The following is a 56,041-nucleotide window of genomic DNA, read 5'->3' as shown; positions in this document are numbered from 1 at the left end:
CCTGAGGAACTCGAACATCTTCTGCCGTTCGGCCCTGCCCTGCCTGACCTCCTCCGCCACGGCCGAGGTCTCGTCGGCGCCCTTGCGGATCCACAGGCCCACGAGACTGAGCACGGCGCCCACGAAGAACGGGATGCGCCAGCCCCACGCGTCCATGTCGGCCTTGATCAACGTGCTGGCCAGCACCGCCGCGAGCCCTGAGGCCAGCAACTGGCCGATGGTGGTGCTGACGTACTGGAAGCTCGAGAACAGGCCGCGGCGGCGGGGCGGGGCCGACTCCACGAGGAACGTGGTCGCGGCGGCGAACTCCCCGCCCACCGACAGGCCCTGGATGAGCCTGGCCACGACCAGGATGATCGGCGCCAGCACGCCGACGGCCGTATAGGTGGGGGTCAGGCCGACGAGCAGCGAGCCCACGCCCATCAGCACGATCGTGCCCGTCATCGCGAGCTTGCGGCCATACCTGTCGGCGAACGCGCCGACCAGCAGGCCGCCCAGCGGGCGCATGAAGAACCCGACGGCGAACACCGCGAACGAGCTCAGCAGCGGGACGAGGCTATTGCTGGAGCCCTCGGGGAAGATCTGGCTGGAGAAGTAGACCGCGAGGAAGCTGTAGGCGTACCAGTCGTACCACTCGACGACGTTGCCGATGCTGGCCGCCGTGAGCTGGCGGAGGCGGCTCTTGGGGATGCCGAGTGGTGACTGCGTGGTGGGGGAGGTCGCCACGGATGGCTCCTTTGCTGACAAGTGCGGTGATGGCCTACTGTGCATGGGACGACCGAAACAGTCAATTATCTAGGGATTTATTTACATACCCGACAATGAGATGGTTGTAGGTGGATGTTCTCGACCGGCGTCTGGTCGCCGCGTTGCAAGTCAGCCCTCGCGCCTCGTGGGGCGAGCTCGGCAGGGCCGTGGGCGAGCACGAACGCACCGTCGCCCGGAGGCTCCAGCGGCTCATCGCCGAGGGGATCGTGCGGGTCACGGCCATCTACGACGACCTGCGCACCGGACACGGCCGCCCCGTCCACCTGCACGTCCAGGTGCGTCCCGGCACCGCGGGCAAGGTCGCGCAGGCACTGGCCGACCGGCCTGACACGCGCTCGGTCTACTCGCTGACCGGCGCCGCCGACCTCGGCAGCGAGCTGGTCTCCCCGTCCCGCGAGGACCTGCACCACATCGTCTCCTCGCAGATCAGCGACATCGACGGCGTCGTGCAGACGCAGACCCAGGTCGTCCTCCACACGTTCACGACCGTCGCGGAATGGCACGCGCCCTACCTCACCGAGCAGGAGGTGGCCGAGCTCCGGCCCCCGCCGCCGCCGGAGTGCCTGCCCGACGAGGACGGCTTGTCGCCGCTGGAGGAGGAGATCGCCCAGCTGCTCACCCACGACGGCAGGATCGCCTTCACCGCGGTCGCCGAGCGGCTCGACATCTCCGTGCCGACCGCCCGCCGGCGCGTCACCTCGCTGCTCGAACGGCGGCTGCTGCTGCCGCGGGCGGAGGTCGAGCCCGCGCTGCTCGGCCTGGAGATCGAGGCCATGCTCTGGCTGAAGGTCCGCCCGCACGGGCTCGACCTGGTGGGCCGGCGACTGGCCGCGCACCAGAACGTACGTTACTGCGCCGCCACCACAGGCACCCATTCCCTCATCGTGCAGGTGGTGGCGGCCCACGAGGCCGACCTCTACCGTTTCCTGACCGGCGTCGTCGGCCGGCACGACGAGATCACCGACATCGACCTCACCCTCATCACCCGCGCTCACAAGCGTGGCCACCTGCTCAAGTCCGGACTGCTCACGCTGGATCACCGTTGGGAGAAAACGCCATGACACCTGCCGAGAAGGAAGTCGCCGACCTCTGCGTGGAGCTGATCCGCGTCGACAGCAGCAACTACGGGGACGGCAGCGGGCCCGGCGAGCGCGCCGCGGCCGAGGTCGTCATGGCCAGGCTGGCCGAGGTCGGGATCGAGTCCACCTACGTCGAGAGCGAGCCGGGCCGCGGCAACGTCGTCACCCGCGTCGAGGGCACCGACCCGTCCCTGCCCGCCCTGCTCGTGCACGGACACCTGGACGTCGTGCCCGCCAACGCCGCCGACTGGTCGGTCGACCCGTTCGCGGGCGAGGTGCGCGACGGCTACATCTGGGGCCGCGGCGCGGTGGACATGAAGGACATGGACGCGATGATGCTGGCGGTGTTGCGCCAGATGAAGCGCGAAGGGCGCAGGCCGCGCCGCGACATCGTCTTCGCCTGGCTGGCCGACGAGGAGGCCGGCGGCGTGTACGGCGCCAAATACCTCACGGCCAACAACCCAGAGCTCTTCGAAGGGGTCACCGAGTCGATCAGCGAGGTCGGCGGCTATTCCCTGGAGGTCGATCCGTCGTTGCGGCTCTACCTCATCGAGACGGCCCAGAAGGGCCTGGCCTGGATGAGGCTGACCGCCGACGGCACCGCGGGCCACGGCTCCATGCTCAACGACGACAACGCCGTCACCGAGATCGCGAGGGCGGTCGCCAGGATCGGCGAGCATGACTGGCCGCTCACCTACACGCCCACGGTCCGCCGGTTCCTCACCGAGGTCGCCGACGCCTACGGCATCCCGTTCGACGAGAACGACCCGCAGGCGATCCTGGACAGCATCGGGCCGCTGGTGCGCTTCGTCGGGGCGACGCTGAGGCACACCACCAACCCCACCCAGCTCGACGCCGGCTACAAGTCGAACGTGATCCCCGGCCAGGCCACGGCCGTGGTCGACGGGCGGTTCCTGCCGGGGTTCGAGGAGGAGTTCTTCAAGACCGTCGACTCGCTGCTCGGGCCGAAGGTGCGGCGCGACTTCGTGCACCACGACATCGCTCTGGAGACCTCGTTCGACGGCGCGCTGGTCGAGTCGATGGTCGCGGCGCTGAAGGCCGAGGACCCGGCGGCGCGGGCGATCCCCTACTGCATGTCGGGCGGCACCGACAACAAGACCTTCTTCGCCGACCTGGGCGTGCGCGGCTTCGGGTTCGTGCCGCTGCGGCTGCCGGCGGACATGGACTTCGCGTCGATGTTCCACGGCGTGGACGAGCGGGTGCCGGTGGATGCGCTGCACTTCGGCGTGCGGGTCCTGGACCGGTTCCTCCTAAACTACTGAAACGTGAGCGAAGACCCGTACACCCTGGCAGGCGAGGCCGCCGCGGCGCTTCGCGCCACCACCGGCCTCGACACCTTCGACGTGGCGCTCGTCATGGGGTCGGGGTGGGTGCCCGCCGCCGACGCGATCGGCGAGACGCTGAACGAGATCCCGTTCACCGGCCTGCCGGGGTTCCGAGCCCCCGCCGTGGCGGGCCACGGAGGCAGGATCCGCGTCGTCCGCACCTCCGCGGGGCGGCACGCGCTGGTGTTCCTCGGGCGCACGCACCTCTACGAAGGGCTCGGGGTCGACGCGGTGGTCCACGGCGTACGCACCGCGGCCGCGGCCGGGGTCCGCACGCTCGTGCTGACCAACGCGGCCGGCGGCCTGCGCCCGGAGACGCAGAACGTCGGCGACCCCGTCCTGATCAGCGACCACATCAACCTGACAGGGGCCAACGCGATCACCGGCACCACGTTCCTCGACCTCACCGAGGTCTACTCCCGCCGTCTGCGCGCGCTGGTCCGCGAGATCGACCCGACGCTGGCCGAAGGCGTCTACATCGCCTTCCGCGGCCCCACGTACGAAACGCCCGCCGAGATTCGCATGTGCCGCACGCTGGGCGGCGACATGATCGGCATGTCCACCGTGCTGGAGGCCGTCGCCGCCCGCGAGGCCGGTCTGGAGGTGCTCGGCATCTCCCTGGTCACCAACCCGGGGGCGGGTCTGTCCGGCGAGCCGCTCGACCACGAGGAGGTCCTGGAGGTCGGCCGGTCCACGGCGGCCCGCATGGGCGTGCTGCTGGCCAAGGTGGTGGACCGCCTTTGAACATTCTGCGCAAGGCGCGCGAGTGGCTGTCGCAGGATCCCGACCCCGACACCCGGGCCGAGCTCTCCCGCCTGATCGAGCGGGAAGATCTGGCCGCGCTGGAGGCCCGCTTCGGCGCCAAGCTGGAGTTCGGCACGGCGGGCCTGCGCGGCGAGCTCGGAGCAGGCCCCAACCGGATGAATCGCGTCACCGTCATGCGTGCCGCCGCCGGCCTGGCCGCGGTGCTCGGGCCCGGCAAGCACGTGGTCATCGGTTACGACGCTCGGCACAAATCCGACGTGTTCGCCCGCGACACGGCCGCCGTGCTGACGGGCGCCGGGGTGCACGCCTCGCTCATGCCCTGCCCGCTGCCCACCCCCGTGCTGGCCTTCGCCGTACGCCACCTCGGCGCGGATGCCGGTGTGGCGGTCACCGCCAGTCACAATCCGCCGCGCGACAACGGCTACAAGGTCTTCTGGGACGACGGCTCCCAGATCGTGCCGCCGATCGACCGTGAGATCTCGGCCGCCATCGATGCCGTCGGCCGCGTCGACCGGCTGCTGATCGACGGCCCTGGCACGCTGACGGAGCTGGGCGAGGGCATCGTCGACGACTACATCGCCGCCGTGACGTCGCTCCCGCTGGGCGACGCCCGCGACCTGAGGGTGGCCTACACGCCGCTGCACGGGGTGGGCGCGGCCACGCTGACGGGCGCGTTCCTGGCCGCCGGGTTCCCGTCGCCGCTGGCGGTCGAGGAGCAGCGCGCCCCCGATCCCGGCTTCCCCACGGTGCCCTTCCCCAACCCGGAGGAGCCGGGCGCGATGGACCTGGCCGTGGCGTTGGCCGCCGAGGTCGGCGCGGACCTGGTCGTGGCCAACGACCCCGACGCCGACCGGTGCGCGGTGGGGGTGCCCCTGCCCGGCGGCGGTTGCCGCATCCTGACCGGCGACGAGGTCGGGGGCCTGCTGGCCGAGCACGTCATCACGCACACGACGGGTGACCGGATGGTGGCCACCACCATCGTCTCCTCGACGCTGCTCGGCAAGATCGCGCGGGCGCACGGCGTTCGGTACGGCGAGACACTGACCGGCTTCAAATGGATCATCAAGTCGGGGCCGGGGCTCGTCTACGGCTATGAGGAGGCCATCGGCTACAGCGTCGGCAGCGACGCCGGCCTCCCGGTCTGGGACAAAGACGGCATCGGGGCGGCGCTGGCGGTGGCGGCCGTCGCGGCGACCGCCAAGCGCGACGGGCGTACGCTGCTGGACCTGCTCGACGACCAGGCCCGGCGCTACGGGCTGCACGCCACGGGGCAACTCTCCTTCCGGGTGTCCGACCTGTCGCTGATCGCCGGCGCCATGTCGCGGCTGCGCACCGCCCCGCCCGCGGCCCTCGGAGCGCGCGCGGTGCTGCGGGCGGACGACCTGGCCAGGGGTGACGGCGGCCTGCCGCCGACCGACGGGCTGCGTTACACGCTGGCGGGGGACGCCCGCGTGGTGGTGCGCCCCTCGGGCACGGAGCCCAAGCTCAAGTGTTACCTGGAGGTGGTCGTGCCGGTGTCGGGCGAGGTCGCCGAGACACGGGCCGGGACGGCCCGCGAACTGGACCTCCTGAAGAGGGAACTCACCGCCCTGCTCGACTTCTAACGATCGTTACTCTGCGTTATTCGTGCGAGACGGCTGCGTGATATTCGGGAGGCCCGCCCGCAGCCGACACGCCCATGTCATAAGTTTTACTCAAGCCGCCTCCACCCTTCCGGCGCGTCGATTGCAAAATAGCGCGCCGAAATTGACCTGCCGCTCGTCCGCCACAGCCGACATAGTTGCAGTACGTCTTCGACCGCCATTTCTCGCGCCGCCCGAGGCTTCTCATCCTCATCGGTTCGGGCATGTCCATGGAAACGATAAACCAGTACGACCGCCCGTTCTCCATGCGGGCATCGGAAATGGTGGTCAATCCGCTCACCGTCGCCGACGTGGAGGAGTGCCCGGCTCGTCGGTCCAGCGCGGCCTGCAGATCCGTAGGAGAAGCGCATGGTCACGGCGGAGATCCGCTGCCCGTCCGCCCCTCGAAAGAACGCCGCTACCACATCGCGGACACGCACCTGCGCTTCTGGCTGGCCTTCATCGAACGAGCCTGCCCCAGACCGATCGCGGCCGCGGCGACCTCGTGCTGCGGCAGATCGAACGCTCATGGAATCATGACCCGAGCGAGCTCATCGTCCACCGGTCCACGATGCCCGGAGCCGACTCCTCCACGCCGCTCTACGCCGTCTCCCGCAGCGGCTGCGAGGTGGAGGGCGTCACGCACGTCACGCCGGAGCACCTGGTCGACGTCTGGCGATGAAGCGTTGGTCCCGAGGCCCGCGAGGGTCGGTGGTTGAGACCGACAGCGGGTGTTGGTCTCAACCATGGGACCTACTCCGGCACCGCGAGACGGAACTGCAGGTCGGTGTCCCAGTTGTGCATGTCGGGCTCGACTCCTGGGTCCGTCTGGAAGAGCTCCAGGCGGCAACCCCAGTGCTCCGTCCCGTCCTTCTCCGTCATGTCCCAGGCGAGCCCCTGCTCCGCGGCCCACTTCAGCAGCGCGTCGATGACACCGAAGAGCTGGTCGGGGTGGCCGTGGTGGGACTCGGTGGCGTAGCGGCCGGCGGGCAGGGTGGCGGCGAGGATGTCGCCCTCGCCCTCCACCGGCACGGCCACCGGCACGCCCGCCTGCACCACCAGCCGGTCCTCCGGCATGTTGACGGCGTCGTACCTGAGGAAGGGCGCTCCGGCAGGGGTGTGGCCGCGTTCGGCGAGCCAGCCGATGATCTCACCGATACGGTCGGCGACGAGGCCGAAGGTGGTCATGGTGATGGTCCCGCGCACGCCGACGTACGGCCGCTCGGGGAATTCGACGATCTGTGGCATGTTCTGTTCCTCCTTCATCAGCCTGTACGGAGCGGCGCCGCGAAACTCATCGGCAGGCCGAAGAACGGGAACAGACCGGGATCCAGGTAGGTGGTCTCGCCCGCGATGCGGCCACCGGCGACGTCGAGGACGACCAGGGCGAACGGCTCGCCGTTCAGGTACTGGCCGAAGGCCGGGGAGCCGTTGGCCCTGGCCGGCAGCAGGCGGGAGCCGGCGCACGGGGCATCGCCGCTCGCGGCGGCCGCGGTCAGGACCGTGCGGATGTGCTCGCGCCCGCGCAGCCACCACGCGAACGGCGGCATCGACGACGTCGCGTCCTCGTGCAGCAGCGCCACCAGCGCGGTCACGTCGTACCGCTCGAACGCCGACACGTAGCGGGCCAGCAGGCTCTCGTCCACCGTCTCGTCGGCCTCCCCTGCCGGAGGGAGCTTGGCGCGGGCGCGCTGGAGCGTGCTGTTGACCGAGGCGACGGTGGTGGACAGCAGGGTGGCCGTCTCGGCGGCCGACCACTTGAGGACGTCGCGGAGGATGAGCACGGCGCGCTGCCGGGGCGGCAGGTGCTGGAGCGCCGCCACGAACGCCAGCCGGATCGTCTCCCGCGTTACCGCGAGCTCGGCCGGGTCGAGCACCCGGGCGTCCGGGACGGGCTGGACCCAGCGGCTCTCCGGGAGGGGCTCGCCCAGGGCGTCGCCGGGGGTGGCGGCGGGGCCCAGGTCCATGGCGCGGGCGCGGCGCTGCGGGCCCCTGAGCATGTCGAAGCAGACGTTCGTGGCCAGGTGGAACAACCACGGGCGCAGCCCGCCCCGAGCGGGATCGTACGTCCGCCAGGCCCTGACGAACGTCTCCTGCACCGCGTCCTCGGCCTCGAAGCCCGAGCCGAGCATGCGGTAGCAGTAGCCGGTCAGCGCCACCCGGTGGTGTTCGAGCTCTTCCTCGACGTCCGTCATCCGGCCGGAGCCACCTCCATCTGGAGCTCCGTCACCCATGCGTCCAGGTTTTCCGGGCAGTGCAGGGAGACCTCCCTGGCCAGGGCGAGCGAACGGTAGCCGTGCTCCTCGATCCAGTGTGCCAGGGTCTGGAACGTCTGCCCCACCGCCTCCATCGACCCGTGGTGGATGATCGTGGCCGCCGTCTCGATGGCCGGCAGGTCGACCACCTGGAAGTCGTGGTCGCCGGGCGCCGCCGACACCGGCAGGCAGGCGTGGACCATGACCGAGCCGTCGTCCTCCTCCTCGTAGTAGGCGACCCCCGGGCCCACGACCTGGACCGCGCTCTCCTCCACGCGGCGGCAGATCTCGGCGAAGAGGGGCTGGATGACCGGGCCGATGTCCTCGCCCTCGTAGCCGGCCGCCCTGGCGCTGAGCTCGGCGACCCTGATCGGGGCGACGCGCTTCAACACGACCTCCGCGCTCTCCATGTAGCCCTCCGTCTCGATCGTCCGCAGGCGTGCCTCGACGCTGCGCAGCCTGGCCAGGTCGGCGCTGATCCGGGCTTCGAGCTGGGCGCGGCGCATGCGTACCATGCCGTGCAGCTCCTCCTGGCTGACCTTCTCGTCGAGGATGGCTCTGACCTGCTCCAGCGTGAAGCCGAGGCCCTTGATCGCGACGATGCGGTTGAGCCGGGACAGTTGCGCGGCCTGGTAGGAGCGGTAGCCGGTGGCCTGGTCCACGTGCGCGGGGCGCAGCAGCCCGATCGCGTCATAGTGCCGCAACATGCGTACGGACACCAGCCCCAGCCTGGCGAACTCTCCGATGCTGAACATGACGTCTCCGGTCTAGGGCCTCACACGGTGTCAGAGTCAACCTATGGCGATTTTTCGGGAGTTGGGATAGCTTCCAGAGGCGACCGAACGTTCGGTAGGAGCCATGATCGCAGACCTCACGGACCCTGACGCCGACGCGCACGAGCGGATCAGGACGGCGGCGGTGCTGCTGTTCGCCCGGCAGGGTTACGCCGCGACGAGCATCAGGGACCTCGGCCGGGCCGTCAACATGACCAACGCCGGGATCTACCACCACGTGGCGAGCAAGGAGGGCCTGCTCGCCGACCTCATGCGCGTCGCCCAGCAGGGCCTGAACGACGCCACGGAACTCATGCTGGCCCCGGCCGGCGACCCCGCCGACCGGCTGGCCCTGCTGATCGGCTCGCTCACCGCCGTCCACGCCCGCAATCCCCTGACCACCCGCGTCATGGACGGCGAGCTGCGGTCCCTGACGCCGGGCTCGGCCGCCCACGACGAGATCATCGCCCTGCGCGACGCGTACGAGGCTCACTGGAAGCGCACGCTGGCCGACGGTGTCGCCGGGGGCACGTTCCGCGTCGCCGACCAGAGGCTGACCCGCCTCGCCCTGATGTCGATGTGCACCGGCACCAGCGAATGGTACCGCCCCGACGGGGACTCCACGCTGGAGCAGGTGTGCGCCGAGTTCGTCACGATCGGCCTGGCCGCCGTACGCGCCCCCGCCCAGGTCACGACAAGTCCTGACTTCTCCCTGCTGCCCGACTTTCCGTGGGAGCCGCCGGATGCACACAACGATCCCCGACCTGATGAGGCACGCCGCTAGAACGTACGGCAGGCGCGAGTTCCTCCGCTTCCCCGACACCTCGCTGACCTTCGACGCCGCGGACACACGGTCGGACCGCCTGGCCGCCGCCCTGATCGACCAGGGCGTGCGCCCGGGCGACCGGGTGGCGATCATGATGGACAACGTGCCGGAGTGGCCGCTGAGCTGGCTCGCGACCCTGAAGGCCGGGGCGATCGCCGTCCCGGTGAACGCCCGCTACCAGGCGGCCGACCTGGCTCACGTGCTCGACGACTCGGGCGCGGTGCTGACACTGACCACGGACGACCACGCCGCGATCAATCCGGGCCCGTGCCACGACCCGCGGACCCTGATCCGGCAGGCGGGCGACCGGAGCCCCCTGGTCACCGTCAAAGCCGATGATGTCGCCAATTTTCAGTACACGTCGGGCACCACGGGTTTCCCCAAAGCCTGCATGCTCACCCACGACTACTGGCTCAGGACCGCCCAGATCGTCGCCGACCAGGCACGTCTCCGCGACGACGACGTCGTGATAATCGCCCAGGCGTACTCGTACATGGACCCCCAATGGGTCACCGTGCTCTGCCTCGCCGGCGGCATCCCCCTCGTCGTGCTCCCCCGCTTCTCCGCCTCCGGCTTCTGGAACTCGGCCAGGGAACACGGCGCGACGCTCACGTACGTGCTCGGCACCATGCCCCTGCTGCTGCACAAGCAACCGCCCCACCCGCGTGACCGCGACAACCGTATGCGGCTCGTGCTCTGCTCGGGCATCCCGCCCGAGCTGCACCGCACGTTCGAGGAGCGCTGGGGCGCGCCATGGCGCGAGCTCTACGGCTCCACGGAGAGCGGCCCCGACCTGGTGGCGCCCGCCGACGCGGACGACACCGTCGGCACCGGCGCCATGGGTGTCGCGCCCCCGGGCAAGGAGGTCGCGCTCGACGACCGCGGCGAGATCCTGGTCAGGGGCGTGCCCATGATGAAGGGCTACTGGAACCATCCCGAGGCGACCGCGCACGCCTTCAGAGGCGGCTGGTACCACACGGGCGACCTGGGCATCCGCGACGACCACGGCTACCTCCACCACGCCGGGCGGCTGAAGGACATGGTGCGCAGGGGCGGCGAGAACATCTCGTGCGCCGAGGTCGAGCGCGTGCTCACCCAGCACCCGGCGGTCCTGCAGGCGGCCCTGGTGCCCATCCCCGACGACCTGTGGGGCGAACTGCCCAAGGCGTTCCTCCAGCTCCGCCCCGGTCACGCCCCCGACGCCCGTACTGCCATGGAGGTCATCGAACACGCCAGAGGCCGGCTGGCCCGCTTCAAGATCCCGGCGTACGTGGAGTTCGTCGAGTCGTTCACGCTCACCCCGTCGGCCCGTATAGAGAAACGCCACCTGCTCCTCCCCGAACGTGACCAGCGAGCCGCTCCCGCCATCCCCATCGGCAAGGAGAGATCATGATCGAAGTGACCGAACGCGACGAGGTGGCGCTGATCACCCTCGCCCGCCCCGCCAAGCTCAACGCCCTCACCTCCAGCATGCGCAGGGACCTCGCGGCGGCCGTACGCGGCCACGGCGACGGCAAGGGCGTCAAGGGCATCGTGGTCACCGGCACGGGCCGGGCGTTCTCCGCCGGAGAGGACATCCACCAGGCCGCAGGCCGTTCGCTGGTCGACGAGGTGGCGTCGTTCCACGACATGACCAGGGCCGTGCTGGAGACGCGCGTGCCGGTCGTGGCCGCGGTCAACGGCCTGGCCGTCGGCGGGGCCGCCGAGTGGACGCTCTGCTTCGACACGCGCATCGGCACCCCGGCGGCCGAGTATTTCCTGCCCGAGAACCACATCGGCCTGTCGGTCTCGAACGCCGCGAGCTACCTGCTTCCCCGCCTGGTGGGCGCACGGGCGCTGCGGCTGGTGCTCGACTCGACCCGCATGAGCGCGCAGGACGCCCTGGCCGCGGGCCTGCTGGACGAGATCGTCGCCCCGGAGGCGCTGCTCGACGCGGCGATCGCCCGCGTGCACCACTGGACCGCGCCAGGCACGGCCACCGCCGTGCACCTCGGGCTGCTGCGGCCGCCGACGCGCGAGGTCGAGCGGGCCTTCGAGGCGGAGACGGAGGCGGCCAGGCTCGTGGAGGAGGCGGGCATCGCCCAGGAGGGCATGACGAAGTTCATCGACCGCACGCGCCGGCCGCGCCGGGGCGCCCCCGGCTAGGCGACGACGATCGCGGCCACCACCAGGGCGATCGCGGCCACCAGCACGGCGATGGAGTCGTAGGACCAGGTGACCCGGGCCGGCGCCGCCTGCTCGTCACGGCGCCTGGCCGCCTCGGCGCGCTCGCGGATCTGGTCGCCCACCCAGTCGGCGTGGGTCTTGCCCGCGAACGCCTCGACCGCCGCCTGTTCGGACCTGGAGAGCGTCGGCTCGGTCTTGAAACGCCCGCGTTCCTGCCGGGGGGCCCCGCGCCGCTGCGCCTTGGCCCGCTCTCTGGCGCTGCTCATCGGCGTCCACAATCGCAGCACCCGCTCGTCGCCGTGGTGGACGTTGATGGAGTGGGAGACCGTGACGTCGTCGATGGAGGCCCACGGCAGGAACGTGGTGCGGAACGGGTTGCGCCCCACCAGGCCCTCCTCCGTGAACACGGTGGCGGGCCTGAGCGCGATGGAGTAGACCAGCGCCGTCAGCGCCCCCAGCACGGCCAGCGCCACCAGCGACGACTTGCCGGTGTAGTGGGCGATGAGGTCCCACACGTTGAACGCGACGAAGGCCAGCCACACCCACGCCAGCGCGAACGCGGTCTTGGAACGGTAGGACTCTTTCACGATTGCCACTTGAGCTGCGCGAACCCGGGTTTGATCACGCCGTTGATCAGTGCCAGCCGCTCGTCGAACGGGATGAACGCCGACTTCATCGCGTTGACCGTGAACCACTGCAGGTCGTCCCAGCCGTAGCCGAACGCCTCGACCAGCTTGTGGAACTCCTGCGACACGTTGGTCGAGCTCATCAGCCGGTTGTCGGTGTTGACCGTGACCCGGAAGTGCAGCCGCCGCAGCAGCCCGATGGGGTGCTCGGCGATCGACGCGGCGGCGCCGGTCTGCAGGTTGGAGGTCGGGCACATCTCCAGCGGGATGCGCTTGTCGCGCACGTAGGCGGCCAGCCGCCCCAGCTTGGCGGACTGGTCGCCGGCCACGGAGATGTCGTCGATGATGCGCACGCCGTGGCCGAGCCGGTCGGCGCCGCACCACTGGATGGCCTGCCAGATAGACGGCAGCCCGAACCCCTCGCCCGCGTGGATGGTGAAGTGGGCGTTCTCCCGCTGCAGGTATTCGAACGCGTCGAGATGCCGCGTGGGCGGGTAGCCGGCCTCGGCGCCCGCGATGTCGAAGCCCACGACGCCCACGTCGCGGTAGCGCACGGAGAGCTCGGCGATCTCCATGGAGCGCGCCTGGTGCCGCATGGCCGTCAGCAGGGTGCCGACGTGGATGTCACGCCCCTCCGAGCCCTGCCTGAACCCTTCGAGCACGGCCTCGACCACCTGGTCGAGGCTCAGCCCTCTGGAGGTGTGCTGTTCGGGCGCGAAGCGCACTTCGGCGTAGACCACCCCGTCGGCGGCCAGGTCCTGGGCGCACTCGGAGGCGACACGCACCAGCGACTCGCGCGTCTGCATGACCCCTACCGTGTGGTCGAACGTTTCGAGGTAGCGCTCGAGCGAGCCCGAGTCGGATGCCTCCTCGAACCACTGGCGCAGATTGGCGGGGTCGTGGGTGGGCAGCCGGCCGTAGTCGGTCTCCCGGGCCAGCTCGACGATCGTCTCGGCGCGGAGCCCGCCGTCGAGGTGATCGTGCAGCAACACCTTGGGAGCCCGCCGGATCTGGTCAAGCGTTGGGCTCATCAGGCCATGATAAGAGCACCGCCCGGCTTTCCGGGTTACGGCTCAGCCGCGGCCTGCCGACTCCGGGCTGAACGCGGGCAGGCACACGGCGATGTATTCAGCCCCGTCGGGGCCGGCGCTGTATCTGACCTTCTCCCCCGGCGTGGTCACCATCGACTGCCCCGCCTCGACCACGGTCGTGCCCTCCGCGTGCTCCACGATCACCGTGCCGCGCAGGACCACGGTGTACTCGGTGAACTCCGGCGTCTGAGCGGGCTCCTCCCAGCCGGCCGGCGCGACCATGCGGGCAATGGAGATCGCCTCGTCGCCACTGCTGACGCGACCCACATGCTCGTCAATGATCTTACCGCCGGGCACCGGAATGCGAGCGGGCCCCTCGATCTTCCTCACCATCACCCCAGGCTAGCTGTTCTGTCCCGTGAGGTTGGGTACGCGGCTGGTGGGTGGTTCGGCAGTCCGGGCACGCGCCGTTCTGTCGGCGGTCGCCCCTAAGGTGATCGCCATGGGAGTTCCATGGGGAATCGAGGAATACAGCAGCAAGTACGACCGGGACATGGTGCTGGAGGATTGGACGCCGTTCGCCGAGGCGGCGCTCAACATGCGTCGCTCGTTTGGGATCATGCACGGTGACGTGCGCGTCGAGTTCCGCAAGAGAAAACTGGCCGACGGCCGGTCCGAGGTGTACACGACCGAGACGCCCGCGCCCGCGGCCCGGGCGCAGATCGACCGGTTGTCAATGGGCGACGGCACCTACGACATGTTCGACCAGATCATGGATGGTTACGACATCTTCCTGCCCTGGACAAGCAAGGAGCGGAGTTGGACCGTCAAGACCCCGGACCGCGTATGGTACGTGACGACGCTGGACGTCCTGATCGGCACGACGTATCGTACGGACGACCTCGACGACGACCCCAGTCTTCAGAAACTGGCCGGAGAACTGTGCCGGGCGGGGGTCGTCGCGCAGAAGTACAAACTCGCAGTGGGCATTTCCTACTGAACAAATCCGGCGGAGTCGCCGTTGCCAGCCCCGTTATGATGTCCCCACCCATGTGCCGGACACCACGCCGCCCGACGGGCTTGCTCTCGTCCCTGGTGGCCGCATCCACCAGCCTCCCAATCGAACAACCTCGTGCGGTAAACGGGGCCAGCCGGTGCCCGGGGTCGCCGGTCAGTGGGCCACGTCGATGATCAGGCGGCTGGGTGCGCCCTGCTCCTGGATCTGGAACGCGGCCCGCCTGTCCAGCACCAGGCCGATGCCGACGCGGCCCTCGAAGTCGCCCGTCCTGACGACGTCGGTGAGGTTGCGCAGTTTCGCGTGGTAGATCGGGCCGCCCTCCCACGTGGGCGTGCCGTCCTCGTCGTGGGCGTTGGCGGGGAAGAGCGTGACGAGGAGGTACGCGCCACCGCGGATCTCGATCGGCCTGCCGGAGCCGTCCTCCACGAACGTGTCCACCCATCGCACGTTGTAGCCGGGTATCTTGCCGTCGAGGTCGATGACCACGCGGTCGTACGTCCTGTGCCCGGCGTACCGTACGCCCGTCACGATGGCGGGCTCGATGCCGTCGCGCCGGACGTCCACCTCGGCGGTGCTCGTCGGGACGTTGCGGCCAGGAGTGTCGCGGGCCGTGGCGGACGACCTGGTCGGGCCCGGCGATCCGGGCAGGGCGGTCTGCTGGGCCGGGCCGCAGGCGGTGAGCGCGGCGAGACAGGCCAGCGAGGCCAGCCAGGCCAGGGCGCGCGAGCGCGACGACCGGCGGCCGGGCGGGGATGGCGAGCGCATGCCCGGTAGATGCCCAGCCCCGCCTCGCCGCAAGCCGCGTTTCCGCAGACCGCGCCGCTCTCTCGGGCCTGCGGCCGGGCGAAACACGCAAAGGGCCCGCATCGCGCGGGGCCCTTCACGGCCGGGCCGTCTTGCGCGCCATGGCGCCCGCCACCCCGGCCCGGACACGTCCCGGCACAGGCACGTCCCGAGACGGAGCCGGGCGGGCGACCACCCGGAAGAACGTATGCAAATGCATGCACCGAAGTGGTACCCTCCGCGACATGGACGAGGAGTTCGTGGTCGACACCTGGCACTACGTCCTGGCCAAGCACGCCAAGGCCATGTGCGCCCTGGAGCGCGAGCTGGGCGACCGGCACGGCCTGGGTCCCAGCGAGTTCGAGGTGCTCGACCGGATCGTCCACCACGACAAGAAACTGCGCATCCAGGAGCTCTGCGACGGAGTCCACCTGAGCCAGAGCGCCCTGTCACGGGTGGTGGCGCGGCTGGAGAAGGCCGAGCTGGTCTCGCGTGGCGTGTGCGACGCCGACCGCCGGGGCGTCTACGTGTGCATCACCGACGCGGGGCGCGCCCGGCACGCCGAGGCCCTCCCCACGCAGCGCGCCGTCCTGCTCCAGGTCTTCGCCGACGCCCCCGCCCCGTCGCCCCCCGGCGGGGTCGTGGTCACGTAGCGGTGACGCGTTCGATGACCAGTGGCGGCCGCTCCACGTCGGCAGGGCCCACCGCGTAGCCGCCGTCCAGCGCCTCCAGCGCCCGTTCGAAGCGGGCCGTCTCGTCCGCGTGCAGGGTCAGCAGCGGCTGCCCCTCGCGCACCGGGTCACCGGGCTTGGCGTGCAGCGTGACGCCCGCCCCCGCGGACACCGGGTCCTCCTTGCGTGCCCTCCCTGCGCCGAGCCGCCAGGCGGCCAGCCCGACGGCGTACGCGTCGAGCCGGGTCAGCACGCCCGACGCCGGCGCCTCCACCGTGGCCGTCTCGGCCGCCCTGGGCAGCGGGGCGTCGGGGTCGCCACCCTGGGCGGCGATCATGCGACGCCAGGCGTCCATCGCCGAGCCGTCGGCCAGCGCCTTCGCCGGGTCCTTGCCGGTCACCCCCGCGGCGGCCAGCATCTCCCGCGCCAGGCGGACCGTCAGCTCCACCACGTCGGCGGGCCCTCCGCCGGCCAGGACCTCGACGGCCTCCTCGACCTCCAGGGCGTTGCCCACGGCCAGCCCGAGCGGCCGATCCATGGCCGTCAGCAGCGCGACCGTGCGCACGCCCGCGTCCGTGCCGAGCGCGACCATGGTCTCGGCCAGTTCCCTCGCCGTCTCCGTGGTCTTCATGAAGGCCCCTGAGCCGACCTTCACGTCGAGGACGAGCGAGCCGGTGCCCTCGGCGATCTTCTTCGACATGATCGAGGAGGCGATCAGCGGGATGGACTCCACGGTGCCGGTGACGTCGCGCAGGGCATACAGCTTCTTGTCGGCGGGCGCGAGGCCCGAGCCCGCGGCGCAGACGACCGCCCCGGCCTCGCGCAGGACGTGCAACATCTCGTCGTTGGAGAGCGAGGCGCGCCAGCCGGGAATCGACTCGAGCTTGTCGAGCGTGCCGCCGGTGTGGCCGAGGCCGCGGCCGGACAACTGCGGCACGTACGCCCCGCACGCCGCCACGAGCGGCGCCAGCGGCAGCGTGATCTTGTCGCCGACCCCGCCGGTCGAGTGTTTGTCGGCGGTGGGGCGGTCGAGTGCGGTCCAGTCCATGCGCTCGCCCGAACGGATCATCGCCCGGGTCCAGGCGGCGATCTCGCGCCGGTCCATTCCGTTCAGCAGGATCGCCATGGCCAGCGCGGACATCTGCTCGTCGGCCACGCCGCCGCTCGTGTAGGCGTCGACCACCCAGTCGATCTGTGCGGTGGTCAGCTCGCCGCCGTCGCGCTTGGCGCGGATGACCTCGATCGTGTCCATCACGAGCTCCGGCTGAGGTCCTGCGGGCCGAACGCGTACGGCAGGATCTCACCCATCGGCTTCGGCCCGTCGACGGTCTCGACCAGCAGGTCGTCGCCGCCGAACTCGTAGAGGAGCTGGCGGCAGCGCCCGCACGGCATCAGCAGCTCGCCATGGCCGTCGACGCAGGTGAAGGCCACCAGCCGGCCGCCGCCCGAGTGGTGCAGCGCCGACACCAGGCCGCACTCGGCGCACAGGCCGACGCCGTAGGAGGCGTTCTCGACGTTGCAGCCGGTGACCACCCGGCCGTCGTCGACCAGCGCCGCCGCCCCCACAGGGAACTTGGAGTACGGTGCGTACGCGTTGCGCATGGCCTCGGCGGCCCTGGCGCGCAGGGTCTCCCAGTCGATGCTCAATGTTGATCCCCCCTGCGGTAGCTCACGCCGTCGGCCTTGGGCATGCGCAGCCGCTGCGAGGCGACCAGCAACACGATCAGCGTGAGCACGTGCGGTGTGATGAAGACGAACTCGTTCGGCAACTGGTCGACGGCCAGCCAGAGCCAGAACAGCACGACCATACCCGCGGCGGCGGCGGCCATCATCGTGTACTGCCTGGCGCCTCTGGTCACCATCTCGGCCGGGTCGCCCGACGCCAGCAGGCGGCGGGCCTGCTGGCCGAGGTAGATGAGCAGCAGCACGGCGCCGAAGAGGAAGAACGAGGTGACCGCCCCCGAACTGCGCAGTTGCAGGCCGTCGGCGTAGCCGAACAGCGCGGCACCGCCCGCGAGCCCGCCGGGGCGCCAGTTGCCGAAGATCATGGCGGCCAGGCCGATGAAGCCGCGACCCGCCGTCTGCCCCTCCACGTACTTGGTGGAGACGAAGACGAGGAACACGCCGCCGAGCCCGGCGAACGCGCCGGAGATGACGACGGCGACGTACTTGATCAGGTAGACGTTCACGCCGAGCGACTCGGCCGCCCACGGGTTCTCGCCCGCCGAGCGCAGCCGCAGGCCGAAGGCCGTGCGCCAGAGCACGAAGAACGTCAGCGGCAGCAGGAGGACGGCCAGGACCACCAGCACGTTGACATTGTGGGTGAGCCCGCGCAGGATGCCCGCGAGGTCGGACAGCAGGAACCAGTGGGTGCTCTCCAGCCGTCCGAGCAGGTCGGGCCCGTCCGACAGCAGCGGCAGGCTGACCCGCGCCGGCGGCGAGGTGATGGCCGGCGAGGTGGTGATGCCCGCGCCCGCCTCCGCCGCCTGGGTGCCCTCCTTGTAGAGCACCTCCGACAGGAAGCGGGTGACGCCGGGGCCGAGCAGGTTGATGGCGACGCCGCTGATGATGTGGTCGACGCCGAACGTCACGGTGGCGATGGCGTGCAGCAGGCCGCCGAGCGCGCCGCCGAGCAGGCCCGCGACCAGCGCGGCCACGGCGCCCCACTGGTATCCGGCCCAGCCGGCGAACCAGGTGCCGAGCACCATCATGCCCTCTAGGCCGATGTTGACCACGCCGGCCCGCTCGGCCCACAGCCCGCCCAGCCCGGCCAGGCCGATCGGCACCGCGAGCAGCAGCGCGGCGGCGAACGTGCCGGACGAGGTGATGTCGTTGTAGCCCGACACGACCCGGACCAGCGACAGCAGCAGGAGGAGCACGGCGACGCCGACGAGCGCCACGTGGTATTTCCCGACCCTGGTCATGCTCCCACCTCAACCGGAGAGTTCCCGCCGAGCTGCCGGGCGGCCCTGCGTTCTTCGAGTCTGAGCGCGAGGCGGTTGGTCACCTCGTTGGCCACGACGACCAGCAGCACGATCACGCCCTGGATGATCGTGATGACGGACGGCGGCACCTCCGCGATCTGCAGCGCGCCCTGCGCCCGGTCGAGGAACGCGAACAGCAGCGCGGCGATCGCGATGCCCACGGGCTTGTTCCTGCCGAGCAGCGCCACCGCGATGCCGAGGAAGCCGAGCCCGGCGGTGAAGTTGGAGTTGAAGGCGCCTCGGTCGCCGAGGATCTCGGGCAGGCCGATGAGCCCGGCGATCGCGCCCGACATGACCATCGCCGCGATCACCATCGTCTTGGGGTTGACGCCGGAGGCGAGCGCGGCCGGACCGTTGAGCCCGCTGGCCTTGACGTCGAAGCCGAACCTGGTGCGTTCGAGCACCACCCAGACCACCAGGCCGAGCACGACCGCCACGAGCAGGAATCCCCACACTCCGCCGCCCCGGGTGGGGGGGAGCATGCCGAACCAGTCGAAGAAGAAGTTGAGGTTGGGGAACATGGCCGACTCGGGGAGGTCCGGCGTCGTCGTGGTGAGCTCGCCCTCGGCACGCTGCCCCGCGAACGGGCCGCGCACGAGGTAGGAGGTCAGGTTGATCGCGATGTAGTTCAGCATGATCGTGGCGATGACCTCGTTCACGCCCCTGGTCACCTTCATGACCGCGGGGATGAGCGCGTAGAGGCCGCCGACGGTCGCGGCGACCAGGATGATCACCGCGATCTGGATCGGCTTGGGCGCCGTGAACGTCGAGCCCACATATGCCGCGCAGATGGCCGCCAGACGATACTGGCCTTCCACGCCGATGTTGAAGAGGTTCATGCGGAAGCCCACCGCCACCGCGAGACCGGCGATGAACAGCGGCACCGCGCGGTTGAGGAAGGCCGCGATGCCGTTCGACTGCGACCGGGCGCTCGCGCCGAAGTCGAAGAAGGCGGCGAACGCGGTGAGCGGGTCGGCTCCCGCGGCGATGATGGCGACACTGCAGATCGCGACCGCCAGGACGATGGCGACGGCGGCGCCGGCGACGGTGAACAGCGCCCGGTTGAGCCCCGCGGGCATCACGACTCCTCAGTGCCGGCGATCGCGCCGGTCATGTAGCCGCCCAGCCGCTCGGGCGTGATGTCGGACGGGTCGAGTGCGGCCACGAGGCGGCCACGGTAGATCACCTGGATGCAGTCGGACAGGCCGATCAGCTCGTCGAGGTCGGCGGAGATGAGCAGCACGGCCAGCCCGGCTGCCCGGGCGTCGCGCAGGTGGTCCCAGATCGCGGCCTGGGCTCCGACGTCCACGCCCCGGGTGGGATGGGCGGCGATGAGGAACGAGGGCTCGCCGCTCATCTCGCGGCCCACGATCAGCTTCTGCTGGTTGCCGCCGGACAGCGCCAGGGCCAGCGTGTCGACGCCGGGCGTGCGTACGTCGTAGTCCTCGACGATGCGCCAGGTGTCGGCCTTGGAGGCCCGCCGGTTGACCCAGATGCCGCTGCGCGCGGGTCTCCTGGTCTGGTGGCCGAGCACGCGGTTCTCCCACAGCGACGCCTCCAGCAGCAGGCCCTGGCGATGGCGGTCTTCCGGGATGTAGCCGATGCCGGCCTCCCGGCGTCTCAGCGTGGACCAGCCGCTGAGGTCCTGCCCGCCCAGCGCGATGCCGCCGTGCGCCGGGCGGATGCCCATGATCGCCTCGATCAGCTCGCTCTGGCCGTTGCCTTCGACGCCGGCCAGGCCGAGGATCTCGCCCTCGTGGATCTCGAACGACACGTCGTCGAGGAGCAGCCGCCTGCCCTCCTCGCGCAGCAGGTCGACGTAGCGCTCGACCGTCATGCCCTTGGGCACGGCGCGGTGGCCGTCGGCCTCCATGGTGAGGTGCGACACCTTCAGCATCACCGTGTCGGTCACCGTGGACTCGCGCGTCTCGGGTGTGGGCAGCTCGCTGCCCACCATCAGCTCGGCGAGTTGCCGGGCGGTCACCTCGTTCGGATCGACGCTCGCGACGGTGGTGCCGCGCCGGATCACGGTGATCTCGTCGGCGATGTCGAGCACCTCGTCGAGCTTGTGGGAGATGAAGATGACCGTCAGGCCCTCGGCCGTGAGCTCGCGCAGGTTCTGGAAGAGCTCGTCGACCTCCTGCGGGACGAGCACGGCGGTCGGCTCGTCGAGGATGAGGATGCGGGCGCCGCGGTAGAGGACCTTGAGGATCTCCACGCGCTGGCGGTCGCCGACGCCGAGGTCCTCCACCAGCTTGCCGGGATCGACGCGCAGGCCGTGGGCGGCGGCCAGCTCGGTGATGCGCTTCGTGGCCGCGCCGACGTCGAGCCTGCCGCCTTTCGTCGGCTCGGCGCCGAGGACGATGTTCTCCAGCACGGTGAAGTTGTCGGCCAGCATGAAGTGCTGGTGGACCATGCCGATGCCGGCGGCGATGGCGTCGCTCGGCGAGCGGAAGCCGACGTCCTTGCCGCCGACCTTGATCGTGCCCTCGTCCGGCTTCTGCATGCCGTAAAGGATCTTCATCAGCGTCGACTTGCCGGCGCCGTTCTCCCCGACGATGGCGTGCACCGTGCCCTGCCGGACCGAGATGCGGATGTCATGGTTGGCGACGACGCCGGGGAAGCGCTTGGTGATGCCCTCAAGCTCGACGGCGGGTCTCGCCGTGCCGAGGGTGTCCGCGCTCATGTGCTCACCGCTCCCAGATCGTTGGTCGGTGCTCGCTCACTTCGCCTCTCCTAGAAGCAGGGCGGCATAGGCGAAGGCCCGAAGTTGCGGACTCCGGGCCCTCGCGTCGGTCATGATTCTGATTACGGCTTGGACGGGACCGTGATCTTGCCCTCGACGATGTCCTTTTTGGCCGCGTCGAGCTCGTCCTTGATGTCGTCGATCTCGCCGCCGGTGGTGGCCAGACCGACGCCGTCGACCTTGAGGTCGTAGGTGATGTTGGTGCCGCCCTTGGCTCCGCCCTGGAATGCCTTGATGAACTCGAACACGCCGACGTCGACGCGCTTGAGCATCGAGGTCATGATGACCGACTGGAGGTTGCTCTCCTTGACCGTCTGGCGCTGGTCGGAGTCGACGCCGATGGCCTTCTTCTTGGCCGCGGCAGCCGCCTGGAACACGCCGAGACCGGAGTCGCCGGCGGCGTGGTAGACGATGTCGGCGCCGTCCTGGAACATCTTCTCGGCCGCGACCTTGCCCTTGTCGGGGGCCTTGAACCCGGAGAAGTCGCCGTCAGGGGTCAGGTATTTCACGTCGATCTTGGCGTCCGCCTTGACCGACTTCACGCCGGCATCGAAGCCCGCCTCGAACTTCTTGATCAGGTCGTTCTCGACGCCGCCGACGAAGCCGACGTGGCCGCTCTCCGCCTTGGTCGCGGCCGCGACACCCGCCAGGTAGGAGCCCTGCTCCTCGGCGAACAGCAGGCCGGTCACGTTGGGCGCGTTGGAGGCGGAGTCGACGACCGCGAACTGGATGTCGGGGTATTCCTCCGCGGTCTTCTTGATGTCCTCGCCGTAGGCGAAGCCGACGCCGATGATGGGGTTGTAGCCGGCGTCGGCCAGCTGGCGCAGCAGGTCGCCTCGGTTGGAGCCGTCGGAGGCCGGGCTCAGCTCCTTGATCTCGGCGTTGAGCTCCGTCTTGGCCTGCTCCAGGCCCGCGTACGCCGCGTCGTTGAACGACTTGTCGCCGCGCCCGCCGATGTCGAAGGCGAGCCCGACCTTGAGCGCGCCCTCGGACTCGCCGGCCGGAGCCTGGCTCGCCGTGGTGCCCCCACCAGTGTCGCCGCCGCAGGCGGCCGCTGCCATGAGCATGACGCCGGCCACCGTGCCGACCGCCATCCTGCTGAATCGCTTGCCGAGCAAGGCGACTCCTTCCATTTCCCGCCGACTTCCTCCGCTGCGAGTTCGTCGCGCGCGTCAAGGAGCGTACGGCACCTGCACGGAAGATAGTTGGTTGACCAGGGCACACCAAACCAGCACACAGGGTCGCAACCGCTCCGTTATCGACATCAAGCGCGTCCGTGACCTGAAGCGGGCGTCAGGTCCGGGAAAACTTTTGCTCAAGTTCGGGTCTCGATCACCCTTGCCCCCAAGCAGATCATGGCGGACATTCCCAGCGACGGCGGAAATTTCCTATCGGAGCACCGTATGCATCCTTGCAAGGTCTTGTTCGTACCCCTGGTCGCGTTACTCGTCGCGACCTTGACCGGCACCCCGCCCGCCACAGCCGCCACCCCCGCCATCAAGATCGACGACAACGCCACCCAGCCGATCTTCTCCAGGGCGGACGCCATCGCGCAGACCGTGTTCGTCGAGGTCGAGGGGATCGACAGCGACAACGACGGCAAGCCGGACCGCGTCGCCGTGGACATCCTTCGGCCCAAGGAGACCGACGAGGGCCTGAAAGTCCCCGTGATCATGGAGGCCAGCCCCTACTACGCCGGCGGCAACGACGTCTCCAACCACCCCGTGGACGTCGACGAGAACGGCGACCCGCTGCCCGGCCTGCGGGCCGACGCGGCCAAGACGGTGCCCCAGCCCTTCGACGGCTACTACGACAACTACTTCGTCCCCCGCGGCTACGCCATCGCGCTGGTGGAGAACCTCGGCAGCGGACGCGCCACCGGCTGCCCGACCTCCGGAGACCGCAACGAGACGGCCGGGCCCAAGGCCGCGATCGACTGGCTGAACGGCCGCGCCAAGGGCTTCGACGCCGACGGCAAGCCCGTCGAGGCCACCTGGTCCACGGGCAAGGTCGGCATGATCGGCGTCTCGTACAACGGCACGCTGCCGAACGCGGTCGCCGCGACCGGCGTCAAGGGGCTGGAGACGATCGTCCCGATCGCCGCGATCTCCAGCTGGTACGACTACTACCGCGCCAACGGCGGCGTCCTGGCACCCGGCGGATTCCAGGGCGAAGACCTGGACGTGCTCTCGAAATACGTACTGACCAGGGAGAACGGCCAGGAGGTCTGCGGCGCGCTGATGGACCGGCTCACCGCCGAGCAGGACCGGATCACCGGCGACTACAGCCCGCTCTGGGACGCTCGCAACTACATGAACGACGTCGGCAAGGTCAGGGCCAGCGTCTTCCTGGTGCACGGGCTCAACGACTGGAACGTCAAGACCAAGCAGTTCGCGCAGTGGTGGTACGCCCTGGCCAAGCGGGACGTGCCGCGCAAGATCTGGCTGCACCAGGGCACCCACATGAGTCCCTTCAATCTGCGTACCGCCGAGTGGCTGCGGCAGCTGCACGGCTGGTTCGACCACTGGCTGCACGGCATCGACTCCGGCATCATGCGCGAGCCGCAGGCGGACGTGGAGAGCGCGTCCGGCCAGTGGGCCCAGCACGCCTCGTGGCCGCTGCCGGGGACGGCCACGGTGCCGCTCTGGCTGGGCCCGGGAGCGAAGCTGGGCCTGCTGCCGCACCCGCTGTCGCGCAAGGAGTCGTTCACCGACCAGAAGTCCAGGACGGCCGAGCAACTCGTGGAGGCCACGGGGCCCGATGCGAACCGGCTGGCGTACACGACCGGCCCGCTCCCCGCCGACGTGCGGATCTCCGGCACGCCCACGGTCACGGTGCGGGCCTCGCTGAAGGACGGCGCGTCTCCGTACCTGACGGCGTTGCTGGTGGACTACGGCGCGGACGAGCGCCCGAACGGCACCCTCGTCTCGACCGGCCAGAGCTACTGCTACGGCGAGAGCGTCCCCGACGACTCGGGCTGCACGACGCTGAGGAGGCTCGGCACCGCCGTGACCCCGTACAAGATCGTCACCCGGGGCTGGCTGGACGTGCGCAACCGGCACCGCCCGGACCGGACCGAGCCGCTGCGGCCCGGCAAGGAGTATGGCTTCACCTGGGACTTCCAGCCGACCGACTACGTATTCAAGAAGGGGCACCGGCTGGGCCTGGTGATCATCTCGACCGACGTCGACTACACCCTGCGTTATCCGCCGGGCACCAGGATCACGGTCACGCCGGGACGCTCGTCCCTCCGGCTGCCCGTGGTGTGGGGCCGGCTGATGTGATGGGAAGGCCCGCCGCGCCTGCGGCGGGCCGTCACCCCAGGTTCACGCCAGGGCGGAGGTGATCGAGTCGAGCGGGCCGACCTCCCACAGCGCGGTCAGCGCGGTGGTGGCCATCACCCGCACGCCCATCGAGATCGCCTCCTCGTCGACGTCGAACGTGCCCTGGTGGATGTCGTAGGTGAAGCCGTCGGGCGAGCGCGTGCCGAGGCGGGCGAACGCGCCGGGGATCGACTCGAGATACCAGGCGAAGTCCTCGCCACCGAGCGACTGCTGCGTCGGGACGACCGCGCCCGCGCCCAGCGCGCGCTCGGCGGCCTCGGTCAGCATCTCGACGCTGACCTCGTCGTTGACCACCGGCGGCACGCCGCGCGTGTAGTCCATCGTGGCCTCGACGCCGTAGGCGCCGGCCACCGACTCCAGCAGCGACTTGATCAGGTCAGGGGCGGCGTGCCAGGCGTTCTCGTCGAGGCAGCGGACCGTGCCCTCGGCGACGCCGTCGTCGGGGATCGCGTTGGCGGCCGAGCCGGCCTCGACCTTGCCCCAGACGAGGCTGAGGGACGAGCGCGGATCGACGCGGCGCGACAGCGCGGCGGGCAGCTCGGTGAGGATCTTGGCCAGGGCGAACACGAGGTCGGCGGTCAGGTGGGGGCGGGCGGTGTGACCGCCGGGGCCAGAGACCTTGACGGCCAGCTTGTCGCAGGCGGAGGTGATCGGGCCGTTCCTGAGCCCGATCTGGCCGACGTCGACGCGCGGGTCACAGTGGAGGCCGAAGATGCGGTCGACGCCGCTGATGCCGCCGTGGGCCATGATCTCGAGCGCGCCGCCCGGCAGCTCCTCGGCGGGCTGGAAGATCAGGCGTACGCGGCCGGGCAGCAGGCCGGCGGCGGCCTGCTGGGCGAGGAAGAGCGAGGTGCCGAGCAGGATCGTGGTGTGCACGTCGTGGCCGCAGGCGTGGCAGACCCCGGCCACGGTCGAGTGGTAGGGGACGTCCTTCTCGTCCTGCAGCGGCAGCGCGTCGATGTCGGCGCGCAACGCGATGGTCGGGCCGTCGCCGCTGCCCACGTCGCAGATCAGGCCGGTGCCGCGGGGCAACACCGAAGGGGCCAGACCGGCGGCCGTGAGCCGTTCGGCGATGCGCTGTGTCGTGCGGTATTCGGCGAAGGCCAGCTCAGGGTGCATGTGGAGGTCGCGGCGGAACGCCACGAGATCCTGCTCGCTCTCCGCCAGGAACGCGTCGAGTTCCCCCCGAAGCTCACGTCCCCGCATATGTCACCGTCCCGTCCCAATGCCGCACTGCCCCGAACGTCTCGGGCAACGCAGCTGTTGCGCTGTGAAAACTCGTCCATCCCCGCAGGGCGCCCGGATCGGGCGGCCGCTCAGCGAAGCAAAAAACACACCCGCTGGTGTCAGGTGCGCGAGATCGTCAGCACGGGCTTGCGTTCGTCAGTCGCGAGTGCCGCCGCGGCCCGGGAGCACAGCGGTCGGCCGTGAGCCCGATGGCGATGCTTCGACTTTATCGCTCCCGCACGGCCTCTCGGCGACAGATACCCCAAAAGTTAGCCGATGGCATGCCCGTAACCTGGGGTGGGTCACGTTACGTTAGGGGTTGCGTGATCCCGAAATAGTCACAAGGGATCAGTAGATGGTGACCCGTTGTCGCCAGTTCCAAACGTGGTCAGCGATTCCGAATCCTGTCACCTTCCGTCATGGTCATCACACTTCGACGATGGCTGTCTATGAGAAGAATGCGTGCTTCACTCGCTATATGATCACTAATATCCCGTTCGGGGAGAAGTATGCTGGGTTGAGCATCTTCGAGCCGGTCGAGGGGACCCTGGTGGTCGTGCCCTCGCTCTCGCTTCCACAGGACGAGCTCCGCCGCATCACGGGAGTCAGGTCGTACGAGGAGCGCCTGCTCTTCCTGCTGCTCACACTGCGGGAGCCTGGGGTCAAGGTGATCTACCTCTCCTCCGCCCCCATCGATCCCGACATCATCGACTATTACTTCGACTTTCTCCCCGACCCTGACGACGCCGCCAAGCGCCTCACCCTGATCACCCTCGACGACCCCTGGTCTCAGCCGTTGACCAGGAGCCTGCTCTCCCGTCCCGACGTGATGGAGCAACTGCGATCGGCGATCGACGGTGACGCCTGGCTGGTGCCGTTCGTCCTGAGCGAGCTGGAGGAGGAGCTCGCCTCGTCACTCAACGTGCCCCTCTACGGTCCGGCCACGTCCCTTTCCTATTACGGCTCCAAGACCGGCGCCCGCGAGGTGGGACATGAGGCGGGCGTGCCGATGCCGCGCGGCTTCGGCGACCTGCGCACCGAGGTCGAGATCGAGGAGGCGATGGAGGGGGTGCCGGGCGAGCGGGTGATCGTCAAGCTGAACGACGGCTACTCCGGGCTCGGCAACGTGATCGTCGACAAGGCCGACAGGTCGCTGACCCGCTTCTCCGCGGCGGGAGAGACCTGGGCCAGCTACACCGCCAAGATCCAGGAGCGCGGCGCGGTGGTCGAGGAGTACATCGAGCACCGGCCGCTCTACTACCCGAGCGCCCTGGCCTGCATCACGCCGGGCGGGGACGCGCGCGTGCTGGCCACGCACGACCAGATCCTCGGCGGTGACAGCGGCCAGGTCTACCAGGGCTGCACGTTCCCGGCGGCGGAGGAGTACCGCTCCGAGGTGGGCGCGTCGGCCGGCCTGATCGCCCGCGCCCTGGCCGAGCGGGGCGTGGTGGGCGTGTTCGGGATGGACTTCTTCGCGCTCAAGGCCGACGCCGGGTACGCGGCGCTGCTGTGCGAGATCAACCTGCGGATCGGCGGCACCACGCATCCGTTCGGCGCCGCCATGCTGACGACCGGGGCCACGTACGATCAGGCCACCGGTCTCCTCATGTCAGGAAATCAGCCGAAGTTCTACACCGCGACCGACAATTGCGCTTCAGCATGCCTGCGCGGGCGCACCCCCGGCGAGATCGTCAGGACCGCCGAGCGGCTCGGGGTCGGGTTCGACCCCGAGCGGCGTACCGGGAACGTCTTCCACCTGCTCGGCGCCGTTCCCGAGCACGGCAAGCTGGGCTTCACCTCGATCGGGAACTCACGGGAGGAGGCCGACGAGCTGCACGCGCTCACCCGGCGTCTCTACTGCGGCCCGTGACCGAGGGCGAGCCGCCACCTGCGCCGCGCCCCCGGCCGGCGCGCAGGCCGCGCCAGCCGATGACCGCCAGGATGACGGCGAGCACGACGTTCACCACGACGAGGATGCCGTGCACCACGTAGAAGCTGGTCGGATGGCCGTCGGCCAAGTTAAACCCCAGGTTCACCCACTCGAAGATCATGAATGCGCCGACGACGATGAGGAATCCGGCGATCTTTCGTGACATGCCCATCTCTCTAGTATCGAAGGTGGATCTCCGGGGGATGTGTCGCCACATGGGCATTCACACGGAGCTACGCTGAGACCGCCATGTGGACGAAAATCGTGCCAATTACGGCATTCATCGCCTCAGTCTCGCTCACCAGCGGGACCGCGTACGCCGCACCGACGACACCGGTCGGCGGCGAGGCGCTGGGCAGCCATGGCCTGGTGTCGCCCGATGGCGTCAAGAAGCCTCCCAAGAGCAAGGCTACGTCGTACGTCATCGCGGACGTCGGCACGGGGCAGGTGCTCGCGGCGAAGAACGCCCACGGGCGTTACCTGCCGGCCAGCACGCTCAAGGCGCTCACCGCGCTCACGCTCATCCCCAAGCTCGACAGGAACCGCCAGATCCGGCCGAGCCGCAACGCCTGCAACCAGGAGGGCAGCGCGGTCGGCCTGTCGGTCAAGGCGAAGTACAAGGTCGAGGACCTGTTCAAGGGCCTGATGATGTCGTCGGGCAACGACGCCGCCATGGCCCTGGCCGAGACGAACGGCGGCCTGGACAAGACCATGCGTGACATGAACGCCGAGGCCAAGCGGCTGCAGGCGAACGACACGGTGGCCAAGACGCCCAGCGGCCTGGACAAGCCGGGGCAGAGCAGCTCGGCCTACGACCTGGCGTTGATCGCCCGCGCCGGACTGGCCAACCCCGACTTCAAGCGCTACATCAGCACGAAGACCGCGAACTTCCCAGCACCCAAGGGCAAGCACTACCAGATCAGCAACCACAACAAGCTACTCTGGCGTTACCAGGGCATGATCGGCGTCAAGAACGGCTGGACCTCGAAGGCCAAGGCCAGCTTCGTCGGCGCGGCCACCCGTGGCGGCCACACGATCGTGGTGAGCATCATGCGGCACGAGGGCTTCTTCTGGGACGAAGTGGCCAAGCTGCTCGACTGGGGCTTCTCGGTGCGCGGCAAGGCGACACCGGTCGGGAAGCTCGTCGATCCGCTCCCCGATCCGCAGGCCGCGGCCCAGCCGCAGGCCTCCACGTCCGTCACGCCCGCCGCCCAGCCGGCGCTGCTGGACAGGGCCGGCTCGAAGCAGACCGACTCCACCAGGACCATGGGGGCGCTCGTGATCGGCGGCGGGCTGCTGTTCGGCCTCATCTGGCTCGCGTACGGGATCCGCCGCAAGCGCGGCAGGTCACGGCTTTGACGACGTCCCCGGCGCAGGCACCGGCGACGGGGCCGGCGGCGGGCTGAACCCCGCCGTCGACGTCCACGCGGCGACGAACAACACGAGCCTGGCCGAGAAGTTGATCCAGACCAGAAGGCCGACGACGACGGTGAACGCGCCGTAGACGGGGTTGCTCAGCGTGTGCCCGAGCAGCAGGGTCGCCGCCTGCTTGAGCACCCCGAACCCGATGGCGCCGAGCAGCGCGCCCTTGGCGATCGCCCGGAACGGCAGCCGGGCCTTGGCCACCCACCCGAGCAGGATCACGAACAGCAACCAGTCGGCGCCCACGCTCGCCGCCACTCCCGCGATCCTGAGACCGAGCGTCACCAGCATGGACGCGCCGCCGAAGAGCACGTGCAGCACCTTGTCCGTGGCCGTGGTGGCGAACCCGGCCACCAGCACGGAAATGATCATCGTCGCCCCGACGATGACGAGCGAGGCGAGGTCGCGCAGCTTGCCGGCGACGAAGCCGAGCGGCGGCGCGGTCGTCATCGACATCTCGCGCAACGCCTCGCGCAACGCGTCGAGCGCCCCGAGCCCGGCGTAGAGGAGACCGAGCAGCCCGATGATCCCGGCGGTCTCCTTGGCCTGGGCGATGCCCTCGAGGTCGAGCTGGGAGGCGAGACCCGGCAGCCGCTCGGCGATCGCCCGCTGCAGCGCGTCGCGGGTGGCGTCGCTGGTCGCCACCACGAACCCGAGCACCGCGTACGACAGCGCGAGGAGCGGGAAGAAGGACAGGAACGCGAAGTAGGTGACCGCGCCGGCCAGCCGGTCGCCCGACTGGAGCTGGTAACGCCGCACCGCACTGATGAGGTGGTCGATCGACGGCCGGCGGACCCGCCAGTCGTCCACCTTGCGCCGGCCCCAGGCCTTCACCGGCGCGATCCGCTCCGCCAGACTCACCATCTCACCCTCATTCCAGACCCCAGGGGAGACGATCAGGCTCTCACGACCGTGCCCGCCGTTTCGATCAGGGACGTGAGGACCGTCGCCAGGTCGTGGTGGAGCAACTGCCCATCTCGCTTGACCGCACGCCCCGCGACCAGCACCGTGTCGACGGAGGCGGTGTCGGCGTTGAGCACGATCGCGCCGATCGGGTCCTGCGCCGCCGCCATGCCGGGTGTGTCGGTGCGCACCAGCACCAGGTCGGCCTGCTTGCCCGGCCGCAGCGACCCGACGACGTCGCCGAGCCCGGCCACCTGCGCACCCTCGATGGTGGCCATGCGCAGCGCGTCGCGGGTGGTGAAGCCGAGCCCGGCACCGTCGGGGCGGCCGCGTTCGAGGAGGTGGGCGGTGCGCATCTGGCCGAACATGTCGCCCGGCGAACACACCACGGTGTCGGCGCTGAGCCCGGCCGGGATCCCCGCCGCCCTGGCCCGCCCGGTGATCGGGTAGCCGAGCCCCAGGTTCATCTCGTCGACCGGCGAGACCGAGACGCTGCCGCCGGCGGCGGCGATGCGCTTGAACTGCTCGTCGGTGTAGTCCAGCGCGTGTATGAAGGTGGTGGGGGTGGTGAGCAGCCCGTTCGCCTCCAGGAACGCCAGCCCTCGCGCGGCGCTGTCCGCGCCGTGCCCGCCGAGGTGCGCGGTGACCGGCAGGCCGAGCTCCGCCGCCACCTGCCACTCCTCGAGCGCGCGCTCCTCGCCGGCGATCTCCGGCCCGAGCGCGGCGATGACCATCGTAATCAGGCCCGGGGTGGCGGACAGCTCCTCGTGCACCCGGCGGGTCTCGCCGCGCAGGTCGCCGGGCTCCCCGCCATGGGCGTAGCCGAACACCGCCCTGATGCCGGAGTCGCGCAGCGCCCGCACGGCCGCGTCGGTGTGGCTGGGGGTGAACTGGGCGTGGTTCCAGTCAAGCAGCGTGGTGATGCCGGCGTCCAGGCACTCCAGAGCGCCGGCCAGGGTGCCCGCGTACATGTCCTGTGGGCGGTAGCGGGGGGCGATCTCGTCCAGGATCCGCGTCACGTAGCCAGGGAACGTGGTGTCGGGCGCCACCGCCCTGACGGCCGCCTGCCAGGTGTGGCGGTGGGTGTCGACGAATCCCGGCAACACGATCGTGCCGGTCGCGTCGATCACCTCGGCTCCGCGGACGTCGGCCAGGCCGGGGCCGACCTCCGCGATCGTGCCGCGCTCGATCCGCACGTCCGCCCGGCCCAGCACGACGGGCTCCGGCTCGGTGTCGATGACGACGCCGTTCTTGATCAGAGTTGTGGTTGTCATGCCCGAAAGCTTAACTAAAAGCTTTTGAGAAAGCAATCGAGCCGCAGGTATCCTCGATGGCGTGGAACCCGACGAGGTCGACGCGATGGCCGCGCGCTGGAAAGAGACGGGCATGCCGGCGTCGCTCATCGCCGCGCTGGAGCTGGGCAAGCGAGTCTCGCGTCTCAACCTGCTGTTCGAGCAGGCGGTCAAGGCCGAGCTGGCCGACCTGGGGCTGACCTACGCCGAGTTCGACGTGCTGGCCGCGCTCAACCGGGCGGCCCCGCCGTCGCACAGGATGAAGCCGAGCGAGCTGTCCAGGGCGCTGTTCCTCACGTCGGGAGGCATCAGCAACGTGCTCCAGCGGCTGGCGGCGGCCGGATACGTGGAGCGTGAGGCCAACCCGGGTGACGCGCGAAGCCGCTGGGTGCAGCTGACGGACAAGGGCCGGCGGATGGCGGCCGCCGCGCTGGAGGCGTCGGCACGGGCCTACACCGAGGTTGCCGCCGGGGTCCCAGAAGAGGCCGTGCGGACGGCGGCCGACGACCTGCGCGAGGTCATGTCCCGCATGGGCCGCCGCCGCTTCCGCTGACCCGGAGCCCCCCAGCGGGTGAGCCGCCACCGCGCCCGATGCCCCCTGAGCAGGGCCGAATCCAGGACAGGCGATCTTCGTGAGCCCTAGCCTGTGCAGTTAGGACCGACCCAGGAGGCGCCACGCCCATGGCCGAAATCAGCACCGGGCAGATGGTCAGGCTCCAGCGCGAACGAAGGGGCATGAGCACCACCGCGCTGGCGACCCAGTCCGGCTGCACCACCAGGCACATCGAGCTGATCGAACACGGCAAACGCACCCCGTCTCTCCCCCTCCTGCGGGAGATCGCCAAAGTGCTCGGCGTACGCACCACGGTCCTTTTAGGAGAGACGCCGCGCGACTCCCACGAGCCCAGCCGCCCGCAGATCCGCGACATCGAACGTGCCCTGTTCACCTGCCGCACGCTGACCCCCGACCTCGAACCACCCGACGCCGCGCAGCTCGCGGAACGTGTGGCGGCGGCCCGCAACGCCTGGTTCACCTCGACCCACCGCTACTCGATCCTCATGGCGGCCCTGCCCTCGCTGGTCTCCGACGCCGAGAACCTCGCGCTCGAACGCACCCCGGCCTCCTACGGCGTCGCGGCCGACGCCTACCTGCTGGCCAGAGGCGTGCTCAAACATCTGGGCCGGGTGGACCTCGCCCACCTCGCCGCCGACCGGGCCCTGCGTTTCGCCGAGGAGTCGGCCGATCCGCTGATGACGGCGTGGGCGTACTGGAGCCTGGGGCAGTCGATGTTGTCCGACGACATGCACCAGATCGCGTACGACGTCGCCCGGCGGGCCCTCGAAGTGCTCGAACCCCACGTCGCCGACGGCGACGAGCGCCACAGGAAGGCGCTCGGCGCGCTGCACCTGCTCGCCGCCGTCGGCGCCGCCCGCTCGGGCGACGACGACGAGGCTAGGGAACGGCTGCGCGGTCCCGCCACGCAGCTCGCCGAGCGGGTCCACGAGAGCTCGGACGGCTACGACCTGGCCTTCTTCGGGCCCACCAACGTCGCCATCCACATGGCCAGCATCGAGAACGACGCCGGCCGCCCCGACGCCGTGCTGAGCATCGCCGATGACATCGACCTGCGCCGCACGCCGTCCATCGAGCGGCGGACCACCCACCTCGGCCACGTGGCCCGCGCCTGCGAGGACCTCGGCGACGACGCCGCCAGCCTGCTCCACCTGCTGCGTCTTGAGCGGGAGAGCCCCGAGGAGCTCGACCACAAGCCGCTGCTGAGAGAGATGGTCCGGGCTCTGGCACGGCGGGCGCGGCCCTCGTGGGCGCCGGAGGTCCGTTTCCTGGCCGAGCGGCACGGAATCCTGATCTGAGGAACGAACTCTGCGTTCGGTCCATGCGAACTGGGAGATCCTTCGCCCCAGTTCGTCACCGTGCGGCGTCCGGATGCCACTCTGCGTTCATGACCTCAGCGCCGACTGCCGATCTCGTCATGGAAAAGCTGCTCCAGGAGGCGATGCGCGAATTTCCCGGCTGGGATTTCGACCGCGACGCCTCCGGCTGGACGGCCGTCCGCGGCGAGACCCGGTTCACCCGGCCGAGCCTGGCCGCCCTGCGGGCGCTGCTGCGGGTGCACCGGGTCGTGCGGCGCGGCTGATCACGCGAGTCAGCCGCGGCGGGCCTGTCGCGTCGTGGAGCCGCCCCTACGGCGTGGGCAGGAAGCCGACCCGGTCGCGGACCTGAGCCATCGTCTCCCTGGCCACCGCCGACGCGCGCTCGGCGCCGATCGCGAGCATCCGGTCGAGCTCTTTCTCGTCGGACAACAACTTCTCCGTGCGCTCCCTGATCGGGGAGAACGCCTCCACGACCACCTCCGCCACGTCCTTCTTGAAGGTGCCGTAGCCCTGCCCTTCGTAGCGGGCCACCAGGTCGGGGATGGACGTGCCGGTCAGCGCCGACTGGATGCGGAGCAGGTTGCTGATGCCCGGTTTGTTCTCCTCGTCGAAGAGCACCTCCGAGCCGGTGTCGGTCACCGCGCGCATGACCTTCTTGCGCAGCGGGCCGGGCTGCTCCAGGACGTCGAGGATGCCGGCCGGGCTGGAGGACGACTTGGACATCTTCGCCGTCGGCTCCTGCAGGTCGGTGATCTTCTCGACCTCCTTCAGGATGTGCGGCTCCGGCAGCGTGAACGTCTCGCCGTAGCGGTGGTTGAAACGCCCGCCCAGGTCGCGGGTGAGCTCGAGATGCTGCTTCTGGTCGGCGCCCACCGGGACCCGGTTGGCCTGGTAGAGCAGGATGTCGGCCGCCTGCAGGATCGGGTAGGTGAACAGGCCGACGCTGGCGGCGCTCTCCCCGAACTTGGCGGACTTGTCCTTGAACTGGGTCATCCTGGCCGCCTCGCCCATCCCGGTGAGGCAGTTGAGGATCCAGGCGAGCTCGCTGTGCTCGCGCACGTGCGACTGCACGAAGATGGTCGACCGCTCGGGATCGAGGCCGGCGGCGAACAGTTGCGCGGCGGCCACGCGGCTGCGGCGGCGCAGCGCGTCGGGCTCGGTCGGCACGGTGATCGCGTGGAGATCGACCACGCAGTAGAACGCGTCGTGGGTCTCCTGCAAGGTGACCCACTGGCGGACCGCACCCAGGTAGTTGCCCAGGTGGAAGGAGTCCGCTGTGGGCTGGATGCCGGAGAGTACACGAGGTCTGGCCATAGCAGGCAATTGTGTCAGGAATCCTGGTCGGGCGGCGACTCGACGACCGGACGGCGTTTCACGCGCACCCTGGCGATACGGCGGCCGTCGAGCTCGGTGACGGTCATCTCGAAGCCTAGGACCTCGACCCTCTCCCCGACGACGGGCACGTGCCCCAGCATGGCCATGACGAACCCGGCGAGCGTCTCGTAGGGACCGTCCGGCAGCCGGATGCCGGTCTCGGTGGCGAAGTCGTTGAGGTTTGTCAGCCCGTCGATCTCGATCTCGCCCGCGGGCAGGACCACGACGTCCTCCTCCACGTCATATTCGTCCCTGATGTCCCCGATCAGCTCCTCGACCAGGTCCTCCAGGGTGACGATGCCCGCCGTGCCGCCGTACTCGTCCACCACGATGGCCAGGTGCTGACCCTCCGCGCGCATCTCGTTGAGCGTGGTGAGCAGCCGCTTGGACGCGGGCACGAACTTGGCCGCCCTGATCGGCACGACCGCGCTGATCGGCTCGCTCCGCCCGGCCAGCTCGGGGTCGAGCAGGTCACGCACGTGCACGAACCCGACCACCTCGTCGTACGACTCGCGGTAGACGGGGAAGCGCGAGTGCGGGAGCGTGGCGGCCAGGCGGGCGGCATCGTCCAGCGGCGTGTCCGCCTCCATGAACTCCACCTCCGTACGCGGCAACATCACCTCCCTGAGCTGCCGCTTGCCCGCGGCGAACACCTCCGCGATCAGCTTGCGCTCGTCTGCGGTCAGGTCGGTGTGGCCGACCACCATCTCGCGTAGTTCCTCGGTGGTGACCTCCTCCCTGTCGGCCTTCGGGTTGCCCCCGAGCAGCCGGACCACGCCGTCGGTGGACTTGGACAGCGCCCAGATGATCGGGCGCGACAGGGCGGCGAGCCGGTCGAGGAACGGCGCCACGTACAACGACAGCCCTTCGGCCCGCTGCAGCGCCAGCCGCTTGGGGGCCAGCTCCCCCAGCACGAGCGACACGTACGAGATGGCCAGGGTCACCAGCACGAGCGACATGACGGGGGCGACGGCCTCGGGCACCCGCCACGCTTCGAGCACGGGCACGAGCTGGGCGGCCAGCCGGTCGGCGCCGAACGCGGCCGACAGCATGGTGGCCACCGTCACGCCGATCTGCACGGCGGACAGGAAACGGTTGGGATCGCGGGCGAGCTTGGCCACACGCTCGCCCCTGCGGCCCCGCTGTGAGATCTGGCGTACCTGGCTGTCCCTCAGGGACACCATCGCCATCTCGGCGGCGGCGAAGAAGCCACCGATCAGAATGAAGAGCAGGACCAAGGCGATGTTGGCCGCGACGGTGTCAAACATGGTGGTTGGCAGCGTACTCGGCCACTTTCCCGCGTATGCTGAACGGCAAGCCGTACAAAATCAAACATATTTGAACAGGAGTGAACATGAGGCTGCTGGTCACGGGTGGTGCCGGATACGTCGGCAGCGTCGTCGCGGCGCAGCTCGTCGAGGCGGGCCATGAGGTGACCGTACTCGACGACCTGTCGACCGGGCACGAGGACGCGGTGCCGGACGGCGCCCGATTCGTCCGGGCGGGCATCGCCGACGCGCACGACGCGCTCGACGGCGCCGACGCGGTGCTGCACTTCGCGGCCAAGTCGCTGGTCGGCGAGTCGGTGGCCAAACCCGGGCTCTACTGGGCCAACAACCTCGGCGGCACTCTGGCCTTGCTCGACGCCATGCGGGACAAGGGCGTGGCCAGGATCGTGTTCTCCTCGACCGCGGCCACGTACGGCGAGCCCGAGCGCTCCCCCATCCAGGAGAGCGACCCGACGCGCCCGACCAACCCCTACGGCGCCTCCAAGCTGGCCGTCGACACGGCGCTGACCGCGTTCGCGCAGGTGCGCGGACTGGGCGCGGTGAGCCTGCGCTACTTCAACGTGGCCGGCGCCCACGGCCGCTACCGCGAGCGGCACACGGTCGAGACCCACCTCATCCCCAACGTCCTGAAGGTCGCGACCGGCGAGCGCGACTCCGTGAGCGTGTTCGGCTCCGACTACCCGACGCCCGACGGCACCTGCGTGCGCGACTACATCCACGTGTCCGACCTGGCCAGGGCGCACCTGCTGGCGCTCGGCGCGATCACGCCGGGCGAGCACAAGATCTACAACCTGGGCAGCGGCACCGGCTTCAGCGTGCAGGAGGTGATCTCGGTCTGCCGCGAGGTCACCGGCCACGAGGTCCCCGTCGTGGTCGGCGACCGCCGGCCCGGCGACCCGGCCGTGCTGGTCGCCTCGTCCGCGAAGATCCAGCGCGAGCTCGGCTGGAAGGCCGAGCGGGCGGCGTTGGGCGACATCGTCTCCGATGCCTGGAGAGCGCTTTCGCGAAACACCTGATACGGAGGCGCGATATGTGCTGGGATACCGAAACGTGAGGAGCTTTTCACCAAGGGTCACGAAGCTGCTCTACGGTGCCCTCGTCGTGGCGGGCAGCCTGATGGCCGCCGCCGGCGTGTTGTTCGCGACGTCGCAGCCGGCGCCCGCCCTGCAGCCCACGCCGGCGATCCTGCCCGTGCCGTCGATCCAGTCCGCACCCGCCGTCCCCACCGCGGCCTGCCCGTAACCGGGCGAGCCCAACCTCAACGCGAACGCGCGCCCCCGTCACGACGAGGACGCGCGTTTCTCACGTGATCAGACCCGCACGACCAGGTGCGTACGATCAGGCTCGTGCCCTCAGATGAGGCCCAGCGACTTCACCGCGTCGCGCTCCTCCTCCAGCTCGCGCACGCTGGCGTCGATGCGCTCGCGGGAGAACGGGTCGATCTCAAGGCCCTGGATGATCTCGAACGTGCCGCCGGCCGCGCGCACGGGGAACGACGAGATGAGCCCCTCGGGCACGCCGTAGGAACCGTCGGAGACCACGGCCGCCGACGTCCACCCGGTGCCGTTGACCCAGTCGTAGACGTGGTCGATCGCGGCGTTGGCCGCCGAGGCGGCCGAGGAGGCGCCGCGCGCCTCGATGATCGCGGCGCCGCGCTTGGCCACCGTCGGGATGAACGTGTCACGCAGCCAGTCGCCGTCGACCTGCTCGGCCGCGACCTTGCCACCCACCTCGGCGTGGAACAGGTCAGGGTATTGGGTGGCGGAGTGGTTGCCCCAGATCGTCATCTTCTTGATCTCGGTGACCGGCACCTGGAGCTTGGCGGCCAGCTGCGACAGCGCGCGGTTGTGGTCGAGCCTGGTCATCGCCGTGAAGCGGTCCGCGGGCACGTCGGGCGCGTTGCGCTGGGCGATGAGCGCGTTGGTGTTGGCCGGGTTGCCCACGACCAGGACCCTGATGTCGTCGGCGGCGTGGTCGTTGATCGCCTTGCCCTGAGGGCCGAAGATGCCGCCGTTGGCGCCGAGCAGGTCGCCGCGCTCCATGCCGGCCTTCCGCGGCATGGCGCCGACCAGCAGGGCGACGTTGGCGCCCGCGAAGGCGACGTTGGGATCGTCGGTGATCTCGATGCCGGACAGCAGCGGGAACGCGCAGTCGTCGAGCTCCATCGCGGTGCCCTCGGCCGCCTTCACCGCCGCCGGGATCTCCAGCAGGCTCAGCTTGACCGGGACGTCGGCGCCGAGCAGTTGCCCCGACGCGATGCGGAACAGCAGCGCGTAGCCGATCTGGCCGGCTGCTCCGGTGACGGTCACCTTGACGGGCGCAGTGGCTGACGACGCCATGGCCTTCCCCTAACTCGCAGGACGATTCGTTGACCTTCGGGATGTTACCCGCACGTCATCAACAGGTTTCCATCGCGGGTACCTTCAGCTCCATTTCGAAATCGACCCTACCGAACCGGCTGGTCATGAGCTGCTTGACGACACCCCTGGCGTAGAGGTCGGCGATGACGGCCTTGACCGCCTTGCAGGTCTTCACGTCGCCGTTCCTGATGCCGACGGCGTAACGCTCGTTGTTGAGCTTGGCGCCGAGGATCTTGTAGCGCATGCCCTCGCGCTGCGCGAAGCCGGCCAGGATCACGTCGTCTCCAGGCACCGCGGCGACCTTGCCGCTTCTGAGCAGGTCCATGCAGGCGGCGTAGTCGCTGGCCGACACCGGCTCGACCGTCACCTTTTCCTGCACCTCGCCGAGTGACGAACTGCTCGGGGCGCAGACCTTCTCGCCCTTGAGGTCGGCGATCGAGTCGAGGCCGCTGTCCGCGCGCACCAGCAGGTCGCGGTGCGCCAGGTAGTAGGGGCCGGCGAACTGCGTCCTGCCCTTGTCGATGGAGTACGCGGCGACGACGAGGTCGACCTGGCCCTTCTCCAGCGCGTCGGCCCTGTCGCCCCTGCTGACCTGGACGAACTTCGTCTCCCTCGCCCCGAGCGCCGCGGCGAGCTCTCTGGCGATGTCGACGTCGAAACCGTCGAAACCGTCGCCGTTCCGCAGGCCGACGCCGGGCAGGTCGCCCCGGACACCGATCACGATCCGCCCGGTGCGGGCGACCTTGTCCACCACGGTCAGGCGGGAGGAATCGACCGTAGGCTCCGGCGTGCCGACGAACGGCAGCTGCAGCCAGCCGTTCATCATCGCCGCCACCGCGGCGCCCGCGACGAGGGCGAGCATGGTGGCCGCCGCGGCCCAGGCCATCACCCGCCCGCGCCGCCTGGGAACGGCGGGCTCCTGACCCGGGTAGGGAGGGCCGCCGCTCTCAGGCGGCCCCGCTTCGCCCGGCGGCCCTGACTCGCCAGGGGGCACCGTCTGCTGCCCCGGCGCGGCCTGAGGGCCCGTCGCGGCGCTCGGTCCCGTCGTGGAGTGCCCGGCCCCTGTCCCTGGCGCTGCTCCCGTCCCCGTCTCCGGCCCCGTCACGGCGCGCCCCGCCGCGGACCAACCCGTCCCGGCCTGCCGGCCCGGCGCGGCGGAGGCCCACCGGCTGGGGTGGTCGGTGATCGACCCTGCCGACACCCGGATGAAGGGCGTCGTGTCGTCGCCTGCCAGCTGCACGCCCTTGGTGAGCACGGCCGTGGACGCCCCCGCCGTGGACGACTGCCCGAGCAGCCGCAGCAGGATCTGGTCGGCCGAGGGCCGCTCGGCCGGCGACTTGGCCAGCGCCGAGCGCACCACGCCGCGCAGCGGCTCCGGCATCATGTCGACGTCGACCTCGTGGTTGAGGATCCGGTTGAGCACCACCGCGATCGACTTGCCCTCGAAGACGGTCTCTCCCGTCGCCGCGAAGGCGATGGTCGCCCCCCACGAGAACACGTCGGTGTAGGGGCCGATGTCGTCGCCCGCGATCTGCTCGGGCGCCATGTAGGCGGGCGTGCCGATGGCCCGGCTGGTGATCGTGCCGGTGGAGTCGATGATGCGGGCGATGCCGAAGTCGACCACGCGCGGCCCGTCGGCGGCGATCAGCACGTTGTCGGGCTTGAAGTCGCGGTGGATGATCGAGGCGTGGTGGATGGCGGTGAGCGCGGTGGCGGTGCCGATGGCGAGGCGGTCGAGCGGCGTGCCGGTGAGCGGCCCGTCGGTCTCGACGATGTCCCGCAGCACCCTGCCGTCGATGTACTCGCTCGCGATGTACGGGGTGTCACCGTCGAGGTCGGCCTCGATCACCCTGGCCGTGCAGAACGACGCCACCCGCTGCGCGGCCTTCAGCTCCCTGGCGAACCGCGACCGGGCGATGGTGTCGCCGCTGAACTTCACGTGCAGCAGCTTGATGGCCGCACGCTCCCCCTCGTCGTTGACGCCGAGGTAGACGATGCCCTGACCGCCTTCTCCGATCCGTCCGGACAGCCGGAACGACCCCAGGTGGTCGGGATCGCCGGCCACCAACGGCGCGATTCGCGGCATTCGTCATCCCCACGTGTGCTTAACCCCAACGACGCAAACTTTACGACGCCCAGCCACTTCCCAGGGATTTGTTAAGCCTTCGAGACCTTGGGGTTTGCCAGCGTGGCCATGGGCACGGTCGAATGTGCAGCAGACGATCACCAGGAGCCGCTGATCATGGACCGTCCCTACGACATCGTACTTTTCGGTGCGAGCGGATTCACCGGCGCCCTCACCGCCGCCTACCTCGCCCGCGCCGCCGGCCCCGGCACGCGGTGGGCGCTGGCCGGGCGCGACCGGGCCAAGCTGGAGCGGCTCGGGCTCGACGTACCCATCCTGCTCGCCGACGCCACGGACGCCGGCTCGCTGGCCGAGCTGGCCCGCCAGACGCGCGTCCTGGCCACCACGGTCGGCCCCTACATCACGTACGGCGAGCCGCTCGTCGCCGCGTGCGCCGACGCCGGCACCCACTATCTCGACCTCACGGGCGAGCCGGAGTTCGTGGACCGGGTCTACGTCCGCCACCACGACCGGGCCGTCGGCAGCGGAGCCAAAATCGTGCACGCCTGCGGCTTCGACTCGATGGGGTTCGACCTCGGCACCCTCTACACCGTCTCCCAGCTGCCCAGGGACGTCCCGCTGACGGTCAGCGCCTTCCTGCGGGCCAACGCGCGCTTCTCCGGCGGCACGCTGACCAGCGCGATGTCCATAGCCGGACGGGCCAGGCAGGCGGCCGAGGCCGGCGCCCAGCGCCGCTCCGCCGAGGCCGGACCTCCCGGCCGCAGGGTGAGCGCCCGGGCGGGCGGCCTGCGTTACGTGGGCGGCTGGGCACTCCCGATGCCCACCGTCGACCCGCGCATCGTCGGGCGCTCGGCCCGCCTCCTCGACCGCTACGGCCCCGACTTCTCCTACCGCCAGCACATCGCCGTCAAAACCCTTCCCGCCGCGCTGGCGGTCGTGGCGGGCGCGGGGGCGTTCGCGATGCTCTCCCAGTTCCCCGCCGTACGCGGCCGGCTCCAGAACCTGGTGAGACCCGGCGAGGGCCCGTCGCCCGAGCAGCGTGCGAAGAGCTGGTTCACCATCACGTTCCTGGGCGAGGGCGGCGGGGAGCGGGTCGTCACGGAGGTCGCGGGTGGCGACCCCGGTTACGACGAGACCGCCAAGATGCTCGCCGAGTCGGCGCTCTGCCTGGCCTTCGACGACGTGCCCGACCTCGCGGGCCAGCTCACGACCGCCTCGGCCATGGGCCGGCCGCTCATCGACCGGCTGCAGGCGGCCGGCATCACCTTCACCACACGATCGGGGTGACGCGACCCGGACGAGCGTGCGCGGGCGGTTGTGGCCGGGCCCGGCCCTCAGCCCTTAGTACGGCAGGCTCCACGTGAGGAACGACTTCCGCAGGTACGGCGCCTTGTACTTCGGGTACGCGACCGTCCGCGGGTCACCGTCCGAGGTGTAGCGCATGTCCGGGTTGTTCTTGAGCCAGTCGAGCCACGCATGCGAGCAGAACTGCTTGCAGTCGCCCTTCTTCTCCATCACCTTGATCCGCGGGATGCCGGCCGGGTCGAACGACTTGCTGAACGGGGCGGTGGCCGGCGTGTAGCCGGCCAGGAACGCCCCCTGGTGCTTGAAGTGCTTGCCCCGCATGGCCCACTGCTTCTTGCGCGGCTGGTTGCCGTAGGGCAGGGAGATCGTGGTCGGCTTGACCGAGGACAGCGTGCCGACCTGCTTGGCGATCGAGCCGATCTGCTCCTCGACCTTCTCGTGCGAGAGCCCGCGCAGGTTGAGGTGGTCGCGGGTGTGGTTGCCGATCTCGAACCCGTTGTTCTTCAACCAGAGCAGCATCTGCGCCTGCTCCTCGGGGGTGCTCTTGCCGAACATGTCGCGCGTCACGTAGAAGGTGGCGACCGGGCGGAAGCCCGGGTTCCTGGCGGCCACGTCGAGCAGGATCTCGACGGCCGTGTCCTTCTGCGGCACGCCCATCTGGTTCAGGGTGAGCTGCGACGGTGAGGAGTCGTCGAAGGTCAGGACCACGGGATGTTTGCCGGCCGGGATGTCGATCTTGCCGGACACCATCTCGGCGGCCGTGATCGGCACGTACCCCTCCTTGGCGAGCCGCTCCAGGTCCGCGCGGAACTGCTGCGGCGTCCGGTCATCCGTCGTGGTCGGCTTGGGGATGACCCGGTGGAACATCAGCACCGGGATCTGCCCCAGTTCGTTCGCCTTCACGGCGGCCGCGGCCTTGGCCTTGGCCGCCTTGCTGACCTTGACCTTGGCGGCGGCGTCGGCCTTGCTGTCCGCCAGTTTGGCGGTGTCGGGCGGCGAGTCACAGCCGGACACCATCGCGACGGCGGCGATCAGTCCCAGCCCGCCCAGAATTCCCAGTCGCATCCGAACCCCCCGAGACACGAACGACCGTTACGGTAGGTAGCGGTATGCGCACCTACAGGGAGTCTCTTACCCAGGTGATCAACTACGCCACGCGCGCGCCACCGTCAAGAGACGGTCTGGAGATCTCGGAGAAACGTGAAAGCGACCGCGAAAACGGCCCCTACCGTGCGGTGGGATCACAGGTAGAGGCCGTCATGCGACAACTAGGCGGACATCTTCTTCTTGAGGTTCTCGTCCAGCGCCGCCAGGAAGTCCTGGGTGGTCAGCCACTGGGCGTCGCCGCCGACCAGGAGCGCGAGGTCCTTGGTCATCTGGCCGCCCTCGACGGTCTCGACGCAGACCTGCTCCAGCTTGTCGGCGAAGTCGATAACAGCGGGGGTGTCGTCGAGCTTGCCCCTGTGGGCCAGGCCGCGGGTCCACGCGAAGATCGACGCGATCGGGTTGGTGGAGGTGGGCTTGCCCTGCTGGTGCTGGCGGTAGTGGCGGGTCACGGTGCCGTGCGCGGCCTCCGCCTCGACGGTGCGGCCGTCAGGGGTCATCAGCACCGAGGTCATCAGGCCGAGCGAGCCGAAGCCCTGCGCCACGGTGTCGGACTGCACGTCGCCGTCGTAGTTCTTCGCCGCCCAGACGTAGCCGCCCTCCCACTTCAGCGCCGCCGCGACCATGTCGTCAATGAGGCGGTGCTCGTAGGTGAGGCCGGCCTTCTCGAAGTCGGACTTGAACTCCGACTCGTAGACCTCGGCGAAGATGTCCTTGAAGCGGCCGTCGTACGCCTTGAGGATCGTGTTCTTCGTCGAGAGGTAGACCGGGTAGTTGCGGGACAGTCCGTAACGCATCGACGCGCGGGCGAAGTCGCGGATCGACTCGTCCAGGTTGTACATCGCCATCGCGATGCCGCTGCCGGGGAAGTCGTACACGTCGAGCTCGATCGGCTCGGAGCCGTCCTTCGGCGTGAACGTCAGGGTGAGCGTGCCCTCGCCGGGGATTTTAAGATCGGTGGCGCGATACTGGTCGCCGAAGGCGTGACGGCCGACGACGATCGGCTTGGTCCAGCCGGGGACGAGCCGCGGCACGTTGGACATGATGATCGGCTCGCGGAAGATGACGCCGCCGAGGATGTTGCGGATGGTCCCGTTGGGGGACTTCCACATCTTCTTGAGGCCGAACTCCTCGACCCGCGCCTCGTCCGGGGTGATGGTGGCGCACTTCACGCCGACGCCGTGCTTCTTAATGGCGTTGGCGGCGTCGATGGTGACCTGGTCGTCCGTCGCGTCCCGATGCTCGATGCCGAGGTCGTAGTACTTCAGGTCGACATCGAGGTAGGGAAGGATCAGCTGGTCCTTGATGAACTGCCAGATGATCCGGGTCATCTCGTCGCCGTCAAGCTCGACGACGGGACCCTCCACCTTGATCTTGGGCATGCGAATGGTTCCCCTTCAATGAATTGATGCGTTGAGGCTATCGGACCGTCAAGTCACCGGGCTAAAAGGGACAGGATCAGCGCCTTGAGCTCGTTGTTGTACAGCAGCAGCGAGGTCAGGACCAGCACGAAGCCGAAGACCGACAGCGTGATGACGTCGGTCCGCTTGCTTCGCACGGACAGTTGCCCGCCGTATCCGGCGAAGCGGAGGGCGGCGGCGACCATGATGGCGGCGCCCATGGTGAACCCGCCCCAGCGCAGGTTCACGAAGTAGGTCACGAGCACGCCGACGACCGCACCCACCAGAATCAGCGGGTACGGCCCCCAGCTCTCGCGTTCAGTCCCCTGGCTCAACGCATCCGCTCACAGTCACATCAGTCATCGCACCTGTTGATGGTCACATTCTCTCCGGCCCGGCTCACCGCTCGGGCTGATGGTCGCATTCGCCGGGCTCACCGCTCGGGCTGATGGTCGCATTCGCCGGGCTCACCGCTCGTCGACCGGCTTCCACTTCTGGTCCGTCTCGCCGATGTACTCGCTGTCCGGGCGGATGAGGCGGTTGTCGGCGTGCTGCTCGATGACGTGGGCGGTCCAGCCGGACATGCGGCTGATGGAGAAGACCGGCGTGAACAGGTCGGTCGGGATGCCCAGGTAGTGGTAGACGGACGCGGCGTAGAAGTCGACGTTCGGATAGAGGCCCTTCGTCTCGAAGACGACCTCCTCCATCTCCTTGGACATCCGGAAGTAGGTGTCGTCCCCGGACGACTCGGCCAGTTCGGCGGACATCCTGCGCAGGTGGGTGGCGCGCGGGTCCTCGGTCTTGTAGACGCGGTGGCCGAAGCCCATGATCTTCTCGCCGGACGCGAGCTTGTCGCGTACGGCCTGGGCCACGCTGCCGGACGTCAACGACTCCAGGGTCTTCATGACCTGCTCGTTCGCCCCGCCGTGCAGCGGGCCCTTGAGGGTGCCGATGGCGGCGACGATGGCGGAGTGCATGTCCGACAGTGTCGCGGCGCACACGCGGGCGGCGAACGTGGAGGCGTTCATGGTGTGGTCGGCGTGCAGCACCAGGCACTCGTCGAAGATCTCGACCTCACGGGGGTCGGGAGTGCGACCGGTCACCTGGAGCAGGAAGTTCGCGGCGATGCTCAGCGAGGAGTCGGGGTCGGGAACGCTCCCGCCGCTGCGGGCGGCGTGGAAGCGGGCGACCAGGAGGGGTTGCTGCGCGGTCAGCCGGGCGGCCTTGCGCAGGTTGGCGTCCGGGGTGATGGAGTCCTTGTCCGGATCGTCGGCGCCCGAGAGCGAAACCAGCGAGCGCAGCGCCTCCATGGGTTTCTGTTTCTCGGCGATTTCGGCGATGTTCGCCGAGACCAGGGCACCGAGCTCCCTGCCGCGCGCCAGCTCGGCGCCGTACGCGTCGAGCTCGGCCCGGTTGGGCAGCTTGCCGCGCTGCAGCAGGTGTGCGGTCTCCTCGAACGTCGCACGGCCGGCCAGGTCGTGGATGTCGTATCCACGGTAGAAGAGCCGGCCGGCCTTTCCGTCGATGTCGCTCAGCGCTGTGGACGCGGCGACGACATCGGCCAGACCTTTCGTGGGCTTGTCCGCCATGGGTGTTTCCTCCGCTTATCTTCCCTCGGAGTCTACCCGTGAGCAGGCAAAACCGTCTTCAAAGGTCCAGACCAATTTCACGCCGGATTCTCCTTTCAGCAAAGGAGATTCCGCATCCCCTCGTTTGGGTAAGCCGGAGCTGTAGTAATAGTTACGGCGGGCTACCTGGGGAGGAACTGCCGTGCCCAGGAGTAGGCGTGCCGTTCATACGCTGCGTCAACCCAGGGGAGGAACCGCCAGTGGAGGGGCCGTTCATACGCATCGAGGACACCGGCGAGGTGGTCCCCTTGCGCCCCGAGATCACGACGGTGGGGAGGGGCCGGGGTGTGGACATCCGGCTCACCGACCCCAGCGTGTCTCGACTCCATGCCGAGTTCGTCAGACGAGGGCCTTACCTGTATGTCGTCGACCTGGGGCTGTCCAGGAACGGCACACGGGTGAACGGCAGGCCGATCGCCCGGAGGGTCCTTGACGACGGCGACGTCGTCTCCTTCGGCGCGGCCCGGGGTCGCATCGGTGGAGTCCCCCGTGAGGACTTCACCCCTGAGGTCGAGCTGCGCAGGGCGGCCGCGCCCGAGCTGACCAGGCGCGAGGTCGATGTGCTGACCTCGCTCTGCAGGCCGGCGCTGTCGGACGAGGCGTTCGTCGCCCCGGCGACCGCACGCGAGATCGCCGACGACCTGGTCGTGACCGAGGCCGCGGTCAAGCAGCATTTGCTGCGGCTCTACCAGAAGTTCAGGATTCCCGAGGGCACCAACCGGCGCACACGGCTGGCCAACGAGGTCGTCGCGCTCGGACTGGTACGCCCGACCCCCGTGGTGCCGCCACAGAGGTCGTCGGGAGCCGCCGAGCAGCCGTCGCCCGCTGGGCGAAGGGCTTCTTAGGTGCCTGAAGGCCACCTGCGTAGACCGGATCGCGACCGGGGCCACGGCGAGGGGTTCCGGCAGCATCGGAACCTTCACGAGCGGTGGCGGGGCATGCACTCGGGCGGGCATGCCGGGTGATCACCGGCCGGACGACCGGCCGGCGACACGTACGGGCGCAGCACGCCCGCGAACCGGCTCAGATCACCCGGAAGCCGTTGCTGGGCTTGCTGGTCCTGTTGGCGCGGTCGACCGCCACCACGTAGTAGTGGTCGCCGCGTCCGCCGTCGGGATCGGTCCAGCGCACCTGCCGGTCGCCGGGCACGACGGCCACCAGGTGGCGCGCGTCGGCGAAGTCGCTGGACCGCGCGTTCCTGTCGAAGCGGAAGACGGCGAACAGGAACGGCTCGTCCCTGCCGGTCGCCACCGCCCGCACCTCGATTCCGCCGTGGCGGCGCAGCGCGTACGCCAGCACCGGCCGGCGCGGCGGCTCCCCCTTGGCGAGCCTGGGCAGCACAGGCGCCAGCGCGGGTCGCCGGTAGTGGTCGGCGACCGCGGTCGAGATGGAGCCGATCCTGTCGACCTTGACGTCGTTGGCGTTGTACCAGATGTCGCCGCCGATCTCGGGGTGGTCCCTGTTGAGGGTGAGGTGCCTGGACAGTTCGTCCGGCGCCTGCCACTCCGCCGCCTGGGCGGGGTCGCCGGCCTTGTAGGCGGCCTGGCCGATCCACAGTTGTGTCCTGGTGCCGGCGGCGACGTCGGACCACCAGGGGACGAGCTTGGAGTAGTCGGCCGGCGGCTGCCCGATGTACCAGTAGAGCTGCGGCGCGATGTAGTCGAGCCAGCCCTTCTTGACCCAGCCGCGGGTGTCGGCGTGCAGGTTGTCGTACGACTGGCCGCCGTTGGTGTCGGAGCCGAGCGGGTCGCTGGCCTTGTTGCGCCAGATGCCGGACGGGCTGATGCCCCACGCGATCTCCGGCTTGGACTCCAGCACCCGCTGCTGCATCTCCTGGACCATGAGGTCGACGTTGTTGCGCCGCCAGGAGGCCAGGTCGGGGAAGCCGGCGCCGTGCTCGGCGAAGGCGGCGCTGTCGTCGAAGTCCGTGGTGTTGGTCGGGTAGAAGTAGTCGTCGAAGTGGAGGCCGTCGATGTCGTAGCGGGTGACCGCGTCCATCATGGCGTCCTGGCAGAACTTCCGCACTTCCGGCATGCCGGGGTTGTAGTAGAGCTTGCCGCCGAACGGCAGGATCCAGTCAGGGTGCTTGCGCCCGGGGTGGTCGGGGTGCAGCTTGGCCGGGTCGGCCTGCATCGAGACGCGGTAGGGGTTGAACCACGCGTGGAAGGCCAGGCCACGCTTGTGGGTCTCCTCCACGGCGAACCCGAGCGGGTCGTAGCCGGGGTCCTGGCCCTGCGTCCCGGTCAGATACTGTGACCAGGGTTCGAACGGCGACGGCCAGAACGCGTCAGCGGTCGGCCTGATCTGCACGAACACCGAGTTGAGCTTGCGCTGCACGGCCACGTCCAGCCAGGCGAGATATTCGGCCTTCTGCTCGTCCGCGGTCAGTCCCGGCTTCGAGGGCCAGTTGATGTTGACCACGGAGGCGATCCACATGCCGCGCATCTGGCGCAGCGGCGGGATGGGGCCGGTCGTCGACGCGTAGGCGGGCAGCGGGACGGCGGAGGCGGCGGCGGCGAGGGCTAAGCCCTTCAGGAGAGTCCTTCTGCTGGGCATTGGGGGGTGGCCTCTCGGAAGTGGTTGTGTCGAGGGCGACAATGACAGAAAATTACCTTCAGATCAACAATCGTGAAGGAAAATGCCGATGAGCGGTGACCTGTACAGACTGGCGATGACGGTGCTGCATCCGGGGTACGAGGGGACCTCAGCCCCCGACTGGCTGCGCCGGGCGCTGGGCGAGGGTCTCGGCGGCGTGGTGCTGTTCGCCCGCAATGCCATCGACGCGCAGCTCGTACGGCACTTCCGCGCCGAAAACCCGGACACGGTCGTGGCGATCGACGAGGAGGGCGGCGCGGTCACCCGGCTCGAGGTCACGGATGGCAGCTCCTTCCCCGGCAACCGGGCGCTGGGCGTGGTCGACGACGTGACGCTCACCCAGCGGGTGGGCCGGCAGATCGGCAGGATGCTCGCCGACCTCGACATCACGCTCGACTACGCGCCCTCGGCGGACGTGAACTCCAACCCGGCCAACCCGGTGATCGGCGTGCGCTCGTTCGGCGCGACGCCCGACCTGGTCACCCGCCACACCGTCGCCTACGTCAACGGCGTGCAGGGCGCGGGCGTGGCCGCCTGCGCCAAACACTTCCCCGGGCACGGCGACACGGTCACCGACTCCCACCTGGCGCTGCCCACCGTGCACGCCTCGCGCGAAGTCTTCTACGAACGTGACCTCCCGCCCTTCCGTGCCGCGATCGGCGCCGGGGTGCGCTCCATCATGTCGGGCCACCTGCTCATCCCCGCCCTCGACCCGTCGATGCCGGCGACGCTCAGCCGTACCATCCTGACCGAGCTCCTGAGGGGCGAGCTCGGTTTCGACGGGATGCTCGTCACCGACGCGATCGAGATGCAGGCGGTGGCCGACATGTTCGGCCCCGGCGAGATCGCGGTGCGCGCGCTCAACGCGGGCGTGGACGCGATCTGCGTGGGGCTGTCCACCGAGGACAGCCTGCACGAGATCCGCGACGCGATCGTGGCCGCGGTGCGCGAGGGAAACCTGCGGGAGGAGCGCCTGGCGGAGGCGGCCGCCAGGGTCCGCGCACTCGCCGGCTGGTACGCCGCCCGCACGGAGCTGCGCGACAAGGTCCGCGGCGACGTCGACGAGGGCGTCGGCCTGAAGGCCGCCAGGGCGGCGCTCACCACCTCCGGCACTCCCGCCCTCGACCGCGGGCCGCTGGTGGTCGAGGTCAACACCCGCTTCAGCAAGGCGGTCGACCCGGCCACGCCGACCGGCGTCACGGCGGCTCTGACCTCCCTGCTGCCGAACACGGCCAGGGTGCAGATGGAGCCGCAGGGCGAGCTACCGCCCTTCGACGAACGGCCGGTCGTGCTGGTGGTGCACGACGCCGCCCGGCACGCCTGGGTGCGGGAGACCGTGGCGAAGGCCCTCGCGCTCAGGCCCGACGCGATCGTGATCGACACCGGCATCCCCGCCCCGCCCGACGGCGCCACGCACGTGTTCACTCATGTGGCGACCCACGGCATCTCGCGCGTGTCCGCCCTCGCGGCGGCGGAATGGCTGCTTCGTTGAGCGCCGAGCCGGCGAACCCGGTCGCGGCTGTACGCGCCGTACTGCCGTCGCTCACTCCCGCCGCGCAGTCCATCGCCCGTATCATCCTCGACGATCCCGGGCTGGTCGTGCGGAGCACGATCACCGAGTTCAGCGCGGTCTCCGGCACGAGCGAGGCGACGATCGTGCGCACGGCGCGGGCGCTCGGGTTCGCCGGATACTCGCAGATGCGCTTCGCGCTGGCCGCGGCCGTCGCCAAGGAGCCCGAGCGGCTGGTGCCCGGCGACCTCGCGCCCGACGACCCGCTGACCGACGTGATCGCCAAGGTCGCGCGCGCCGAGTCGGAGGCGCTGGCCGACACGGCGGCGCAGCTCGACCCCGACCAGCTGGGTGAGATCGTGCAGGCCATCTCGACGGCCCGGCGCGTCGACGTGTACGGCGTGGCGGCCTCCGGCCTGGTGGCCGCCGACATGTCGCAGAAGCTGCTGCGGATCGGGCTGTCCAGCCATCCGTTCAGCGACGCGCACCTCGCCCTGACGAGCGCGGCGCTGCTCAGGAAAGGCGACGTGGCGGTGGCGATCAGCTGCAGCGGCGAGACGCCCGACGTGCTGGTCCCCGCCAGGACGGCGGCCGAGACGGGCGCACTGATCGTCGGGATCACCAACAACCCCCGCTCGTCGCTGGCCGAGATGGCGCACCACACGCTGGTGTCGGCGGGCCGCGAGACCGCTTTCCGGCCCGGCGCGCTGGCCAGCCGGATCAGCCAGCTGCTGATCGTCGACTGCATCTTCGTGGGGCTGGCGCAACGTACCTACGACAGGGCCGACGCTGCCATCCGCGCCACCAGGGAGGCCACCGACCGCTACCGCGCCCGCTGACCGGGCCCGCTGACCTCTGATCTGTGGAAGGTCAGGCGCGGGCGACCGACAGTGAGGCCAGGTCGGCCTCGATCCTGGCGGCCGTGGCCAGCAGCGGCGGCAGGAGGTCGCGCCGGGCCGCCTGCATGCTCGTACGGCTGGCGTGCGTGGAGACGTTCACCGCAGCCACCGTGCGGCCGGCGCGGTCGCGGATCGGCGCGGCGATCGAGCGCAGCCCTTCCTCCAGTTCCTGGTCCACCATCGCCCACCCGCGCCCGCGCACCTGGTCCAGCTCGGCCCGCAACGCGGCGGGCAACACGATCGTCCGGGACGTGCGCCGGCGCAGCCCGCCCTGCTTCAGGTAGGCGTCCAGCTGCTCGGGCGGGAGCGCCGCCAGCAGCACCCGCCCCATCGACGTGCAGTAGGCGGGGAACCGGGTGCCGATGCTGATGGTCACCCGCATGATCCTGGTCGTCGCCACCCTGGCCACGTAGACGACGTCCTCGCCGTCGAGCACCGCGACGGAGGCCGACTCGTGCACCTCGGCGGCCAGCCGTTCAAGATGCGGGTCGGCCACCTCGGGCAGCGACAGGCTGGACAGGTAGGCGAACCCGAGCTCCAGCACCCGCGGCGTGAGCGCGAACAGCCGCCCGTCGCTGCGCACGTAGCCGAGGTCGGTCAGCGTGATCAGGAAGCGCCTGGCCGCCGCCCTGCTGAGCCCCGTCGCGCGGGCCACCTGGCTCAGCGTCAGCTCGGGCTCCGCGGCGCTGAACGCCCGGATCACCGCGAGCCCGCGGGCCAGCGACTGCACATGATCGACCATCGTGATCCCTTGACACGAGCGGGCAGAGGCGTAGTTTCCCCGATACAGGGTTGTTCGGCTAGAGAATACATGTGCGCATCGCGAACAAATGGGAGTCATCGTGCGTCGCGCTCTCCTGATCCTCACCCCCTTGCTCGTGGCCGCCTGCGGTGGCCCGCAGCCCGCGGCCACCGACCCGGCCTCGGGGATGACCAAGGTCAACGCCGGCGTGATCGCCATCGTCGACACCGCTCCGATCCATCTCGGCAAGGCCAAGGGCTTCTTCAAGGAACAGCGCATCGATCTCACGATCACCCCGGTCCAGGGTGGCGCGGCCAGCGTCTCAGGAGCGGTGAGCGGGCAGTTCCAGTTCGCGTTCGCGAACACGACCTCGCTGCTGACCGCCAAGCAGCAGGGGCTCGACGTGAAGGTGGTCGCCAACGGCGTCTCCTCCACCGGCGAGCAGGGCAAGGACTTCAGCGCGGTGCTGGTCGAGCCCGACAGCCCGATCAAGACGGCCAAAGACCTGGCGGGCAAGAAGATCTCCGTCAACCAGCTCAAGAACATCGGCGACACGACCGTGCGCGCCTCGGTGCGCAAGGCCGGCGGCGATCCCAGCACCATCGAGTTCGTCGAGCTGCCCTTCCCCGACGCGCCCGCCGCCCTCCAGAGCGACCGGGTGGACGCCATCTGGGTGGTCGAGCCGTTCGTGAGCCAGGCGCTCAGCCAGGGAGCCCGCGCCGTGGCATGGAACTTCGCCGACGCCGCCCCCGACCTGACCGTCGCCATGTACTTCACCACCAGCAGGACCGATCCCGGCCTCGCCAAGCGGTTCACGGCGGCGATGCGCAAGTCGCTGGAGTACGCCGACGCGCACCCCGACGAGGTCCGCGACGTGCTGAAGACGTACACCAGGATCGCGCCCGAGGTGATCACCGAGATCTACCTGCCGAAGTGGCCGGTCGACGTGAACAAGGCGTCCGTGCAGACGATCGCCGACCTGGCGTTGACCGACGGGGTGCTCACGGAGAAGATCGACGTCTCTGCGCTGGTGCCGTGATCCGCGCCCGTTCCGCGGTTCTGGCCAGGCTGGGCTACGGCGCGGCCGGGCTGGGCGGGCTGCTCGCGCTCATGGAGGCCGTGCCGCGACTCGGCCTGGTCGACGCACGGTTCCTGCCGCCCGCCTCGCGCATCCTCACCACGCTGGCCGGACAGCTGGCCACACCCGAGTTGTGGATCGCGCTCGGCGAGACCATGCGCGGCTGGGCGCTCGGCCTGGCGCTGGCGTTCTGCGCGGCGGTCGTGGCCGGGGTCGTCATCGGGATCGTCCCGGGGCTGCGCGCCCTGACCAGCTCGACCGTCGAGTTCCTCCGGCCCATCCCGTCGGTCGCGCTCGTGCCGCTGGCCACGCTGCTGTTCGGGCCGTCGCTCGGCTCGACGTTGCTGCTCGTGGTCTACGCCGCGTTCTGGCAGGTGCTCATCCAGGTCCTGTACGGCGTCGCGGCCGTCGACTCCGTGGCCTACGACACCGCCAGGTCGTACGGGCTGTCGGCCTGGTCGCGGGTCAGGCACCTGGTGTGGCCGACCGCGCTGCCGTACGTCATGACCGGGCTCAGGCTGGCGGCGGCGGTGGCGTTCATCCTCGCGGTGACGGCGGAGCTGGTGATCGGCAGCCCCGGGCTGGGCGCCGAGATCCAGGTGGCGCAGAGCAGCGGGGCCGTGCCGGTCGTGTACGCGCTGATCGTGCTGGCCGGGCTGGTCGGCATCGGGGTGAACGCGGCCGTGCGGCTGCTGGAACGCAGGGTACTGGCCTGGCATCCGGCCGTACGATCGGAGGTGGGCGCGTGAGAGCGGTCCGGCTGCTGGCTCTGCCCGCCCTGCTGGTGCTGCTCTGGTGGGCGGTCAGCGGGAGCTCGTTCTACCTGCCGAGCCCCGGCCGGGTGGGGCGGGCGTTCGCGGAGATTTGGTTCTCCGAGCGGCTGGCCGAGGACGTGCTACCGAGCGCCGGGCGGCTGCTGATGGGCTACGCGGCGGCCGGGCTGCTCGGCGTGGGGCTGGGCGTGCCGATCGGGTTGTCGCCGCGGCTGCGGGCCACTCTGGAGCCGGTGCTGGAGTTCTTCAGGGCCATCCCGCCGCCCGTGCTGGTGCCGCTGATCATGCTGCTCGCCGGGATCGACACACCCATGAAGGTGCTGGTCATCGTCTCGGGCTGCCTCTGGCCCATCCTGCTCAACACCGTGGAGGGCGTACGCGCGCTGGACGAGGTGCTCGCCGACACCTGCCGCATGTACGGCGTGCGCGGGCTCGCCAGGCTGCGGCGGTTCGTGCTCCCCGGCGCCGCGCCGCAGATCATGACAGGGCTGCGGCAGGCGCTGTCCATCGGCATCATCCTCATGGTCATCAGCGAGATGTTCGCCAGCTCCAGCGGGCTGGGGTTCACCATCGTGCTGTTCCAGCGGCAGTTCCAGATTGCCGAGATGTGGAGCGGGATCCTGCTGCTCGGGCTGCTCGGGCTGGGCCTGTCCGTGCTTTTCCGCCGCGTGGAGCGGCGGGTGTTGTCCTGGTACTACGGCAGTGGAGCCGCGCGTGCTTGAGATCTCCGCGTTGAACAAGGCCTACGAGAGCCCCGGCCGCCGGGTCGAGGCGATCCGCTCGATCAGCCTCGGCGTCGGCGCCGGCGAGCTGGTGTGCGTGGTCGGCCCCTCCGGCTGCGGCAAGACCACGCTGCTGCGGTGCGTGGCCGGGCTGCTGCCGGCCAGCGGGGGCGAGGTGCGGCTGGACGGCGTGCCCGTGACCGGGCCGCCGCCGCGGATGGCCGTGGTGTTCCAGGAATACGGCCGCAGCCTGTTCCCCTGGATGACCGTGCGGCAGAACGTCGAGCTGCCGCTCAAGGAGAAGCGGGTGCCCGCCGCGCGGCGGCGCGAGCTGGTCGCCGGCTCGCTGGAGGCCGTGGGCCTGGACGACGCGGCCGGCGCGCATCCGTGGCAGCTGTCCGGCGGCATGCAGCAGCGGGTCGCGATCGCCAGGGCCGTGGCGTACGAGCCGCAGGTGCTGCTGATGGACGAGCCGTTCGCCGCCGTCGACGCGCAGACCCGTGCCGACCTGGAGGACCTGATCCTGCGGTTGTGGCGCGACCTCGGGGTGACCACGCTCTTCGTGACCCACGACATCGACGAGGCCGTCTACCTGGGGCAGCGAGTGGTCGTGCTGTCCTCGTCCCCCACCGAGGTCATGGAGGACCTGAAGATCGACCTGCCACCCGAACGCGACCAGCTGACCACGCGCTCGCTGCCCCGGTTCGGGGAGCTGCGCGGGCACGTCTACCGGCAGATCCAGCGGGCCAGAGGAGAGCGATGAGCACCGTCAGGGACGCCGCGTTCGACGTGCTGAGGCGCCACGGGCTGACCACGATCTTCTGCAACCCCGGCTCCACCGAGGTGTCGCTGCTCACCGACCTGCCGGACGATCTGCGCTTCGTGCTCGCCCTGCACGAAGGATCCGTGGTCGGGATGGCGACCGGCTGGGCGATCGGGCACGAGGCGCCCGCGCTGGCCGTGCTGCACACCACCGCCGGGCTGGGCACCGCGGTCGGCGCCATCGCCACCGCCCGGGTCAACCGGGTGCCGCTGGTGGTCCTCGTGGGGCAGCAGGACCGGCGGCACCTGGCGTTGGAACCGTTCCTCACCGGGCGGCTGGAGGGGCTGGCCGGGGACTATCCGGTGTGGGTGAACCAGCCGGCGCGCGCGCAGGACGTACCGGGGGCGCTGGCCCGAGCCTGGCACGAGGCGGCCACGGGCCGCGGGCCCGCGCTGGTGATCGTGCCGATGGACGACTGGCAGGCGCCCTTCGACGGAGAGGTGCTCGCGGCGCCGGCCCGGCTGCTGCGCCCGGCCGCCGTGCCGGACGCCGACCTGGCGCCGCTGGTGCGGCTGCTGGCGGGCGCGCGGTCCCCCGCGATCGTGGCGGGCGCGGGAGCTCCATGGGAGCCCCTGGTCGGGCTGGCCGAGCGGCTGGGGTGCCCGGTGTTCCAGGAGTCGTTCGGGGCGCGGGCCGGCTTCCCGCAGGACCACCCGCAGTACGCGGGCGTGCTGCCCGCCGACAGGGAACGGCTGCGGGGACGGCTGGCTCCGCATGACGTGGTGCTCGCGGTGGGCGCACCGGTGTTCCGGCAGTACCCGTACGTGCCGGGGCCCCTGGTCGTCCCGGGCACATCGGTCGCGCTGGTCACCGATGACCCGGCGGAGGCGCACCGCAGCCCGGCCGACCTGGCCTACCTCGCCTCCCCCGCCGCCGTCTGCGC

55 protein-coding genes (1 of these 55 cut by a window edge) are annotated in these 56,041 nt (G+C 70.0%); 27 read left to right on the top strand and 28 right to left on the bottom strand.

The features are described 5' to 3' along the window. Positions 1-726 carry the 5' portion of an MFS transporter gene (locus E1294_RS03840; RefSeq protein ID WP_246082792.1) on the bottom strand. Its footprint begins 579 nt before the window's first position, so 726 of the gene's 1,305 nt are visible here — the first part of the coding sequence; its start codon is at positions 724-726; the stop codon falls past the left edge of the window. A gap of 110 nt (positions 727-836) precedes the next feature. Here E1294_RS03840 and E1294_RS03835 point away from each other — a divergent pair, with 110 nt between their 5' ends. The 5 genes from E1294_RS03835 to E1294_RS52380 all read left to right on the top strand — a co-directional run bounded on the left by E1294_RS03835 (position 837) and on the right by E1294_RS52380 (position 6,262). After that, positions 837-1,829 carry an Lrp/AsnC family transcriptional regulator gene (locus E1294_RS03835; RefSeq protein WP_132504497.1) on the top strand — a complete coding sequence of 331 codons (993 nt, stop codon included), beginning with the start codon at positions 837-839 and terminating at the stop codon, positions 1,827-1,829. Beyond that, positions 1,826-3,130, top strand: a complete 1,305-nt coding sequence (locus E1294_RS03830) for a M20/M25/M40 family metallo-hydrolase (RefSeq protein ID WP_132504495.1) — start codon at positions 1,826-1,828, stop codon at positions 3,128-3,130. The genes E1294_RS03835 and E1294_RS03830 overlap by 4 nt, the downstream gene beginning before the upstream one ends. Before the next feature lie 3 nt (positions 3,131-3,133). Continuing rightward, on the top strand, positions 3,134-3,937 hold the full coding sequence (locus E1294_RS03825) for a purine-nucleoside phosphorylase (RefSeq protein WP_132504493.1): 804 nt from the start codon (positions 3,134-3,136) through the stop codon (positions 3,935-3,937). Beyond that, on the top strand, positions 3,934-5,562 hold the full coding sequence (locus tag E1294_RS03820; protein ID WP_132504491.1) for a phospho-sugar mutase: 1,629 nt from the start codon (positions 3,934-3,936) through the stop codon (positions 5,560-5,562). The genes E1294_RS03825 and E1294_RS03820 overlap by 4 nt, the downstream gene beginning before the upstream one ends. A gap of 523 nt (positions 5,563-6,085) precedes the next feature. Continuing rightward, positions 6,086-6,262 carry a hypothetical protein gene (locus E1294_RS52380; protein ID WP_165977066.1) on the top strand — a complete coding sequence of 59 codons (177 nt, stop codon included), beginning with the start codon at positions 6,086-6,088 and terminating at the stop codon, positions 6,260-6,262. 71 nt (positions 6,263-6,333) lie between these two features. On the opposite strand, the gene E1294_RS03815 is transcribed toward E1294_RS52380, so the two are convergent. From E1294_RS03815 to E1294_RS03805, 3 genes are read right to left on the bottom strand one after another with little or no spacing between them, the layout of a single operon-like run. Beyond that, the gene (locus E1294_RS03815) at positions 6,334-6,828 is read right to left on the bottom strand and encodes a GyrI-like domain-containing protein (protein ID WP_132504489.1); all 495 of its coding nucleotides are present in this window, start codon (positions 6,826-6,828) and stop codon (positions 6,334-6,336) included. A 17-nt stretch (positions 6,829-6,845) separates the two neighbouring features. Beyond that, positions 6,846-7,775 carry a sigma-70 family RNA polymerase sigma factor gene (locus E1294_RS03810; protein ID WP_132504487.1) on the bottom strand — a complete coding sequence of 310 codons (930 nt, stop codon included), beginning with the start codon at positions 7,773-7,775 and terminating at the stop codon, positions 6,846-6,848. Further along, on the bottom strand, positions 7,772-8,590 hold the full coding sequence (locus tag E1294_RS03805) for a MerR family transcriptional regulator (RefSeq protein ID WP_132504485.1): 819 nt from the start codon (positions 8,588-8,590) through the stop codon (positions 7,772-7,774). The genes E1294_RS03810 and E1294_RS03805 overlap by 4 nt, the downstream gene beginning before the upstream one ends. A gap of 103 nt (positions 8,591-8,693) precedes the next feature. On the opposite strand from E1294_RS03805, the gene E1294_RS03800 reads away from it, so the two are divergent. The 3 genes from E1294_RS03800 to E1294_RS03790 are packed head-to-tail and all read left to right on the top strand — an operon-like array spanning position 8,694 to position 11,579. Then, positions 8,694-9,392: a TetR/AcrR family transcriptional regulator gene (locus E1294_RS03800; protein WP_132504483.1), complete on the top strand. Its 699-nt coding sequence runs from the start codon at positions 8,694-8,696 to the stop codon at positions 9,390-9,392. Beyond that, entirely contained in the window at positions 9,352-10,827 is a 1,476-nt protein-coding gene (locus tag E1294_RS03795) for a class I adenylate-forming enzyme family protein (protein ID WP_246082791.1), read from the top strand. The genes E1294_RS03800 and E1294_RS03795 overlap by 41 nt, the downstream gene beginning before the upstream one ends. Then, positions 10,824-11,579, top strand: coding sequence for an enoyl-CoA hydratase/isomerase family protein (locus E1294_RS03790; protein ID WP_132504481.1), 756 nt, complete (start codon positions 10,824-10,826; stop codon positions 11,577-11,579). Before E1294_RS03795 ends, E1294_RS03790 begins: the two co-directional genes overlap by 4 nt. On the opposite strand, the gene E1294_RS03785 is transcribed toward E1294_RS03790, so the two are convergent. The 3 genes from E1294_RS03785 to E1294_RS03775 are packed head-to-tail and all read right to left on the bottom strand — an operon-like array spanning position 11,576 to position 13,650. After that, positions 11,576-12,187 (bottom strand): PH domain-containing protein, encoded by a 612-nt coding sequence (locus E1294_RS03785; protein ID WP_132504479.1) that lies wholly within the window; start codon positions 12,185-12,187, stop codon positions 11,576-11,578. The two genes, E1294_RS03790 and E1294_RS03785, sit on opposite strands and share 4 nt — an antisense overlap. Continuing rightward, positions 12,184-13,257, bottom strand: coding sequence for an adenosine deaminase (locus E1294_RS03780; protein ID WP_132504477.1), 1,074 nt, complete (start codon positions 13,255-13,257; stop codon positions 12,184-12,186). Before E1294_RS03780 ends, E1294_RS03785 begins: the two co-directional genes overlap by 4 nt. A 42-nt stretch (positions 13,258-13,299) precedes the next feature. Further along, positions 13,300-13,650: a cupin domain-containing protein gene (locus E1294_RS03775; protein WP_132504475.1), complete on the bottom strand. Its 351-nt coding sequence runs from the start codon at positions 13,648-13,650 to the stop codon at positions 13,300-13,302. Positions 13,651-13,675: 25 nt separating this feature from the next. Between E1294_RS03775 and E1294_RS03770 the strand changes: the two genes are divergently transcribed. Beyond that, on the top strand, positions 13,676-14,257 hold the full coding sequence (locus tag E1294_RS03770; RefSeq protein ID WP_132504473.1) for a hypothetical protein: 582 nt from the start codon (positions 13,676-13,678) through the stop codon (positions 14,255-14,257). Positions 14,258-14,428: 171 nt separating this feature from the next. Here the strand turns inward: E1294_RS03770 and E1294_RS03765 are convergent, their stop codons facing one another. Continuing rightward, positions 14,429-15,040 carry an AMIN-like domain-containing (lipo)protein gene (locus tag E1294_RS03765; RefSeq protein ID WP_132504471.1) on the bottom strand — a complete coding sequence of 204 codons (612 nt, stop codon included), beginning with the start codon at positions 15,038-15,040 and terminating at the stop codon, positions 14,429-14,431. A gap of 263 nt (positions 15,041-15,303) precedes the next feature. Here E1294_RS03765 and E1294_RS03760 point away from each other — a divergent pair, with 263 nt between their 5' ends. Further along, complete coding sequence (locus E1294_RS03760) at positions 15,304-15,711, top strand: MarR family winged helix-turn-helix transcriptional regulator (protein WP_132504469.1); 408 nt, start codon at positions 15,304-15,306, stop codon at positions 15,709-15,711. Here E1294_RS03760 and E1294_RS03755 read toward each other — a convergent pair. The 6 genes from E1294_RS03755 to E1294_RS03730 form a co-directional block, all read right to left on the bottom strand. Further along, positions 15,704-16,981: a thymidine phosphorylase gene (locus E1294_RS03755; RefSeq protein ID WP_132504467.1), complete on the bottom strand. Its 1,278-nt coding sequence runs from the start codon at positions 16,979-16,981 to the stop codon at positions 15,704-15,706. The two genes, E1294_RS03760 and E1294_RS03755, sit on opposite strands and share 8 nt — an antisense overlap. Further along, positions 16,981-17,376 carry a cytidine deaminase gene (locus E1294_RS03750; protein ID WP_132504465.1) on the bottom strand — a complete coding sequence of 132 codons (396 nt, stop codon included), beginning with the start codon at positions 17,374-17,376 and terminating at the stop codon, positions 16,981-16,983. Before E1294_RS03750 ends, E1294_RS03755 begins: the two co-directional genes overlap by 1 nt. After that, positions 17,373-18,653, bottom strand: a complete 1,281-nt coding sequence (locus E1294_RS03745; protein ID WP_132504463.1) for an ABC transporter permease — start codon at positions 18,651-18,653, stop codon at positions 17,373-17,375. The genes E1294_RS03750 and E1294_RS03745 overlap by 4 nt, the downstream gene beginning before the upstream one ends. Continuing rightward, complete coding sequence (locus tag E1294_RS03740; protein WP_132504461.1) at positions 18,650-19,792, bottom strand: ABC transporter permease; 1,143 nt, start codon at positions 19,790-19,792, stop codon at positions 18,650-18,652. Before E1294_RS03740 ends, E1294_RS03745 begins: the two co-directional genes overlap by 4 nt. After that, positions 19,792-21,399: an ABC transporter ATP-binding protein gene (locus tag E1294_RS03735; RefSeq protein ID WP_132504459.1), complete on the bottom strand. Its 1,608-nt coding sequence runs from the start codon at positions 21,397-21,399 to the stop codon at positions 19,792-19,794. Before E1294_RS03735 ends, E1294_RS03740 begins: the two co-directional genes overlap by 1 nt. 122 nt (positions 21,400-21,521) lie before the next feature. Then, entirely contained in the window at positions 21,522-22,577 is a 1,056-nt protein-coding gene (locus tag E1294_RS03730) for a BMP family lipoprotein (RefSeq protein WP_132504457.1), read from the bottom strand. Between the two features lie 303 nt (positions 22,578-22,880). Between E1294_RS03730 and E1294_RS03725 the strand changes: the two genes are divergently transcribed. Next, positions 22,881-24,743, top strand: a complete 1,863-nt coding sequence (locus tag E1294_RS03725) for a Xaa-Pro dipeptidyl-peptidase (protein ID WP_246082790.1) — start codon at positions 22,881-22,883, stop codon at positions 24,741-24,743. Positions 24,744-24,785: 42 nt separating this feature from the next. Here the strand turns inward: E1294_RS03725 and E1294_RS03720 are convergent, their stop codons facing one another. Further along, complete coding sequence (locus tag E1294_RS03720; protein WP_132504453.1) at positions 24,786-26,009, bottom strand: M20 family metallopeptidase; 1,224 nt, start codon at positions 26,007-26,009, stop codon at positions 24,786-24,788. Between the two features lie 538 nt (positions 26,010-26,547). On the opposite strand from E1294_RS03720, the gene E1294_RS03715 reads away from it, so the two are divergent. Next, positions 26,548-27,900, top strand: a complete 1,353-nt coding sequence (locus E1294_RS03715) for a peptide ligase PGM1-related protein (protein WP_132504451.1) — start codon at positions 26,548-26,550, stop codon at positions 27,898-27,900. Here E1294_RS03715 and E1294_RS03710 read toward each other — a convergent pair. Next, positions 27,872-28,126 (bottom strand): SCO4848 family membrane protein, encoded by a 255-nt coding sequence (locus E1294_RS03710; RefSeq protein WP_246082789.1) that lies wholly within the window; start codon positions 28,124-28,126, stop codon positions 27,872-27,874. The genes E1294_RS03715 and E1294_RS03710 overlap by 29 nt on opposite strands. 98 nt (positions 28,127-28,224) lie before the next feature. On the opposite strand from E1294_RS03710, the gene E1294_RS03705 reads away from it, so the two are divergent. Further along, entirely contained in the window at positions 28,225-29,319 is a 1,095-nt protein-coding gene (locus E1294_RS03705; protein WP_246082788.1) for a D-alanyl-D-alanine carboxypeptidase family protein, read from the top strand. Here the strand turns inward: E1294_RS03705 and E1294_RS03700 are convergent. Together E1294_RS03700 and E1294_RS03695 are read right to left on the bottom strand one after the other, a co-directional pair. After that, a complete protein-coding gene (locus tag E1294_RS03700) occupies positions 29,308-30,246 on the bottom strand; it encodes a YihY/virulence factor BrkB family protein (RefSeq protein ID WP_132504445.1) in 939 nt (312 codons plus the stop codon). The two genes, E1294_RS03705 and E1294_RS03700, sit on opposite strands and share 12 nt — an antisense overlap. A 32-nt stretch (positions 30,247-30,278) precedes the next feature. Next, on the bottom strand, positions 30,279-31,559 hold the full coding sequence (locus tag E1294_RS03695) for an amidohydrolase family protein (RefSeq protein ID WP_132504444.1): 1,281 nt from the start codon (positions 31,557-31,559) through the stop codon (positions 30,279-30,281). Positions 31,560-31,620: 61 nt separating this feature from the next. Here E1294_RS03695 and E1294_RS03690 point away from each other — a divergent pair, with 61 nt between their 5' ends. The 3 genes from E1294_RS03690 to E1294_RS03680 all read left to right on the top strand — a co-directional run bounded on the left by E1294_RS03690 (position 31,621) and on the right by E1294_RS03680 (position 33,733). Then, a complete protein-coding gene (locus tag E1294_RS03690; RefSeq protein ID WP_132504442.1) occupies positions 31,621-32,130 on the top strand; it encodes a MarR family winged helix-turn-helix transcriptional regulator in 510 nt (169 codons plus the stop codon). A 128-nt stretch (positions 32,131-32,258) separates the two neighbouring features. Further along, complete coding sequence (locus E1294_RS03685; protein ID WP_132504440.1) at positions 32,259-33,449, top strand: helix-turn-helix domain-containing protein; 1,191 nt, start codon at positions 32,259-32,261, stop codon at positions 33,447-33,449. A gap of 89 nt (positions 33,450-33,538) precedes the next feature. Further along, the gene (locus E1294_RS03680) at positions 33,539-33,733 is read left to right on the top strand and encodes a hypothetical protein (RefSeq protein ID WP_132504438.1); all 195 of its coding nucleotides are present in this window, start codon (positions 33,539-33,541) and stop codon (positions 33,731-33,733) included. Positions 33,734-33,779: 46 nt separating this feature from the next. On the opposite strand, the gene trpS is transcribed toward E1294_RS03680, so the two are convergent. Both trpS and E1294_RS03670 read right to left on the bottom strand, forming a co-directional pair. Beyond that, positions 33,780-34,784 carry a tryptophan--tRNA ligase gene (trpS, locus tag E1294_RS03675; RefSeq protein ID WP_181958451.1) on the bottom strand — a complete coding sequence of 335 codons (1,005 nt, stop codon included), beginning with the start codon at positions 34,782-34,784 and terminating at the stop codon, positions 33,780-33,782. 14 nt (positions 34,785-34,798) lie between these two features. Continuing rightward, positions 34,799-36,112 carry a hemolysin family protein gene (locus tag E1294_RS03670; RefSeq protein ID WP_132504434.1) on the bottom strand — a complete coding sequence of 438 codons (1,314 nt, stop codon included), beginning with the start codon at positions 36,110-36,112 and terminating at the stop codon, positions 34,799-34,801. A gap of 86 nt (positions 36,113-36,198) precedes the next feature. On the opposite strand from E1294_RS03670, the gene galE reads away from it, so the two are divergent. After that, entirely contained in the window at positions 36,199-37,149 is a 951-nt protein-coding gene (gene galE / locus E1294_RS03665; protein ID WP_132504432.1) for a UDP-glucose 4-epimerase GalE, read from the top strand. A gap of 34 nt (positions 37,150-37,183) precedes the next feature. After that, on the top strand, positions 37,184-37,375 hold the full coding sequence (locus E1294_RS03660) for a hypothetical protein (protein WP_132504430.1): 192 nt from the start codon (positions 37,184-37,186) through the stop codon (positions 37,373-37,375). A 110-nt stretch (positions 37,376-37,485) separates the two neighbouring features. On the opposite strand, the gene E1294_RS03655 is transcribed toward E1294_RS03660, so the two are convergent. Beyond that, positions 37,486-38,472 (bottom strand): malate dehydrogenase, encoded by a 987-nt coding sequence (locus E1294_RS03655; RefSeq protein WP_132504428.1) that lies wholly within the window; start codon positions 38,470-38,472, stop codon positions 37,486-37,488. 58 nt (positions 38,473-38,530) lie between these two features. Next, a complete protein-coding gene (locus tag E1294_RS03650; protein WP_132504426.1) occupies positions 38,531-40,579 on the bottom strand; it encodes a serine/threonine-protein kinase in 2,049 nt (682 codons plus the stop codon). 156 nt (positions 40,580-40,735) lie between these two features. On the opposite strand from E1294_RS03650, the gene E1294_RS03645 reads away from it, so the two are divergent. After that, the gene (locus E1294_RS03645; RefSeq protein ID WP_132504424.1) at positions 40,736-41,866 is read left to right on the top strand and encodes a saccharopine dehydrogenase family protein; all 1,131 of its coding nucleotides are present in this window, start codon (positions 40,736-40,738) and stop codon (positions 41,864-41,866) included. A 54-nt stretch (positions 41,867-41,920) separates the two neighbouring features. Here E1294_RS03645 and E1294_RS03640 read toward each other — a convergent pair whose 3' ends face one another. The 4 genes from E1294_RS03640 to E1294_RS03625 form a co-directional block, all read right to left on the bottom strand. Continuing rightward, a complete protein-coding gene (locus E1294_RS03640) occupies positions 41,921-42,949 on the bottom strand; it encodes a polysaccharide deacetylase family protein (RefSeq protein WP_132504422.1) in 1,029 nt (342 codons plus the stop codon). 203 nt (positions 42,950-43,152) lie between these two features. Further along, positions 43,153-44,370: an NADP-dependent isocitrate dehydrogenase gene (locus tag E1294_RS03635; RefSeq protein WP_132504420.1), complete on the bottom strand. Its 1,218-nt coding sequence runs from the start codon at positions 44,368-44,370 to the stop codon at positions 43,153-43,155. Positions 44,371-44,423: 53 nt separating this feature from the next. Beyond that, the gene (locus tag E1294_RS03630) at positions 44,424-44,723 is read right to left on the bottom strand and encodes a DUF3017 domain-containing protein (RefSeq protein ID WP_132504418.1); all 300 of its coding nucleotides are present in this window, start codon (positions 44,721-44,723) and stop codon (positions 44,424-44,426) included. A gap of 132 nt (positions 44,724-44,855) precedes the next feature. Further along, on the bottom strand, positions 44,856-45,977 hold the full coding sequence (locus tag E1294_RS03625; RefSeq protein WP_132504416.1) for a citrate/2-methylcitrate synthase: 1,122 nt from the start codon (positions 45,975-45,977) through the stop codon (positions 44,856-44,858). A 239-nt stretch (positions 45,978-46,216) separates the two neighbouring features. Between E1294_RS03625 and E1294_RS03620 the strand changes: the two genes are divergently transcribed. After that, a complete protein-coding gene (locus E1294_RS03620) occupies positions 46,217-46,861 on the top strand; it encodes an FHA domain-containing protein (RefSeq protein WP_132504575.1) in 645 nt (214 codons plus the stop codon). Positions 46,862-47,039: 178 nt separating this feature from the next. Here the strand turns inward: E1294_RS03620 and E1294_RS03615 are convergent, their stop codons facing one another. Continuing rightward, positions 47,040-48,572 carry a glycoside hydrolase family 10-like protein gene (locus tag E1294_RS03615; RefSeq protein ID WP_132504414.1) on the bottom strand — a complete coding sequence of 511 codons (1,533 nt, stop codon included), beginning with the start codon at positions 48,570-48,572 and terminating at the stop codon, positions 47,040-47,042. 88 nt (positions 48,573-48,660) lie between these two features. On the opposite strand from E1294_RS03615, the gene E1294_RS03610 reads away from it, so the two are divergent. Together E1294_RS03610 and E1294_RS03605 are read left to right on the top strand one after the other, a co-directional pair. Next, positions 48,661-50,103 carry a glycoside hydrolase family 3 protein gene (locus E1294_RS03610; protein ID WP_181958450.1) on the top strand — a complete coding sequence of 481 codons (1,443 nt, stop codon included), beginning with the start codon at positions 48,661-48,663 and terminating at the stop codon, positions 50,101-50,103. After that, positions 50,088-50,960: a MurR/RpiR family transcriptional regulator gene (locus E1294_RS03605; protein WP_165977065.1), complete on the top strand. Its 873-nt coding sequence runs from the start codon at positions 50,088-50,090 to the stop codon at positions 50,958-50,960. Before E1294_RS03610 ends, E1294_RS03605 begins: the two co-directional genes overlap by 16 nt. A 31-nt stretch (positions 50,961-50,991) precedes the next feature. On the opposite strand, the gene E1294_RS03600 is transcribed toward E1294_RS03605, so the two are convergent. Continuing rightward, the gene (locus E1294_RS03600) at positions 50,992-51,762 is read right to left on the bottom strand and encodes an IclR family transcriptional regulator (protein WP_132504410.1); all 771 of its coding nucleotides are present in this window, start codon (positions 51,760-51,762) and stop codon (positions 50,992-50,994) included. Positions 51,763-51,862: 100 nt separating this feature from the next. Between E1294_RS03600 and E1294_RS03595 the strand changes: the two genes are divergently transcribed. The 5 genes from E1294_RS03595 to E1294_RS03575 form a co-directional block, all read left to right on the top strand. Then, on the top strand, positions 51,863-52,801 hold the full coding sequence (locus E1294_RS03595) for an ABC transporter substrate-binding protein (protein ID WP_246082787.1): 939 nt from the start codon (positions 51,863-51,865) through the stop codon (positions 52,799-52,801). Then, entirely contained in the window at positions 52,798-53,589 is a 792-nt protein-coding gene (locus tag E1294_RS03590; RefSeq protein WP_246082786.1) for an ABC transporter permease, read from the top strand. Before E1294_RS03595 ends, E1294_RS03590 begins: the two co-directional genes overlap by 4 nt. Beyond that, the gene (locus tag E1294_RS03585; protein ID WP_132504406.1) at positions 53,586-54,335 is read left to right on the top strand and encodes an ABC transporter permease; all 750 of its coding nucleotides are present in this window, start codon (positions 53,586-53,588) and stop codon (positions 54,333-54,335) included. Before E1294_RS03590 ends, E1294_RS03585 begins: the two co-directional genes overlap by 4 nt. Continuing rightward, positions 54,328-55,098: an ABC transporter ATP-binding protein gene (locus tag E1294_RS03580; protein WP_132504404.1), complete on the top strand. Its 771-nt coding sequence runs from the start codon at positions 54,328-54,330 to the stop codon at positions 55,096-55,098. Before E1294_RS03585 ends, E1294_RS03580 begins: the two co-directional genes overlap by 8 nt. Further along, positions 55,095-56,041: thiamine pyrophosphate-binding protein (locus tag E1294_RS03575; protein WP_246082785.1), on the top strand; the 947-nt coding region annotated here is incomplete at its 3' end. The genes E1294_RS03580 and E1294_RS03575, both read left to right, overlap by 4 nt.

Source organism: Nonomuraea diastatica (assembly GCF_004349015.1).
GTDB classification, from domain to species: domain Bacteria; phylum Actinomycetota; class Actinomycetes; order Streptosporangiales; family Streptosporangiaceae; genus Nonomuraea; species Nonomuraea diastatica.
This window is presented reverse-complemented; position numbering and strand designations above follow the sequence as displayed.

Excerpts from the sequence above, each read along its gene's own strand:
- E1294_RS03830 (WP_132504495.1), top strand. The coding sequence starts at position 1,826 with ATGACACCTGCCGAGAAGGAAGTCGCCGACCTCTGCGTGGAGCTGATC.
- E1294_RS03815 (WP_132504489.1), bottom strand. The coding sequence starts at position 6,828 with ATGCCACAGATCGTCGAATTCCCCGAGCGGCCGTACGTCGGCGTGCGC.
- E1294_RS03810 (WP_132504487.1), bottom strand. The coding sequence starts at position 7,775 with ATGACGGACGTCGAGGAAGAGCTCGAACACCACCGGGTGGCGCTGACC.
- E1294_RS03805 (WP_132504485.1), bottom strand. The coding sequence starts at position 8,590 with ATGTTCAGCATCGGAGAGTTCGCCAGGCTGGGGCTGGTGTCCGTACGC.
- E1294_RS03800 (WP_132504483.1), top strand. The coding sequence starts at position 8,694 with ATGATCGCAGACCTCACGGACCCTGACGCCGACGCGCACGAGCGGATC.
- E1294_RS03795 (WP_246082791.1), top strand. The coding sequence starts at position 9,352 with ATGCACACAACGATCCCCGACCTGATGAGGCACGCCGCTAGAACGTAC.
- E1294_RS03790 (WP_132504481.1), top strand. The coding sequence starts at position 10,824 with ATGATCGAAGTGACCGAACGCGACGAGGTGGCGCTGATCACCCTCGCC.
- E1294_RS03780 (WP_132504477.1), bottom strand. The coding sequence starts at position 13,257 with ATGAGCCCAACGCTTGACCAGATCCGGCGGGCTCCCAAGGTGTTGCTG.
- E1294_RS03775 (WP_132504475.1), bottom strand. The coding sequence starts at position 13,650 with ATGGTGAGGAAGATCGAGGGGCCCGCTCGCATTCCGGTGCCCGGCGGT.
- E1294_RS03765 (WP_132504471.1), bottom strand. The coding sequence starts at position 15,040 with ATGCGCTCGCCATCCCCGCCCGGCCGCCGGTCGTCGCGCTCGCGCGCC.
- E1294_RS03760 (WP_132504469.1), top strand. The coding sequence starts at position 15,304 with ATGGACGAGGAGTTCGTGGTCGACACCTGGCACTACGTCCTGGCCAAG.
- E1294_RS03755 (WP_132504467.1), bottom strand. The coding sequence starts at position 16,981 with ATGGACACGATCGAGGTCATCCGCGCCAAGCGCGACGGCGGCGAGCTG.
- E1294_RS03745 (WP_132504463.1), bottom strand. The coding sequence starts at position 18,653 with ATGACCAGGGTCGGGAAATACCACGTGGCGCTCGTCGGCGTCGCCGTG.
- E1294_RS03740 (WP_132504461.1), bottom strand. The coding sequence starts at position 19,792 with ATGCCCGCGGGGCTCAACCGGGCGCTGTTCACCGTCGCCGGCGCCGCC.
- E1294_RS03735 (WP_132504459.1), bottom strand. The coding sequence starts at position 21,399 with ATGAGCGCGGACACCCTCGGCACGGCGAGACCCGCCGTCGAGCTTGAG.
- E1294_RS03720 (WP_132504453.1), bottom strand. The coding sequence starts at position 26,009 with ATGCGGGGACGTGAGCTTCGGGGGGAACTCGACGCGTTCCTGGCGGAG.
- E1294_RS03710 (WP_246082789.1), bottom strand. The coding sequence starts at position 28,126 with ATGTCACGAAAGATCGCCGGATTCCTCATCGTCGTCGGCGCATTCATG.
- E1294_RS03700 (WP_132504445.1), bottom strand. The coding sequence starts at position 30,246 with ATGGTGAGTCTGGCGGAGCGGATCGCGCCGGTGAAGGCCTGGGGCCGG.
- E1294_RS03695 (WP_132504444.1), bottom strand. The coding sequence starts at position 31,559 with ATGACAACCACAACTCTGATCAAGAACGGCGTCGTCATCGACACCGAG.
- E1294_RS03685 (WP_132504440.1), top strand. The coding sequence starts at position 32,259 with ATGGCCGAAATCAGCACCGGGCAGATGGTCAGGCTCCAGCGCGAACGA.
- E1294_RS03680 (WP_132504438.1), top strand. The coding sequence starts at position 33,539 with ATGACCTCAGCGCCGACTGCCGATCTCGTCATGGAAAAGCTGCTCCAG.
- trpS (WP_181958451.1), bottom strand. The coding sequence starts at position 34,784 with ATGGCCAGACCTCGTGTACTCTCCGGCATCCAGCCCACAGCGGACTCC.
- E1294_RS03670 (WP_132504434.1), bottom strand. The coding sequence starts at position 36,112 with ATGTTTGACACCGTCGCGGCCAACATCGCCTTGGTCCTGCTCTTCATT.
- galE (WP_132504432.1), top strand. The coding sequence starts at position 36,199 with ATGAGGCTGCTGGTCACGGGTGGTGCCGGATACGTCGGCAGCGTCGTC.
- E1294_RS03655 (WP_132504428.1), bottom strand. The coding sequence starts at position 38,472 with ATGGCGTCGTCAGCCACTGCGCCCGTCAAGGTGACCGTCACCGGAGCA.
- E1294_RS03650 (WP_132504426.1), bottom strand. The coding sequence starts at position 40,579 with ATGCCGCGAATCGCGCCGTTGGTGGCCGGCGATCCCGACCACCTGGGG.
- E1294_RS03645 (WP_132504424.1), top strand. The coding sequence starts at position 40,736 with ATGGACCGTCCCTACGACATCGTACTTTTCGGTGCGAGCGGATTCACC.
- E1294_RS03640 (WP_132504422.1), bottom strand. The coding sequence starts at position 42,949 with ATGCGACTGGGAATTCTGGGCGGGCTGGGACTGATCGCCGCCGTCGCG.
- E1294_RS03635 (WP_132504420.1), bottom strand. The coding sequence starts at position 44,370 with ATGCCCAAGATCAAGGTGGAGGGTCCCGTCGTCGAGCTTGACGGCGAC.
- E1294_RS03625 (WP_132504416.1), bottom strand. The coding sequence starts at position 45,977 with ATGGCGGACAAGCCCACGAAAGGTCTGGCCGATGTCGTCGCCGCGTCC.
- E1294_RS03615 (WP_132504414.1), bottom strand. The coding sequence starts at position 48,572 with ATGCCCAGCAGAAGGACTCTCCTGAAGGGCTTAGCCCTCGCCGCCGCC.
- E1294_RS03610 (WP_181958450.1), top strand. The coding sequence starts at position 48,661 with ATGAGCGGTGACCTGTACAGACTGGCGATGACGGTGCTGCATCCGGGG.
- E1294_RS03605 (WP_165977065.1), top strand. The coding sequence starts at position 50,088 with ATGGCTGCTTCGTTGAGCGCCGAGCCGGCGAACCCGGTCGCGGCTGTA.
- E1294_RS03600 (WP_132504410.1), bottom strand. The coding sequence starts at position 51,762 with ATGGTCGATCATGTGCAGTCGCTGGCCCGCGGGCTCGCGGTGATCCGG.